This window comes from Catellatospora methionotrophica, from assembly GCF_011297335.1.
Taxonomy (GTDB): domain Bacteria; phylum Actinomycetota; class Actinomycetes; order Mycobacteriales; family Micromonosporaceae; genus Catellatospora; species Catellatospora methionotrophica.
The window spans coordinates 1-49,752 of sequence record NZ_JAAOTJ010000034.1; the positions used below are offsets into that span (position 1 = coordinate 1).

General features: G+C 69.6%; 40 protein-coding genes, 1 tRNA gene and 1 pseudogene. 19 read left to right on the top strand and 23 right to left on the bottom strand.

The features are described 5' to 3' along the window. The first annotated feature begins 340 nt into the window (after positions 1-340). Positions 341-829, top strand: a complete 489-nt coding sequence (locus HAV40_RS35925; RefSeq protein WP_166388769.1) for a hypothetical protein — start codon at positions 341-343, stop codon at positions 827-829. Positions 830-887: 58 nt separating this feature from the next. Here the strand turns inward: HAV40_RS35925 and HAV40_RS35930 are convergent, their stop codons facing one another. Then, the gene (locus tag HAV40_RS35930) at positions 888-2,150 is read right to left on the bottom strand and encodes an outer membrane protein assembly factor BamB family protein (protein ID WP_166388770.1); all 1,263 of its coding nucleotides are present in this window, start codon (positions 2,148-2,150) and stop codon (positions 888-890) included. Between the two features lie 381 nt (positions 2,151-2,531). On the opposite strand from HAV40_RS35930, the gene HAV40_RS35935 reads away from it, so the two are divergent. Beyond that, on the top strand, positions 2,532-6,161 hold the full coding sequence (locus tag HAV40_RS35935; RefSeq protein ID WP_239086879.1) for a PKD domain-containing protein: 3,630 nt from the start codon (positions 2,532-2,534) through the stop codon (positions 6,159-6,161). 105 nt (positions 6,162-6,266) lie between these two features. Here HAV40_RS35935 and hisC read toward each other — a convergent pair whose 3' ends face one another. The 4 genes from hisC to hppD form a co-directional block, all read right to left on the bottom strand. Beyond that, positions 6,267-7,334 carry a histidinol-phosphate transaminase gene (gene hisC / locus HAV40_RS35940; protein ID WP_166388772.1) on the bottom strand — a complete coding sequence of 356 codons (1,068 nt, stop codon included), beginning with the start codon at positions 7,332-7,334 and terminating at the stop codon, positions 6,267-6,269. Next, positions 7,331-8,242 (bottom strand): RDD family protein, encoded by a 912-nt coding sequence (locus HAV40_RS35945; protein WP_166388773.1) that lies wholly within the window; start codon positions 8,240-8,242, stop codon positions 7,331-7,333. Before HAV40_RS35945 ends, hisC begins: the two co-directional genes overlap by 4 nt. 9 nt (positions 8,243-8,251) lie before the next feature. After that, positions 8,252-8,935: an RDD family protein gene (locus HAV40_RS35950; protein WP_166388774.1), complete on the bottom strand. Its 684-nt coding sequence runs from the start codon at positions 8,933-8,935 to the stop codon at positions 8,252-8,254. A gap of 100 nt (positions 8,936-9,035) precedes the next feature. Next, entirely contained in the window at positions 9,036-10,205 is a 1,170-nt protein-coding gene (gene hppD, locus HAV40_RS35955; RefSeq protein ID WP_166388775.1) for a 4-hydroxyphenylpyruvate dioxygenase, read from the bottom strand. 411 nt (positions 10,206-10,616) lie between these two features. Here hppD and HAV40_RS35960 point away from each other — a divergent pair, with 411 nt between their 5' ends. The 5 genes from HAV40_RS35960 to HAV40_RS35980 are packed head-to-tail and all read left to right on the top strand — an operon-like array spanning position 10,617 to position 15,923. Continuing rightward, on the top strand, positions 10,617-11,108 hold the full coding sequence (locus tag HAV40_RS35960) for an RNA polymerase sigma factor (protein WP_166388776.1): 492 nt from the start codon (positions 10,617-10,619) through the stop codon (positions 11,106-11,108). Further along, entirely contained in the window at positions 11,108-12,340 is a 1,233-nt protein-coding gene (locus tag HAV40_RS35965; RefSeq protein WP_166388777.1) for a hypothetical protein, read from the top strand. The genes HAV40_RS35960 and HAV40_RS35965 overlap by 1 nt, the downstream gene beginning before the upstream one ends. A gap of 31 nt (positions 12,341-12,371) precedes the next feature. Continuing rightward, positions 12,372-12,851: an Lrp/AsnC family transcriptional regulator gene (locus HAV40_RS35970; RefSeq protein WP_166388778.1), complete on the top strand. Its 480-nt coding sequence runs from the start codon at positions 12,372-12,374 to the stop codon at positions 12,849-12,851. A gap of 47 nt (positions 12,852-12,898) precedes the next feature. Next, the gene (locus HAV40_RS35975) at positions 12,899-14,218 is read left to right on the top strand and encodes an outer membrane protein assembly factor BamB family protein (protein WP_166388779.1); all 1,320 of its coding nucleotides are present in this window, start codon (positions 12,899-12,901) and stop codon (positions 14,216-14,218) included. Positions 14,219-14,249: 31 nt separating this feature from the next. Further along, positions 14,250-15,923, top strand: coding sequence for a fumarate hydratase (locus HAV40_RS35980; RefSeq protein ID WP_166388780.1), 1,674 nt, complete (start codon positions 14,250-14,252; stop codon positions 15,921-15,923). A gap of 115 nt (positions 15,924-16,038) precedes the next feature. Here the strand turns inward: HAV40_RS35980 and HAV40_RS35985 are convergent, their stop codons facing one another. Together HAV40_RS35985 and HAV40_RS35990 are read right to left on the bottom strand one after the other, a co-directional pair. Further along, positions 16,039-16,935: an endonuclease domain-containing protein gene (locus tag HAV40_RS35985; protein WP_166388781.1), complete on the bottom strand. Its 897-nt coding sequence runs from the start codon at positions 16,933-16,935 to the stop codon at positions 16,039-16,041. A 197-nt stretch (positions 16,936-17,132) separates the two neighbouring features. Next, positions 17,133-17,750, bottom strand: a complete 618-nt coding sequence (locus HAV40_RS35990) for a helix-turn-helix domain-containing protein (RefSeq protein WP_166388782.1) — start codon at positions 17,748-17,750, stop codon at positions 17,133-17,135. Positions 17,751-17,892: 142 nt separating this feature from the next. Between HAV40_RS35990 and HAV40_RS35995 the strand changes: the two genes are divergently transcribed. The 3 genes from HAV40_RS35995 (at position 17,893) to rlmB (ending at position 21,278) form a co-directional block, all read left to right on the top strand. Beyond that, positions 17,893-18,558: an HAD family hydrolase gene (locus HAV40_RS35995; RefSeq protein ID WP_166388783.1), complete on the top strand. Its 666-nt coding sequence runs from the start codon at positions 17,893-17,895 to the stop codon at positions 18,556-18,558. A 174-nt stretch (positions 18,559-18,732) separates the two neighbouring features. Beyond that, complete coding sequence (gene cysS / locus HAV40_RS36000; protein ID WP_166388784.1) at positions 18,733-20,148, top strand: cysteine--tRNA ligase; 1,416 nt, start codon at positions 18,733-18,735, stop codon at positions 20,146-20,148. After that, on the top strand, positions 20,148-21,278 hold the full coding sequence (gene rlmB / locus HAV40_RS36005; RefSeq protein WP_166388785.1) for a 23S rRNA (guanosine(2251)-2'-O)-methyltransferase RlmB: 1,131 nt from the start codon (positions 20,148-20,150) through the stop codon (positions 21,276-21,278). Before cysS ends, rlmB begins: the two co-directional genes overlap by 1 nt. Before the next feature lie 92 nt (positions 21,279-21,370). Here the strand turns inward: rlmB and HAV40_RS36010 are convergent, their stop codons facing one another. Together HAV40_RS36010 and HAV40_RS36015 are read right to left on the bottom strand one after the other, a co-directional pair. Beyond that, a complete protein-coding gene (locus tag HAV40_RS36010) occupies positions 21,371-22,762 on the bottom strand; it encodes a class II fumarate hydratase (RefSeq protein WP_166388786.1) in 1,392 nt (463 codons plus the stop codon). A 101-nt stretch (positions 22,763-22,863) separates the two neighbouring features. Then, entirely contained in the window at positions 22,864-23,955 is a 1,092-nt protein-coding gene (locus HAV40_RS36015; protein ID WP_166388787.1) for an ABC transporter ATP-binding protein, read from the bottom strand. A 265-nt stretch (positions 23,956-24,220) separates the two neighbouring features. Here HAV40_RS36015 and HAV40_RS36020 point away from each other — a divergent pair. After that, positions 24,221-24,296: transfer RNA gene (locus HAV40_RS36020), tRNA-Thr, on the top strand. Between the two features lie 259 nt (positions 24,297-24,555). On the opposite strand, the gene HAV40_RS36025 is transcribed toward HAV40_RS36020, so the two are convergent. From HAV40_RS36025 to HAV40_RS36040, 4 genes are all read right to left on the bottom strand, one after another. Next, a complete protein-coding gene (locus tag HAV40_RS36025) occupies positions 24,556-24,924 on the bottom strand; it encodes a hypothetical protein (protein WP_166388788.1) in 369 nt (122 codons plus the stop codon). A 126-nt stretch (positions 24,925-25,050) separates the two neighbouring features. Then, positions 25,051-26,808: an IS481 family transposase gene (locus HAV40_RS36030; RefSeq protein ID WP_239086880.1), complete on the bottom strand. Its 1,758-nt coding sequence runs from the start codon at positions 26,806-26,808 to the stop codon at positions 25,051-25,053. A 777-nt stretch (positions 26,809-27,585) separates the two neighbouring features. Continuing rightward, entirely contained in the window at positions 27,586-28,323 is a 738-nt protein-coding gene (locus HAV40_RS36035) for a hypothetical protein (RefSeq protein ID WP_166388789.1), read from the bottom strand. A gap of 309 nt (positions 28,324-28,632) precedes the next feature. Beyond that, the gene (locus HAV40_RS36040; protein WP_166388790.1) at positions 28,633-29,913 is read right to left on the bottom strand and encodes an AlbA family DNA-binding domain-containing protein; all 1,281 of its coding nucleotides are present in this window, start codon (positions 29,911-29,913) and stop codon (positions 28,633-28,635) included. A 458-nt stretch (positions 29,914-30,371) separates the two neighbouring features. Between HAV40_RS36040 and HAV40_RS39265 the strand changes: the two genes are divergently transcribed. Then, positions 30,372-30,662, top strand: a complete 291-nt coding sequence (locus HAV40_RS39265; RefSeq protein WP_409365002.1) for a DUF2511 domain-containing protein — start codon at positions 30,372-30,374, stop codon at positions 30,660-30,662. 119 nt (positions 30,663-30,781) lie between these two features. On the opposite strand, the gene HAV40_RS36050 is transcribed toward HAV40_RS39265, so the two are convergent. Continuing rightward, positions 30,782-31,888: a DNA cytosine methyltransferase gene (locus HAV40_RS36050; protein WP_166388792.1), complete on the bottom strand. Its 1,107-nt coding sequence runs from the start codon at positions 31,886-31,888 to the stop codon at positions 30,782-30,784. Positions 31,889-31,952: 64 nt separating this feature from the next. On the opposite strand from HAV40_RS36050, the gene HAV40_RS36055 reads away from it, so the two are divergent. Then, positions 31,953-32,405 carry a very short patch repair endonuclease gene (locus tag HAV40_RS36055; protein ID WP_239086881.1) on the top strand — a complete coding sequence of 151 codons (453 nt, stop codon included), beginning with the start codon at positions 31,953-31,955 and terminating at the stop codon, positions 32,403-32,405. Positions 32,406-32,426: 21 nt separating this feature from the next. On the opposite strand, the gene HAV40_RS36060 is transcribed toward HAV40_RS36055, so the two are convergent. Then, positions 32,427-33,323 (bottom strand): NaeI family type II restriction endonuclease, encoded by an 897-nt coding sequence (locus tag HAV40_RS36060; protein ID WP_166388794.1) that lies wholly within the window; start codon positions 33,321-33,323, stop codon positions 32,427-32,429. Between the two features lie 570 nt (positions 33,324-33,893). Between HAV40_RS36060 and HAV40_RS36065 the strand changes: the two genes are divergently transcribed. After that, positions 33,894-34,277, top strand: a complete 384-nt coding sequence (locus HAV40_RS36065; RefSeq protein WP_166388795.1) for a DUF3224 domain-containing protein — start codon at positions 33,894-33,896, stop codon at positions 34,275-34,277. A 63-nt stretch (positions 34,278-34,340) separates the two neighbouring features. Here the strand turns inward: HAV40_RS36065 and HAV40_RS36070 are convergent, their stop codons facing one another. Further along, positions 34,341-36,164, bottom strand: coding sequence for a hypothetical protein (locus HAV40_RS36070; protein ID WP_166388796.1), 1,824 nt, complete (start codon positions 36,162-36,164; stop codon positions 34,341-34,343). Positions 36,165-36,329: 165 nt separating this feature from the next. On the opposite strand from HAV40_RS36070, the gene HAV40_RS36075 reads away from it, so the two are divergent. Next, entirely contained in the window at positions 36,330-38,114 is a 1,785-nt protein-coding gene (locus HAV40_RS36075) for an NAD-binding protein (protein WP_166388797.1), read from the top strand. On the opposite strand, the gene HAV40_RS36080 is transcribed toward HAV40_RS36075, so the two are convergent. Both HAV40_RS36080 and HAV40_RS36085 read right to left on the bottom strand, forming a co-directional pair. Then, positions 38,026-38,817, bottom strand: coding sequence for a phospholipase A2 (locus HAV40_RS36080; protein ID WP_166388798.1), 792 nt, complete (start codon positions 38,815-38,817; stop codon positions 38,026-38,028). The genes HAV40_RS36075 and HAV40_RS36080 overlap by 89 nt on opposite strands. 294 nt (positions 38,818-39,111) lie before the next feature. After that, positions 39,112-40,317, bottom strand: a pseudogene (locus tag HAV40_RS36085) (DUF4032 domain-containing protein); the annotation flags it as partial. A gap of 194 nt (positions 40,318-40,511) precedes the next feature. Here HAV40_RS36085 and HAV40_RS36090 point away from each other — a divergent pair. The 3 genes from HAV40_RS36090 (at position 40,512) to HAV40_RS36100 (ending at position 43,931) form a co-directional block, all read left to right on the top strand. Next, positions 40,512-41,762: a trypsin-like serine peptidase gene (locus tag HAV40_RS36090; protein ID WP_240935376.1), complete on the top strand. Its 1,251-nt coding sequence runs from the start codon at positions 40,512-40,514 to the stop codon at positions 41,760-41,762. A gap of 129 nt (positions 41,763-41,891) precedes the next feature. Further along, the gene (locus HAV40_RS36095) at positions 41,892-42,566 is read left to right on the top strand and encodes a phosphatase PAP2 family protein (RefSeq protein WP_239086882.1); all 675 of its coding nucleotides are present in this window, start codon (positions 41,892-41,894) and stop codon (positions 42,564-42,566) included. A gap of 147 nt (positions 42,567-42,713) precedes the next feature. After that, complete coding sequence (locus tag HAV40_RS36100) at positions 42,714-43,931, top strand: APC family permease (protein WP_166388808.1); 1,218 nt, start codon at positions 42,714-42,716, stop codon at positions 43,929-43,931. A gap of 3 nt (positions 43,932-43,934) precedes the next feature. Here the strand turns inward: HAV40_RS36100 and HAV40_RS36105 are convergent, their stop codons facing one another. Genes HAV40_RS36105 through HAV40_RS36125 form a run of 5 tightly spaced genes read right to left on the bottom strand, consistent with a single transcriptional unit; the run spans position 43,935 to position 48,745 of the window. Then, the gene (locus tag HAV40_RS36105; RefSeq protein ID WP_166388801.1) at positions 43,935-44,927 is read right to left on the bottom strand and encodes a 1-aminocyclopropane-1-carboxylate deaminase/D-cysteine desulfhydrase; all 993 of its coding nucleotides are present in this window, start codon (positions 44,925-44,927) and stop codon (positions 43,935-43,937) included. 33 nt (positions 44,928-44,960) lie between these two features. Then, a complete protein-coding gene (locus tag HAV40_RS36110) occupies positions 44,961-45,806 on the bottom strand; it encodes a class II fructose-bisphosphate aldolase (RefSeq protein ID WP_166388802.1) in 846 nt (281 codons plus the stop codon). Further along, positions 45,806-46,900, bottom strand: a complete 1,095-nt coding sequence (gene nagA / locus HAV40_RS36115) for an N-acetylglucosamine-6-phosphate deacetylase (protein ID WP_166388803.1) — start codon at positions 46,898-46,900, stop codon at positions 45,806-45,808. Before nagA ends, HAV40_RS36110 begins: the two co-directional genes overlap by 1 nt. Next, positions 46,897-47,829, bottom strand: a complete 933-nt coding sequence (locus HAV40_RS36120; RefSeq protein ID WP_166388804.1) for an ROK family protein — start codon at positions 47,827-47,829, stop codon at positions 46,897-46,899. The genes nagA and HAV40_RS36120 overlap by 4 nt, the downstream gene beginning before the upstream one ends. Positions 47,830-47,869: 40 nt before the next feature. Further along, positions 47,870-48,745 carry an SIS domain-containing protein gene (locus HAV40_RS36125; RefSeq protein ID WP_166388805.1) on the bottom strand — a complete coding sequence of 292 codons (876 nt, stop codon included), beginning with the start codon at positions 48,743-48,745 and terminating at the stop codon, positions 47,870-47,872. A gap of 187 nt (positions 48,746-48,932) precedes the next feature. Here HAV40_RS36125 and HAV40_RS36130 point away from each other — a divergent pair, with 187 nt between their 5' ends. Continuing rightward, on the top strand, positions 48,933-49,718 hold the full coding sequence (locus HAV40_RS36130; RefSeq protein ID WP_166388806.1) for a DeoR/GlpR family DNA-binding transcription regulator: 786 nt from the start codon (positions 48,933-48,935) through the stop codon (positions 49,716-49,718). Positions 49,719-49,752: the final 34 nt, after the last annotated feature.

The window sequence follows — 49,752 nt, forward strand, 5'->3', positions numbered from 1 at the left end:
TTCGCAGTTCAGGGCCCGACCAGCGATGGTCGGGCCCTGACGCGTATCACCACTTCCCCTATTCGGGCCCCCTATGCGGGGCCCTTTTTCGTGCCCGGCGAAAGCGCGATGATCGCCGTTTCGGGTCAAAAGGTGGGGTCCGGCCCCAGGTTTTGACCCGAAACAGCGATCAAGGCACCTGCGATCGCCTCGTCGTACCTCGGAAAGATCCGGAGTGCACCCAGGCGGTTGACGTGTTCGGGTTTGGGGCAGAATCTGCGGGACCCCGGTGCTCGGCCGGGACCAGATGTCGGTGTTCCGGAACCTCGTCCGGTCGCCGGCGGGGGAGGACCTGGATCGCATGAGTTATGAGTTGCAGGCCGTCATCGGCCCGGAGGAAGTCCTGCGTGCGGTAGCCGCGGAGCAGCCCGGGGCCGTCGTCGTCCCGCTACGCCAGGGCTTCGCCCTCATTCCGATGACGGATGAACTGTTCGACGCGGCCACGGACGGCAGCCGCGGGGACGGGCTGAGGTTCTGGAAGCTCCCCGGCGGGTTCGAGCAGGTTCTCGCCGACTGGTCCACGGCCGGTCCACTGGGTTACGTCGAGGCGGGGTACACGGGCGGCGTGGGCACCCAGCGCGCGGCACTGTGGTCGGGCGGAGAACTGGCCATCGGGCCGATGTTCGTCGACGTGAACGAGCCGTTCCCGGCGATCGGCAGTCCCATCTCGCAGGTCCTCGCACATCTGGGTGCGACGCGCCGTCGCCGGGACGCGGACGAGTTCGTGTCCGTGGGGCTGGACCGCTGCCGGGAGACCGACGCGTGGCTGGAGTTCGACAGCCAGCGGTGACGTCCCATCGCGCGTACGGTCGGCGAGGTCCGCGCCGCACTCAGGCAGCGCGGAGTGGTCAGGAAGCGGCCAGGAGGACAGGCCGGGGGCTGTAGTAATAGTCGTCGTCGGGGGCGGTCACCGGTGCCCCGGGCAGAGTGCGGACGAGCACCAGGTATCGGCCTGACGTGTGGAATCCGGCTACGTCGTAGGCGGTTTCGGGCTCGTAGTAGAGCTGCAGGGACGTGCGGGACAGTTCCTTGCCGGACTCGGCGCTGACCGCGATGAGCGTGTGGTCGGGCGTGAGCAGGAGCACCCGGTCCCCGGAGGCGGTCAGCAGGCGCGGCGGCGGTGTGGTGTCACCGGCTGCGGGCTGCCAATTCCAGCGGATGTCCCCGGTACGGGGGTCACGGCCGTCGAGCCGGGTGACCGCGGCGGGGTCCGGTGCGGTGGCGGCGATCCCGCCCGCGAGGACCGCGCCGGGTGTCGCCAGCGGCGGCGACGGGTCGGCGGCGAGGCCGGTGAGCAGGAGTCCTTCGGCTGCGGGGGCGGTGAGGCGTATGCCCTGGCAGCGGGAGTGGCCGACGGCGCAGGTCACCGGTTCGACCGCGGTGACGCCGCTACCCAGGTCGGGCAGGCCCGTGCCGGTGCCGGTGTCGAGGCGCCGCACGGTGTCGGTGCAGGTGTCGTGTACCAGGTACTGCTGTGCCGAGGTGAGGTCGTCGCCGCGGCAGTCCGGTGCGGCGGGCGCGGGCTGCTGCCAGCGTCGCGCCCCAGTGCCGGGGTCGTAGGCGGTGACGTGGGCGGGTCCGGCGAGCACGACGGCGCCGTCCGTGGTGAACAGGCCTGGTGGCTGGTAGACGGTCGACGCGCCGGTGCGGCGGCCGGTGTACGCGTCGCCGAGGGTTTCAGCACGCTGCTGCCAGGCGATCTCACCGGTGCGGGCGTCGGTGCCGACGAGTTCGCCGTCGGACCACGAGCTCACCACGACCGGGTGGTCGCCGCCGACCGCGACGACACCGACCAGCTGGGCCGGCCAGCGGCGCAGTGACCAGAGCGCGCTGCGCTCGTACTTGAAGTTCGGCGGGGCGTCGGCCCAGACCTGCCGTTTGGTGGCGTACACCCGGATCCGGTCGTCGAGCACGAGCGGGGCCGAGACCAGGACGCCGATCGGGCCAGGGGCGGGGATGACCGGTCCGGGGTAGGGCTTGCGGGCCGGGGTGACGACCTCGGCCGGGCCGAGCACGCGCCAGGCCACCAGCCCGGCGGCTGCCAGCAGCGCCACCGAGACTGCGCCGATCACCGCGAGCCGTGCGCCGCGGGGCAGGGTCCGCCACCTCATAGCTGCACCCTATTACGGCGGCCCGAAAGCCTTCCGACGGCGTTCGGGCAGGTGACGGCATGGTGGCCAGGGTCACTCGCGGGGGCATGTCGTAAGTGCGACTGCGGAATCAATCCATACCGAGGGAAATACGTATCCCCAGGTCAGGGCGGTGTTGATTTCGGCGTCGGACGTGGGTTCCGGTAGTCATTGCCCACTCGGACCATCGGATGAGGCGAAGAGGCCATTCCGGACCGTGGGCGGCCCTGAGAGGGTGCTCTCTAGGCTTCCGGGGGAGGCTGTACTTCCACCTGGGTTTGGGGATTCTGAATGCGTGGGGGATCAACCGTGCGCACACGCAAAGGCGTGGCAACCGTAGTCACAGCTTCGTTACTCGGAGCTATGTCCATTGTGGGCGCGGTCTTCGTGACCGCCTCCTCCGTTTCGGCGGCACAGCCGAAACCCAATCACACCAAGATCGTCCCGGACGTCCCGCGGACCAACACTCCGCGCATCACCTCCGGTGAGATCACCGACATCGCCTACGTCGGCAGCCGGGTCTTCATCGCCGGCACGTTCACCTCGGCGCGCAACAACACGACGACGAACACCGCGGTCGTCAACCAGGCCAGCCTGCTGGCCTTCAACATCGACACCGGCCTGATCGACACCACCTTCAAGCCGGTCTTCGCCGGCGGTGGGGTCACCGAGGTCGAGGCGTCGCCGGACGGCACCAAGCTGTTCGTCGCCGGGCGCTTCAACACCATCAACGGTGTCGCCAAGAGGAAGTTCGCGTCGCTGAACCTGACCACGGGCGCGCCGATCGCCGGATTCACCGCCAACGCCAACGGCGCGGGCACCGCGATCGAGGCCACCAACACGACGGTGTTCCTGGGCGGGCAGTTCACGCTCATCAACAACACCGCGCGGGTCGGCCTGGCCGCCGTGAACGCGACCACCGGCGCGCTGGTGACCGGCTTCAACAACAACCTGTCCGGCGGCATCGGCGTCGACGGCGCGCTGACCGTGCAGGCCCTGGTGCTCACGCACGACGACACCAAGCTGCTGGTCGTGCACACCGCGCGCAAGATCGCTAACCAGGACCGCTACGGCGTGGGCCTGATCGACACCACGAACAACCAGCTGCTGCCCTGGCGCACCCGGCTGTGGGAGGACAACCTCCAGTTCGTCGGCGGCATCCAGCGCATCTACGCGGGCGACATCGCCCCGAACGACCAGTTCTTCGTGGTGACGAGCGGTTCGGGCGGCGACCGGCCGCCGATCAACGACACCGCCATCGCCTTCCCGATCGCGGGCAGCGACCTGGTCCAGCCGCAGTGGATCTCGCGGGCGTTCGACAGCCTGTACTCGGTCGCCGTCACGGAGAACGCCGTGTACATCGGCGGCCACTTCTCCTGGAACGAGTCGCAGACCTCGCCGGACCCGTGGCCGGGTCTGGACGACGTCGGCTACGGCACCGGCCAGGGCCTGAGCGGCTACGGCCTGGGCGACGCGGTGGTCCGCCGCGACCACATCGGCGCGCTGGACCCGACCAACGGCAAGGCCATCGAGTGGAACCCCGGTTCGAACTCGTACGAGGGCAACAAGGCGATGCTGGCCACCCCGCGTGGTCTGTTCGCCGGTGGTGACGCGACGACCCAGGGCGGCTACAACGTCGGCCGGGTCGCGTTCTACGACTTCAACTCGATCCCGGCGGCCTCGCCGTACGACACGACGGTCACCGCGCCGATCGAGGGCCAGGTCAAGCCGGCCGGTCAGCAGTTCACCATCACGGGTTCGGCGACCGCGACGGGCAACTCGCTCAAGCGGGTCCAGGTCGAGATCGTCGACATGGACAGCAACCGCTACCTGCAGCCCGACCTCACCACGTGGGGCTCGGCCGCGATCATCAACACCAACCTGGCGTCGCCGAACACGGCCGCGAGCAGCTGGTCGCTGCCCGTGACCATCACCGGCAACCGCCGGATCAAGGTGCTGGCGAAGTCGTTCGCGAACAACGGCAGCAGCGACGCGACCAAGGCGGTCAAGAAGTTCGAGACGTTCAGCCTCGACGACCGCCCGCCGACGGCGTCGATCACCGGCCCGTCGGGCAGCGTCGTCCCGTCGACCACGTTCACCGTCACCGGCACCGCGACCGACGACAAGGGCGTGCAGTCGATCGGCTACACGATGCGCGACGCCAACAACCGGTACCTGCAGGACGACGGCTCCGTGGCCAGCACGTTCAACACGTTCCGGATCGACCCGGACGTCGTGGGCGGCCTGACCACCACCTGGTCGACCGAGATCACGGTGCCCTACGAGGGTGAGTGGAAGATCCAGGTCACCCCGTCGGACAGCACCCAGTCCTCGCTCGACACCACGGACCGCACCTGGATCATCAGCTCGACCGGCATCGCGCCGTCGGTGAAGATCACCGCGCCTGCGGTGATGAACCCGCCGACCGCGACGGCGCCACTGACCGTGGCACCGGGTGGACAGCTGACGTTCAGCGGCACCGCCACCGACGACCAGAACCTCAACTTCGTCGAGATCCAGCTGCGCAACAGCACCACGCGCGAGAACCTGGCCTCCGACGGCACCTGGGGCACCGACGTGCAGGCAGGCTGGTTCCGGGTCTCCCCGCCCAACCTGAACGCCACGTCGCTGAACTGGTCGTACACCACGCCGTTCAACCTGAAGCCGGGCGCTTACTCGTTCTCGGTCAAGGCCGCGGACGACCTGGGCCTGGAGACCTCCAGCGCCAACCAGGGCAAGCTGACGATCAACGCGCAGATCCCCGGCGACAACCCGCCGAACGGTCTGCTCACCGTCACCGGCAACCAGACCGCCAGCGTGCTGCACCTGGACCTGGCCGGCACCTCGACCGACGACTTCGGCGTCGCGAGCGTCAAGGTCGCCATCCGGGAGCTGGACAGCAGCCGTTACCTGCAGGCCAACGGCACGCTCAGTGCCGCGTTCGCGACCCGCGACGCGGTGCTGGCCACGCCGAACGGCACCAGCAGCACCTGGACGCTGTCCACCGACCTGCCCGTGCAGGGCCGGTACTCGGTGACGGCGTACGCGTACGACACCGTGGGTCAGCAGGACACCTCGACCAGCGGTGCGACGGCGACGTACACCATCTACCCGGGTGACCTGCCGCCGGTCGTGTCGACCACCCTGCTGCAGCCGGCGAACGGCGCGGTCTTCACCGACGCGCGCATCTTCGTCAGCGGCCGGGTCGAGGACGACCAGCAGATCGCCGAGGCGCAGGTGGCGATCGTGGACAGCGCGGGCCGCTACATGAGCTCGTCCGGCACGTTCACGTCCACGTCGGCCAGCTGGCGGGGCGCGTTCCTGAACTCGCCCGGCTCGCCCGGCTCGAACTACTCGTACACCACCCCGGCGATCCCGGCCGGGACGTACACGGTCAAGGTCCGCGGTATCGACCAGCACGGGTTCGCCACGAACCCGTCGGTGGACGTCACCGTGACCGTCCAGGTGCCGCCGAACGTCGCTCCGGTCGCCAACTTCACGGCGTCCTGTGCGGCCAACGTCTGCACCTTCGACGGCCGCACCTCGACCGACGAGAACACCCCGGCGCTGACGTACTCCTGGAACTTCGGCCAGGGCTCCGGCTCCGGCGCGGTGGCCACCAGGACCTACACCTCGGCGGGCACGTTCAACGTGGTGCTGACGGTCAAGGACGAGTACGGCCTGACGGCGACGAAGACCCTGCCGGTGACCATCACGGAGCCCGCGGGCAACGTGGCGCCGACGCCGGTCATCAACACGCCGTCGTGCACGCTGCTGGTGTGCAACATCTCCGGCGTCGGGTCCGCGGACCCGAACACCGGCGACACGTTCACCTACAGCTGGAACTTCGGTGACGGCACCCCGACGAGCACCTCGTCGGCGCCGGCCCACACGTTCCCGGCTGCGGGCACGTACACGCTGACCCTCACCGTCACCGACGGCTGGGGCAAGGCGGCCAGCACGACCCGGCAGGTCACCGTCGCCGCTGCGTGACAGGTGAATCTCCCCGCCGGGCCTGACGGTCCGGCGGGGAGCGCCGACAGACGAAAAGACCGCCGCCGGCCCTCGGGCCGGCGGCGGTCTTTTCGTGCGTACAGGTCAGGCGAAGTACTTGTCGGCGGCGCGCAGCAGCGCGTCGTTCTCCTCGGCGGTGCCGATGGTGACCCGCACCCCGTCCCCCGCGAACGGGCGCACGATGACGCCCTCGGCCTCGCAGGCCTGCGCGAACGCCACCGAGCGCTCGCCCAGCGGCAGCCACACGAAGTTGGCCTGGCTGGCGGGCACTCCCGGCAGCAGCTTCGCCAGCGCGATCTCCACCCGGTCGCGCTCGGCGATGACCAGGTCGCACCGGCGGCGCATCTCCTCCTCGGCGTCCAGCGCGGCCAGTGCCGCGGCCTGGGCCGCCATGCTGGTGGAGAACGGGGTGACGACCTTGCGGACCGCAGCGGCCACCTCAGGGTGCGCGACGAGGTAACCGATGCGCAGCCCGGCCAGCCCCCACGCCTTGCTCAGGGTGCGCAGCACCGCGATGTTGGGCCGGTCGCCGTAGACCTCGACGCCGTCGGGCACGTTCGGGTCGGTGACGAACTCCTTGTACGCCTCGTCCAGCACGACGAGCACGTCGTCGGGCACGGCGTCGAGGAACTCGTCCAGCTCGGCCTTGCGTACGCTGGTGCCGGTCGGGTTGTTCGGGTTGCAGACCAGGATGAGCCGGGTGCGGTCGGTGATCGCGGCGGCCATCGCGGCCAGGTCGTGGCCGTGCTCGGCGGTGTTCGGCACGCGCACCGAGGTCGCCGCGGTGGTCGCCGCGATGATCGGGTACGCCTCGAAGGACCGCCAGGAGTACAGCAGCTCGTCGCCGGGCAGGCAGGTGGCCCGCACCAGGTGCTCGGCGAGCGCGACGGAGCCGCAGCCGGTGACCACGCGCTCGGCGGGCACGCCCAGGCGCTCGGCGAACTTGTCGCGCAGCACGCCCACACCCATGTCGGGGTAGCGGTGCACGTTGGCGGCGGCGTCGGCGACGGCCTCGACCACGCCGGGCAGCGGCCCGTACGGCACCTCGTTGCTGGCCAGCTTGATCGCGCCGGGCACGGAGCGGCCGGGCACGTAGTTCGGCAGAGCGTCCAGGTCGGCCCTGGTCAGGCCGCGTTGCGGTCGTTCGCTCACGGTGTGCCTCTCTTCTCGGTACGGACCGGGTCGGGCAGGCGCACCACGTAGGTGCCCGCCGAACGGTCATGCCAGGCCATGCGCTGCTGGCGGTCGAACAGGATGAAAATGACATCGACCATCTGCAGTATGACGAAACAGGGGCCGCAGCAGGAGAGCAGCAGCAGCGGCATGGCCAGCGGGCTCCACCGCCGCCAGGCCCGGCCGGTGCCGAGCGGGTCCAGGTTGTCGGCCCGTACGACCTTGATGCGGGCGAGTCTCTTGCCCAGTGTCTGCCCGGTGTGCGCGGTCGCCGGCACCTCGTAGGCGAACCACAGCGCGAGCGCGAGCAGGACGATGACCAGTAGTAGGGCGTCCATCTGCGCCGGGCGTTCCATGTCCAGCGGCAGCTGCCCGGTCTCCAGGTACTTGTTGCTGATGGACTGCGCGAACGGCACGTACGCCTTCAGGAACAGGTAGATGAACCAGCCGTTGACGACGGCGTTGAGCAGCAGCAGCACGACCGTGTCGATGATTCGGGCGACCAGCCGGGCACCCGGGGTGGCCAGCGGCAGGCCGTGCGGGCGCACCGGGGGCTGCGGCACCGGGTGCGGCCAGCCGGGCGGCAGCGGGCGCATGCCGGGGCCGGGCTGGGGCGCACCCGGCGGCATGCCCCCGGTCGGGATGCCGGAGGGCGGGAACACCGGCGGCACGACGCCGTCCCGGGCGGCGCTGACCTGCTGTGCCGGGTGCCCGGTGGGCGTCGGCGGGGCGGGTGGCGGCGGAGGTGGGGGCGGCGGCGCGGCGGGCGGCCCGTCCGGTGGCGTCGCGTCGGCGGGCAGGGGCGCGCCGAGCCAGCCCTCGCCGTCCCAGTACCGCTGCGTGCTGGGGTCGGCGGGGTCCTTGTACCACCCAGGACTGATCGTCATGACTGCTATTTAACCGACCTTCACCACGACGGTCTGCGCCGCCTTGTCATGAAGGCATTGTTGAAGTGGTTTGTCCCACAGCTGCCAGAGCCCGTCGAGGTAGCTGAACATCGGTATGAAGACGCCTCCGACCCGCTCGACGGCCCAGCGCTTGGTCAGGTCGCCGCGGGTCAGCGCCTGTCCCGGCTGCACCTTGACCACGCGGAGCTTGAGCACCCGCTTGCCGACGGTCTCGCCGCCCCTGCGCAGCTGGTATTCGACCAGGTACAGGTAGGTGACCAGCATGTTGCCGACGAAGAAGGCGACGAACACCACGAACATCGTGCTGAAGAAGCGTAGGAACGCGTCGAGGTCGGGTTCGCCGTAGGCGTCGGTGAAACCGGGGCTCGGGTCGTTCCAGCCGACCACCGTGAACATCAACACGATCACCATCGGGACCGTGAAGATCATGGCGATGGCGCTGACGATGAGGCCGTCCAGGAGGTATGCGAGCAGGCGGTCGCCGAAGCGGGCCAGTGGCTGCCCGTTGGGCGCGAGCGGCACGGGGATGAACGAGCGCGCTCCCGGCGGCGGGGGCGGGGGCACCCAGCCGGTGGGCTGGCCGGCCCACGGTCCGGGCTGGCCCTGCGGCGGGACCGGGCCGCGCAGGTGCGCCGGGTCGGCCGGCGGTGGAGGCGAAGAGGGGGAGGTCATGCGCGACATCCTTCCATGTCCTCGCAGCCGTCACGGGGCTGATAGCAGGGGCACCTGCCTCGGCATACGCTCCGGCAGGCGCCCCTGTGTCATGCCGCGGTCAGAGGTTGCCGCGGGTGTCCTGCTCGCGCTCGATCGCCTCGAACAGGGCCTTGAAGTTGCCCTTGCCGAAGCCGAGCGAGCCGTGCCGCTCGATGAGCTCGAAGAACACCGTCGGGCGGTCCTGGACCGGCTTGGTGAAGATCTGCAGCAGGTAGCCGTCCTCGTCCCGGTCGACCAGGATCTTGCGCTTCTTCAGCTCCTCGATGGGGGCGCGTACGTTGCCGATGCGGGCCCGCAGCTCCGGGTCGTCGTAGTACGAGTCGGGGGTGGCCAGGAACTCCACACCGGCGGCCCGCATCGCGTCCACGGTGGCCAGGATGTCGTTGGTGGCCAGCGCGATGTGCTGCGCGCCCGGACCGCCGTAGAACTCCAGGTACTCGTCGATCTGCGACTTCTTCTTCGCGATCGCGGGCTCGTTGAGCGGGAACTTCACCTTGCGGGTGCCGTTGGCGACGACCTTGCTCATCAGCGCGCTGTAGTCGGTGGCGATGTCGTCGCCGATGAACTCGGCCATGTTCGTGAAGCCCATGACGCGGTGGTAGAACTCCACCCACTCGTCCATCCGGCCCAGCTCGACGTTGCCGACCACGTGGTCGACGGCCTGGAAGAAGCGCTTGGGTGAGCCCGCCTCGACGGCGGCGGAGCGGTCCACGAGCGGCTCGCGGGCCACGAAACCGGGCTCGAACGGGCCGGTGTAGCCCGAGCGGTCGAGCAGCGTGTGCCGGGTCTCGCCGTAGGTGGCGATGGCCGCGATGCGCACGGTGCCGTGCTCGTCCTTCTCGTCGTACGGCTCCTGCAGGCCGCGCGCGCCGTGCGCCACCGCGTAGGCGTACGCGGCGTCGACGTCGGGGACCTCCAGGGCGATGTCGGTGACGCCGTCGCCGTGGCGGCCGTGGTGGTCCGCGCCGGGTGCCGCCGCGTGCACCGCGCCGCGCAGCACGAACCTGGCGCTGCCCGAGGTCAGCACGTACTCGGCGTAGTCGCGGAAGCCCTGCTCCGGGCCGCGGTAGGCGACCAGGGTCATGCCGAACGCGGTGGAGTAGTAGTGCGCCGCCTGCCGGGCGTTGCCCACCAGGAAGGCGATGTGGTCGACGCCCTTCACGGGGAACGGGTCAGTCGTCTGCTCCGGCGACGCGTGGGTGGCGGCCGGGTGCGCTACAGCGGTCATGCGCAAAGATTTACCCAGCGCGGTGACCTGGGCAACTGTCTCGTCAATCACTGATCAGAATGCGCAGAACGACTGGTGCTCTGCCGGTATCGCTATACAACTTGCCTACCGCGGGCGAAGGAAGGGCACCTTCCCATCGCCAGACGACGTGGAAGGTGCCCTTCCTAACGTTGGGCAAGTGCATGATCACTGTTTCGTGTCAAAAGGTCGGGTGAAACCGCAGCTCTTGGCCCGAAACAGCGATCATGGCGGGGAGGTTGCCCACAGTGCACCAAAGCGCTCCAGGCGCGCTCGGGCGGCCTACGGGGAGGGCGATAAGGGTGGCCGCTGCGCAGTTATCGGATCGTTATCAAGGCTTGTCATGCTCGGGCGGCTCTCGGGCGTATCCCCGGTGACAAGGGGAGACGGGGCATGGACGACTTCGCTGACTTCTACCTCAGCGGCAAGGACGCGGTGTTCCGCGCCGTGCTCGCGGCGGGCGGTGACCGCGCGGGCGCCGAGGACGCCGTGGCCGAGGCGTACGCCCGCGCGTATGCGCGCTGGGAGACGGTGCGCGTCCACCCCAACCCCACCGCCTGGGTGCTCCGCGTCGCGTTCAACGTACGGCGCTCGGTCTGGCGGCGGCTGCGCCGGAAGGTGCTCGGCGATCCGCCGGATCGGGTGACCGCCGCCACCGAGCCCGGCGGTGGACTGCGCCGGGAACTCGCCACGCTGCCCCGCCGCCAGCGCGAGGTCGTCGCACTGCGGCTGCTCGCCGACCTCAGTGTCGCCGAGACCGCCGAACTGCTCGGCGTCAGCGAGGGCACCGTCACCACTCACCTGCATCGGGCGCTCGCCGGATTGCGCCACCAGATCGATCCGGCTGGCCTGACGGCCCTGCGGCCCACCACGGAGGTGGCGTGATGACCATCGACGACCTGCGCCGACAGCTGGCCGATGCGTACGGACAGGAGCGTTTCACCATGACCGTGGCGGACATCGAACGACGCCGTGCACGTGTCCGCCGCCGCTTGACAGCCTGGGCGGTCACCGGTGCGGTGGTGCTGCTCGCGGCTGGTCTCGTGGCCTGGCCATCGGGGCGACCCGGTCGGGTGGAGCCTGCGGCGACGCCGAGCGCATCGGCCGGTGGGACGCCCGCGTGGCGGGCCGGGTTCGCCGCCGCCTGTGCGCAGAAATGGGCAGCGCTGGACCACAGCAGCCTGCGGTCGGAGGACCAGGCCGGGTTGCCGCCCCTGCTCGTCGAGCAGTTCGACGGCGAGCTGGGCATTCGGTTCTACGGCAACGACTGGCTGACCGTCCAGTGCCAGCGCACCGTTCGTGAGGTGACGACCACGACTTCACGGTCTGCCCACAACACCCGAAACTGGCTGTCCAGCAGTGGCAACGACGTCTTCTACATCGGCTCGTTCCAAGGACGCACGCTCGGCTCGGAGGCCGGTCCGCAGCCTGACGCGACCGAGCTGGTCGGTGACTACCTGGTCGGCGGGGTGCCCGGCGGGGCGACCGCCATCACTGCCGTCGCACCTGACGGGAGGCGGTTCCGAGCGCAGTTCGGCGGCGGCTACTTCCTGGTGTGGGCTCCCCAGGGCGGTCTGCAGGACGCCGTGGTGCAGGCCGACGTGGGCGGGGTGGAGATCCTCGCCGCTGGCGGCTCCCCCCTGCCGGGTGGCTACGACGAGCGGTCGTTGGACCAGGCGTGCCGGGACGAGCTGGCGACCGCGTTCGCGGCGGCGGGTCCCGTCACCGCGCCACCCAGGCGGTTCGTGCTGCGCGGCGGCGGACGATCACTGCACCTCTACGGCTCGGCGAACACCGTCGTCGCCTGTACCCACCACGACGACGTGGTCCGTGCGGTCGTGACGCGCCTGAGCAGATATGCATCGGTTTCGGCTTGGCCGCAGATGAAGTACTTCGTCGACTCGACGGCGAGCTCGGGCTGGCTGTTCGGGGTCGCCCCCGCCGGTGCGACCGGCGGCACGGTCACGCTTGCCGGTGGCCGCAAGGTGCCCCTTGACATGTCGCAGGGCTGGTTCGCCGGACAGTGGACGACCCGGTCCGGTGGCGAGCGGCCGGTGAGGGTCGACGTCGCCGTGGACGGGAAGGTGGTCTCCGCGGCGCTGAACGGCGCTGGGTGACCCGCCTTACCTCCGGTGACATGATGGGCGCGTGACGCCCACCGTGGACGAGCTGGACGTGAAGCTGGTCGAACTGCTGGCGGCCGAGCCGCGGATCGGCGTGCTGGAGGCCTCGCGCCGCCTGAAGGTGGCGCGGGGCACCGTGCAGGCCCGGCTGGACCGGCTCGTGGCGCGCGGCGTCATCAAGGGCTTCGGGCCGGAGTTGGACCCGGCGGCGCTCGGCTACGGCGTCACCGCGTTCATCACGCTGGAGATCCGGCAGAGCGGCGGCCACGACCCGGTCGCCGCGCACCTGTCGACGATCCCCGAGGTGCTGGAGGCGTACACCATTACCGGCGGCGGGGACCTGCTCTGCCGGATCGTCGCCCGGTCCAATGCCGACCTGCAGCGGGTCATCGACGAGATCGTGTCGTACGACGGGATTCTGCGCGCGTCCACGCTGATCGCGCTGGCCGAGCAGCTGCCCTACCGGACCCTGCCGCTGGTGGGGAAAGCCGCCCGACACGGGTGAATCGGACAGTCACTCACGTTTGAGGTTTTCGTGACTACGCTGGCCCGATGGCTCAGGGGAGGGCTGGCGCAGGCTGGCTCGTGGCAGTGGCCGTGGCGCTGACCGTGCTCGTGAGCACCGGCGTCTGGAACCCGTTCCCTGACCTCTGGACCTGGATCAACACGAGCGGCCCGGTCGCCGATCCGATCCCGCGCTGGCAGGAGCGGCTGGGCGGCAGCCCGCAGACGGTCACGCTGACCGACGACTTCGTCGTCGTCGAGCACCGGGACTCGGTCGAGGCGCTGAGCCGGTTCACCGGGCGGCGCAACTTCGCCACCGAGGCGGACTGGGCGGCGGTCGCCGGGACTCCCGACAAGCCGGTCATCGTCGCCGGGAAGCTGCTGGTCAAGGGCTACCAGGTGCTCGACCCGCGCAGCGGCACGGTGATGTGGCGGGACGAGGAGGCCTCGGCCGTCTGGACGTACCGTGACGAGGTCGTGGACGTGGCGTGCCGTACGCCCAAGGATTGCGAGGTGTCGGGGCGCACTCCCGCGACCGGCAAGAGGGTCTGGTCCACCGGGCTGCCGGGCATGGGTTTCGTGCTGTTCGCCGACAATCCCGAGCTGCTGGGCACCACGCCGATCGAGTCGGACCGGATCGCCGAGCGACACGAGCCCGGCACCCGCCCGGAGCTGCTGGCCTTCCCGATAGACGGCAAGGTGTACGTCGTCGACCCGCGCCGGTCGGAGGCGCGCCTGGACCCCTCGCTGGAGCCGGGCCGCCGTGACCGGATCACCGTGGCGGGCGGGCGGATCCTGCGCAGCAGCGCGACCCCGCGCGACGGCGGCTGCGATGTCACCGTCACCGCCCTCGACGCGGTGAGCAGGCAGCGGGTGTGGCATCTGCCCGCCGGGCAGCACCTGCGCACCTTCGACGGCGGCTCCTGCGACCAGCGCCGCCTGCCCACGGGCACCGACAGCGTGCTTGTCGGATTGACGATCGACGGCAGGGAGCAGCTGGTCGAGGCGGGCTTCGGCGAGCAGGTGCTGCTGTGCGCCCCGGGCGAGCACATCGTCGGGGTCACCGGTGGGCTGGCGCTGGTGCGCTCGGCCGACGGCCGCAGGCTGAGCGCGGTGGTGCCGGACGGCCGGAACCCGGCCAAACCCAAGGCGCTGTGGCACCGCAAGACCAGCCCGGAGGCGTCGGCCGCGCTGCGGGGCAGCGTCGTGGTGGTCTCCGACCGGGGCCCCAACCGGGTGATCGTGCTGAACCCGGAGGACGGCAAGGTCCGCAAGGAGGTCAAGTCCGACGCCGACGTGCTCGCCGCCGACGACAAGGGCCTGCTGTTGGGGCAGCGGCGTGATCTCGGTTACCTCCCGTTCGATTAGCCAGGGCGCGAATTCTGCGGCCCGAAGGCACATGAGTACCCTTTTTCGCGTGACTGACTTCGCCTACTCCTCGCTGCTGCCCCTGGGCGCGGACACCACCGACTACCGCCTGGTCACCGACGAGGGCGTCGACGTCGTCAGCGGGCCGGGTGGGCGCAAGTTCCTCACCGTCGAGCCGGAGATCTTCACCCAGCTCACCGCTGAGGCGATGCACGACATCGCGCACTACCTGCGCCCGGCCCACCTGGCCCAGCTCACGTCGATCATCGACGACCCGCTGTCGTCGCCGAACGACCGCTTCGTGGCCAAGGACCTGCTCAAGAACGCGAACATCGCGGCCGGTGGCGTGCTGCCGATGTGCCAGGACACCGGCACCGCGATCGTGATGGGCAAACGCGGCCGCCACGTGCTGACCGACGGCAACGACGAGGCCAACATCGCCCGCGGCGTGTACGAGGCGTACACCAGCCTCAACCTGCGCTACTCGCAGCTCGCGCCGCTGACCACGTGGGACGAGCGCAACACCGGCACCAACCTGCCCGCCCAGATCGAGCTGTACGCCGAGGACCCGGACGGGCACCCGGACGCGTACAAGTTCCTGTTCATGGCCAAGGGCGGCGGCAGCGCCAACAAGTCGTACCTCTACCAGGAGACGAAGGCGCTGCTCAACCCCACCTCGTTCATGCGGTTCCTGGACGAGAAGCTGCGCCTGATCGGCACCAGCGCCTGCCCGCCGTACCACCTGGCGATCGTCATCGGCGGCACGTCCGCCGAGCACGCGCTCAAGACCGCGAAGCTGGCCTCGGCGAAGTACCTGGACAACCTGCCCGCCTCGGGCTCGATGCTGGCGCACGGGTTCCGCGACGTCGCGCTGGAGGCCGAGGTCCTGGAGCTGACCCGCAACTTCGGCATCGGCGCGCAGTTCGGCGGCCGCTACTTCTGCCACGACGTGCGCGTCATCCGGCTGCCCCGGCACGGCGCGTCGTGCCCGGTCGCCATCGCGGTCTCCTGCTCCGCCGACCGCCAGGCCGTCGCCAAGATCACCCCTTCCGGCGTATGGCTGGAGCGCCTGGAGACCGACCCGGCCCGTTACCTGCCCGAGGTCACCGCCGAGGACGTCTCCGACGAGGTCGTCAAGATCGACCTCAACCGCCCGATGGCCGAGATCCGCGCCGAGCTCGCCCAGCACCCGGTGAAGACCCGGCTGTCGCTGTCCGGCCCGCTCGTCGTCGCCCGCGACATCGCCCACGCGAAGATCGCCGAACGCCTCGACGCCGGTGAGCCCATGCCGCAGTACCTGCGCGACCACGCCGTCTACTACGCCGGCCCGGCGAAGACCCCCGAGGGCTACGCGTCCGGCTCCTTCGGCCCGACCACCGCCGGGCGCATGGACGCCTACGTGGAGAAGTTCCAGGCCGCCGGGGGCTCGTACGTGATGCTCGCCAAGGGCAACCGCAGCAGCCAGGTCACCAAGGCCTGCCAGGCGTACGGCGGCTTCTACCTCGGCTCCATCGGCGGCCCCGCCGCCCGCCTCGCCCAGGACTGCATCAAGAAGGTGGAAGTCCTGGAGTACGCCGAACTCGGCATGGAAGCCGTCTGGAAGATCGAGGTCGAGGACTTCCCCGCCTTCATCGTCGTCGACGACAAGGGCAACGACTTCTTCGCCGAAACCCTCCAACCCACCCTCACCATCACCCGCCGCTGACGCGGCCCGCGTCGCCGGACCCCGCCCCTCCTTTGCCGCAACTCTTAAAGAGTTGCGCCTTCCGCGCGCCTCTGAAGCCGCGACTCTTTAAGAGTTGCGGCTGGTGGTGGTGGGGTTAGGGGCGCCAGCCGCGGGAGTGGAGGGCTTGGCGGAGTTCGGTGAGGACGGCGGGGAGGTCGGTGCGGAGGCGGCGGCTGGTGACGTGCAGGACGATCCAGCGCTCGGCGACGAGCAGGTTCAGCCGTCGGCGGTCGAGGTGGAACTGGTCGGGGTCGTCGTGCCATTCGCCGTCGTATTCGACCGCGACCCGGTATTCGGGCCAGGCCAGATCAGGATGCAGTATCCGGCCCCGCACCGGCACGGCGAGCTGGGCCTGTGGCTGGGGCAGGCCCGACAGGACGATGCGGACCCGCAGCTGCGACTCCGGCGGTGACTGGGCGCGGCCGTCGGCGAGTTCGAACGCGCGTCGAGCCAGGGCGCTGCCGCGTCGGCCACGACGGGCTCGGGCCAGGTCGGCGAGCTGGACAGGCTGCACCAGGCCGCTGCCGAGCAGCCCGTCGATGACGGTGACAGCGCGAACCACGTCGAACCAGCCCGCCAGGTCCCAGGCCGTACGCAGTGGTGTCGTGCAGAGTCGCCCGTCCACGCTGATCGTTTCGTCAGGATCGAGCACGGTCTCGTGGAAGAAGACGCCGCGTTGGCGCAGCATCGGGGCCTTCGGATGGGTGATGACGTGCACGTCGTCGTGGAACGCCGCCGCGTGCCGTACGCCGAGCAGGTATGCCGCGGACGGCCCGGCGACCACGGCGTCCGGCGGCAGCCCCAGCAGGGCCGCGCGGCACGCCAGGTCGTGGTCGCGAAGCAGTCGGGCATCGGCGTACACGTCGTAGCGCAGCCTGACCCAGGCGCTTGAGCGGACCTGGTGAGCGGTGAGCACACCGTGGCGCAGCACATCCGAACGGCGGAAGATCCGGCCGGAGAGCTCCGCCGGGCGATAGGGCCTACGTGGCATGCCCGACAGCCTGCCGCCACCCACACCCCCTGTGGAAGCCCTGTGGATAACTATGTGGACAACCCGTATCGCAACTGTGGATAACCTGCGGCTACCTGGGGATACCGAGGCCGCAAGTCTTTAAGAGTTGCGGCAAAGGGTGGGGCCGGCCCGGCCCGGCCCGGCCCGGGGCGGGCGGGGTGGGGCGGGTGGGTGGGTTAGGTGAGGGTGGTGGTGATGGTGGTGGCGGCGGTGACTACGAGGGGGCCGACGGTGGTGGGGTCGAGGGGGGCCAGGGCGACTACGCCGACGGAGGCGCGGAGGCCTTCGACGTGGTGGATGCGGGCGGCTATGCCGTAGGCGCCGGGCTGGAGTTCGCCGGTGGAGACGGTCCAGCCCTCGGCGTCGGAGAGGATCGCGCGGCCGGCGGCGCCGGAGTCGAGCGGGTGCCGGGAGCCGGTGCGGTAGGCGACGTGGAACATCGTCGAGCTCGGTTCGACGACGGCGACCGCGACCGCCTCGTCGCCGTCGGCGACGGTGAGGTGGGCGGTGGCGTGGACCTGGTCGGCGAGACGGCGCAGGGCGGGCAGGGCCGCGTCGGCCAGCAGCGGCTGGGCGCGCCGGGCCAGGTGCAGCAGGCCCAGGCCGAGCCGGAGCCGCCCGCCGGAGTCGCGGCGTACCAGCGAGTGCTCGGTGAGGGTGGTGACCAGCCGGTACACCACGGCGCGGCCGACGCCGAGGCGGTTGGCGGCCTCGGTGACGGTCAGCCCGCCGGGGGTGTCCGCGACCAGGGTCAGCAGGCGCAGCCCACGGTCGAGCGTCTGTGCGGTGTCCACGGGCTCAGCGTAGGGCTCGACGGTGGTGACTGGAGTGGCGGAGTGATCAAGGCAGGATGAGAGCGTCTCGCGACATGGGACGGCGTACCCCCTGCGGGTGACGGTGCAGGGCGCTGACCTGCTACTCCGCTAACGTGTACCGATGATCACGACTGTCGCCTTCGATGCCGACGACACGCTGGTGGACATCCGCGCCGCCGTGACGGCGGGCCTGCACGCGGTCACCGCCGCCGTGGCCGACCCGGCGCTGACCCTGGAGCTGTTCACGGCGGACGCCGACGAGCACTGGACGCTGCTGCCCGACCACCACGCGCGCGACATCCGGGCCGCCGCCATGCGGTACACCCTGGCCCGCTCGGGTCGCGAGCACGAGCTGGACCGGTGGCTGGAGCTGTTCTTCGAGGTGCGGTACGCGCACTCGCGGCCGTTCCCCGAGGTGCCCGCGGTGCTGGACAAGCTGAGCCGGGACTACCGCCTGGGCTACGCGACGAACGCCAACAGCCTGGCCGACCGGTGCGGGCTGGGCGGCCGCTTCGCGTTCGAGCTGTACGCGCTGGAGAACGGGGTGCCGAAGAAGCCGGCCCGGGGGTTCTTCGAGGCGGTGCTCGCCGCCGCGTCGGCGCAGCCGGACGAGGTGGTGTACGTGGGGGACTCGTACGCCCATGACGTCGCCGGGGCGGCCGCGGCGGGTCTGCGTACCGTGTGGCTGAATCGGTCGGGTGCCCCCGCGCCCGGACCGGTCCGTCCCGACGTGATGATCACGGACCTGGCGCAGTTGCCGGACGCGGTGGCGCAGTTGCACGGCTGAGCTCGCAGGTCGTCGCGGCTACCGCTGTGGCCAGGCCCGGGGCGGCGTCAGCGGTGATCGGGGTCACCTGCCCGGAGGGTCGGGAGTACCGGATCGCCGCCGACACGGACCATCTGCCCGCGCTGCGGTGGCTGCAGTCGCAATGGACTCGCTCGCATTGACTATCCTTGTGCGGTGACGTTGAGACTCTTTGACACCGCGACCAGACAGGTGCGCGACTTCGTGCCGCGCGTTCCCGGTCAGGCCTCCGTGTACCTGTGCGGTCTCACCGTCCAGTCCGGCCCGCACATCGGCCACCTGCGCTCGGGCGTCAACTACGACGTGCTGCGGCGCTGGCTGACGCACGCGGGCTACGACGTCGTGTTCGTGCGCAACATCACCGACATCGACGACAAGATCCTCGCCAAGTCGCTGGAGCAGGGTCGCCCGTTCTGGTCGATCGCGTACGCCAACGAGGTGACGCTGGCGGCCGCCTACCGGGCGCTGAACGTGCTCGCGCCGACCTACGAGCCGCGCGCGACCGGGCACGTGCCCGAGATGCACGAGATGATCACCGAGCTGATCGAGCGCGGCAACGCGTACCCGAGCAACGACGGCAGCGGCGACGTCTACTTCTCCGTGCGCTCCTTCGCCGACTACGGCGCCCTGTCCGGGCAGCGGCCCGACGACATGCTGGCCGCTCCGGACGGCCCGGAGCGGGCCAAGCGCGACCCGCGCGACTTCGCCCTGTGGAAGGGCGCGAAGACCGAGGAGCCCGACGACGCCGAGTGGCCCTCGCCGTGGGGCCGCGGCCGTCCCGGCTGGCACATCGAGTGCTCGGCGATGGCCAAGCGTTACCTGGGCGCCGAGTTCGACATCCACGGCGGCGGCCTCGACCTGGTCTTCCCGCACCACGAGAACGAGCAGGCCCAGTCGCGCGCCGCCGGGCTGCCGTTCTCCCGGTTCTGGGTGCATCACGGCCTGCTCAACCTCGGCGAGGCCAAGATGAGCAAGTCGCTGGGCAACGTCATCGACCTGGAGTCGGTCACCGAGCGCGGCATCCGGCCCGTCGATCTGCGCTACTACATGCTGTCCCCGCACTACCGGGCCCGCATCGACTTCAGCTGGGGCGCGCTGGAGGAGGCCGCGACGGCGTACCGCCGCATCGAGGGCTTCGTGCAGCGTGCCGTGGAGCTGGTCGGCGTGGTCGAGCCGGGCACGCTGTGCGCCGACTTCACGGCGGCGATGGACGACGACCTCAACACCTCGGCCGCGCTCGCGGCCCTGCACGAGGTGCTGCGCGAGGGCAACACCGCGCTGGCCGCCGGGGACGCCAAGGCCGCCGCTGGTGCGCTGGGCAGCGTCCGGGCGATGCTCGGCGTGCTCGGCATCGACCCGCTGGATGCGGCGTGGGCCGACACCAAGGGCGGCAGCGGGCTGCGCGACACGGTCGACGCGCTGGTCGCGCTCGCCCTGGAGCAGCGTACTGCCGCACGTGAACGTAAGGACTGGGCCGCCGCGGACGCCGTGCGGGATCAGCTGAAACAGGCCGGAGTCGTGGTGGAGGACACCCCGCACGGTCCACGCTGGACGATCGGAAGTGAACTGTAATGCCGGGCAACTCGCAACGCCGGAACATACGCCAGATCAGCAAGAAGAGCGCCGCCAAGGGCACCGGCGGCAAGGGCAAGGACACCCTGAAGGGCCGCGGTAAGACGCTGCCCGCCGACGAGCGTCCGTGGCACAAGGGTTACTCGGGCACCGAGAAACTGCCCTCGAAGACCGCCTGGAAGCAGGACAAGGAGCGCAAGGCGGCGACGGCCGAGGGACGCGCTCCGAAGATCGGCAAGCCCGGCACCAAGGACACCACCTGGGGCCGTGGCAACGGCGGCAAGGGCACCCCGACCCGGCGTACGCCGGCCGGGCGCGGCGGCGGCGGCGCACCCGTGCGCAGTGGCCCGCGGGTCGCGCCGGGGCGCAAGTCGCAGACCCCGAAGGACGCGCCCGAGCTGCTCGTCGGCCGTAACCCGGTGGTCGAGGCGCTGCGCGCGCACGTGCCCGCGACCGCGCTGTACGTGGCCCAGGGCCTCGACATCGACGAGCGCGTCACCGAGGCCGTACGCACCGCGGCCGACCGGGGCATCCCGCTGCTGGAGATCAGCCGCGTCGAACTCGACCGGCTCACGGGTGGCGTGCTGAACCAGGGCATCGGCATCCAGGTGCCGCCGTTCGCGTACGAGAGCTTCGAGGACATGCTCGCCGCGTCCATCGAGCACCCGGAGCCGCTGCTGGTGGCGCTGGACGGGGTGACCGACCCGCGCAACCTGGGCGCGGTGATCCGGTCCGCGGCCGCTTTCGGTGCGCAGGGCATCTTCGTGCCGGAGCGGCGCGCGGCGGGCATCACGGCGACGGCGTGGCGGACGAGTGCCGGTGCCGCGGCGCGGCTGCCGGTGGCGCAGGTGACCAACATGACCCGCTCGCTGAAGCAGGCGCAGGCGGAGGGCTTCGTGGTCGTCGGGCTGGACGCCGACGGGGAGGCTGACCTGTACGAGCTGGAGGCGGCCGTCGGGCCGCTGATCGTGGTAGTCGGGTCCGAGGGTCGTGGGCTGGGGCGGCTGGTGGGGCAGACCTGTGACATGCGGGTGGGTATCCCGATGGTGTCCGAGGTCGAGTCGCTGAACGCTTCCGTGGCGGCGGCGGTGGCACTGGCCGAGGTGGCTCGGCGTCGCCGGGCGGCGTGACGGGTTCTGTTTTCCATAGACGCTGGCCTATTACATCGAGTTTGATCTACAAATACTCGATGTAATAGGCCAGCGTCTATCTTATGGGCCGATCAGTCGGGCTGGCGGGTCATGGCGAGGACGTCGAGAGCCGCGTCGAGCTGCGCCTCGGTGAGTTTGCCGGCCTCCACGTGGCCGCGTTCGACGACGACCTGGCGGATGGTCTTGTTCTCCGCGAGGGCCTGCTTGGCAACGGCCGCCGCCTCCTCGTAGCCGATGTGCCGGTTCAGCGGCGTCACGATCGACGGCGAGCCCTCGGCGTACAGGCGGGCCACCTCCTCGTTGGCCTGCAGGCCGACGATGCACTTGGCGGCGAACAGGCGGCTGACGTTGGCCAGCAGGGTGATGGACTCCAGCAGGTTGCGGGCCATCACCGGCAGCATCACGTTGAGCTCGAAGTCACCCTGCGAGCCCGCGAAGCCGACCGCCGCGTCGTTGCCCATGACCTGCGCGCAGACCTGCCGGACCGACTCGCAGATGACCGGGTTCACCTTGCCCGGCATGATCGACGAGCCGGGCTGCAGGTCGGGGATGCGCAGCTCGCTGAGGCCCGCACGGGGCCCCGAACCCATCCAGCGGACGTCGTTCGCGATCTTGTAGAGGCTGACCGCGGCCGTACGCAGCTGGCCGGACAGCTCGACCAGGGCGTCCCGCGCACCGTGCGCCTCGAAGTGGTTCTCGGCCTCCTTCACCGGCAGGCCCGTGTTGGCGGCCAGCCTGCGGTAGACCTCACGGCGGAACTCGGCGCTCGCGTTGACGCCCGTGCCGACCGCGGTGCCGCCCAGCGGCAGCTCGGCGACGTGCGGCAGGGTCGCGGCGATGCGCTCGGCGGCCCGGTGCACCTGCTGGGCGTACCCGGAGAACTCCTGGCCCAGGGTCACCGGCGTGGCGTCCATCAGGTGGGTGCGCCCCGACTTCACCACGTGCGCGAACTGCGTCGCCTTGCGCGACAGCGCGTCCTCCAGCTCCATCAGCGCCGGGCGCAGCTCGTACGCCACCAGCCGCAGCGCCGCCAGGTGGATCGCCGACGGGAACACGTCGTTGCTGGACTGCGACGCGTTCACCTGGTCATTGGGGTGCACGGCCCGGCCCAGCCGCTGCCCGGCGATCCGGGCCAGCACCTCGTTCATGTTCATGTTGGTCGAGGTGCCCGAACCGGTCTGGAACACGTCGAGCGGGAAGTGCTGCGCGAAGTCGCCCTCGGCGATCTCCCGAGCCGCCGACGCGATCGCCCCCGCCGTCTGCGCGTCCAGGTCACCGGTCGCCGCGTTCGCCTCAGCCGCCGCCTCCTTGATCTGCGCAAGAGCGATGATCAGGGGGTACGGCAGAACAGTGCCCGACACCGGGAAGTTCTCGATGGCCCGCTGGGTCTGCGCGCCCCACAGGGCCTCGGCGGGCACCCGGACCTCGCCCATCGTGTCGTGCTCGACTCGATACTCCGTCATGGCTCCATGCTTACCCCCTGGAGCACGGCTAACCGAAGATCGGCGCGCACATCACAAAGGGCGGGACCGTTTCCGGTCCCGCCCTTTCGTTACTGCTTGCGTCAGATACGCACGCCGGAAGCGGCGTGGAACGCGTGGTGGCTGCCCACGACCGGCTTCACGAACACCGTGTCGCCGAGGCTCGGCATCGCCTGGCGGGTCGTGGAGACCACGAACCGCTCCTCGCCGCCGTTGATCGCGGCGTGGCCGTACACGTTGGCGTTCGCGCCCAGGTCCTCGACCAGGTCCACGACGATGGGCATGCCGCCCTCGCTCGCGCCGACCAGGTCCGAGTCCTCGGGACGGAAGCCCACGGTGACCTGGCCGTTGCCGCCCTCGGCCTGAGCCGCGGCGATCTGCTCACGGGTCAGCGGGAGCACCATCTGGCCGAACACCGCACCGGCGTCGGTCAGCTGGACCGTCTTGATGTTCATCGCCGGCGAGCCGATGAAGCCCGCGACGAAGACGTTGGACGGCCGGTCGTACAGGGCACGCGGGGTGTCGCACTGCTGCAGCACACCGTCGAGCAGCACGGCGACGCGGTGACCCATGGTCATGGCCTCGACCTGGTCGTGCGTCACGTACACGGTGGTGATGCCCAGCTGCGACTGCAGCGTCGCGATCTGCGAACGGGTCTGCACACGGAGCTTCGCGTCGAGGTTCGACAGCGGCTCGTCCATGAGGAAGACCTGCGGCTCACGCACGATCGCGCGGCCCATGGCGACACGCTGGCGCTGACCGCCGGAGAGCGCCTTCGGCTTGCGGCCCAGGTACTCCTCCAGCTGCAGCATCTGCGCGGCCTTCTTGACCCGGACGTCGATCTCCGACTTCGGGGTCTTGCGCAGCTTGAGCGCGAACGCCATGTTCTCGTACACCGTCATGTGCGGGTAGAGGGCGTAGTTCTGGAAGACCATCGCGATATCCCGCGACTTCGGCGGGAGGTTCGTGACGTCCTTGTCGTTGATGTAGATCGCGCCCTGGTCGACGTCCTCGAGACCGGCCAGCATCCGCAGGCTGGTGGACTTGCCACAGCCGGACGGGCCGACGAGGACGAGGAACTCGCCGTCGTTGATCTGGAGGTCGAGCTGGTCGACGGCGGGGCGGTCGGTGCCCGGGTAGATCCGGGAAGCCTTGGCATAGGTGACAGTAGCCACGGGGGTGTGTCCTTCCACCGGCAGGAACGTGCCGGACGATCCGAGTGAAAGTGAAGTGCCGAACACGTTTTCACGAACCCGGCGTTCGCCAAGGTAACCGCGTAACGGCTCGTAAACAAGCCCGTGGATCATCATGTGGAACGCGTCTGCCAGGCAAAACGGACCCTATGGTGATGATGGGTACGAAACTCCGGGGAATCCGGTAGCGAACCCGGTGCCCCTGCCGCGTACCATCGCTGGGTACGGGCGCTCCTGGTCCGTGCATGCCGGCCTGGCGCAATTGGTAGCGCACCCGACTTGTAATCGGAAGGTTAGGGGTTCAAGTCCCCTGGTCGGCTCCAACCCCAAGCCTCGCCGTGCACTGAACCGACGACTCGCAGACCGTGTCAGCGATCGCCGCCCCATGGGCCCTTGACCTGTTGCCTAGGCCGTTCGTTTGCTCAGTGCCTAGCTTCACCAGATGTGCGACATTTCGATACCAGCTGTCGTGCGACAGATGGCCTAGGTTTCTGAGTTCGGCCGTTGCGGCGGCCGGTTTTGTCGACGATGTTACGACTAGTGCTGGTGCCGATCGAGGGCATCAGCTGTAGATCACCAGGGCTAGGTGCGGAAGAGGGCATCCCAGCGATCGGTTGTTAGCAGCCAGATCGCGCGCGCGGACTCGTCGTTCGTCCATACCCAGGCGTCGGGGTCGTGGAGGGCCCGAATCTCGGCGGCCGTCAGCGGGCTTGCGGTGTCCCAAGTTTGGCCGGCGTCAGGCTCACGCAGTTCGATCCAGTCCCGCTCGACCAGGTCCGCAACAACCTCCTCAAAGCAGGGGATCAGCGCGCACGCGGCGTCATCGGTGAGCGTCGGAGCCGCGTTGGTACGAACGTCGTACTCGAAGATCACGCTGCGGAGATACCCCTCTTCCAAAGCCGTGATCATGACCGCGCACTGCTCGACTGTCAGCTCATCCCAGACACTCACCAGCCTCATGCTGCCATTTCTGCTGACGCCGAGGTAGCGCCCGTACTTGGCCGGCCCGGTCCCTGCTAATCGCCGGAGGATGTGGTCTTGCGGGGGCGGTGGGCCTTGATACTGCGCACGGGCTGGTCAGTCAGGCGCGCAACGGTTCGGACCGTTCCGTCGACGGCGATCCGAAACTGAGTGCCGTCGACCTCCACCGCGACCGTCTGGCGCGCGTGAGGTCGGCCGAGCGAGATCTTCTGACCGGCGACCATGATCACACCACTGTTGCTGGCCCGTCGTTGCACGATCATCGGTGCGGTCGACGCCTGCGGTTGCGGTCCGGCCGGGCGGGCGCCACGCAGTCGGGCGACCATCCGGAGCCAGCGGGTTCGGTCTGGTTCGTAGCAGTTCACGAGTCTGCGGATCAAAAAAGTGCAGTGTGTCAGCCTCGACGCGCACGCTGACCCGTCGCCCGGCGAGGATCTCCGCTGCCAGAACGACGTGCTGGCCCAGCGACACATGCCCACCGCGGTTGACGGTCCGGTCGACCTCCACAGCGCCGCAGCCGGGCTCGATGGGCGGCAGCGGGGACGGTCCGGCGGCCCTGCCACCGGCTGCGGCTAGAGCGGCCAGGTCGTTGACCGACAGGTGCGAGCGCACCGACTTGACCCGGGCACCGGCGATGAGCAGGTGGATCATATTCGTGTCGACCCAGAACGTCACCGTGACTCCGGACCGGGCGGTGCCCAGCCAGATCTGCTTGCCCCGGACCTCCATGTTGCCGCTGGGCGGCACGACCCGGTCGAACTCCACCGGTCCATGCGTCCACGGCACCATTGCCTCGGGTTGAGCCTCGGCAAGCTGCGACGGCACACCGGCCTCCTCACGCAAGGTCTGCGCCAGCGATCCCGGCAGACGCAGCGGCAGCAGCTCCGCCGCCGATGTCCCGCCATCATCGTCACGCGCGCTGGCGAACCTGTCAGTCGGGCAGGCCATATCCAGCGACTGGTGCGGCCGTCTGATGTTGTAGTGGACGACCCACTCGTCGACCGCCGCCTGCGCCGCAGCGACGTCGGCGAACCTGCCGCAGTGATCCAGCAGCTCACGGCGCAGGCTCTGATGGAAGCGTTCCACCTTCCCGGTCGTGGTCGGCGACGCCGGTTGCGTCAGCCGATGCGTGATCGCGTTGTCGCGGCAGATCCTGTCGAACAGCACCTCACCGCCCTTACCGAACCGGTCGGTGAACTGTTTGCCGTTGTCGGTGAGCACCTCCGCCGGTACCCCGAACCGGGCCAGGCCCTGCGCGAACGCCAAACACACCGCACGGCCCGTCGCCCGCGGCACCACTTTCGCGATCACGCAGAACCGCGAGTGGTCGTCCACCCCGGTGACGACCTTGGCTTCGGTGCCGTCGGCCAGCAGCACGCCGCCCACGATGTCCATCTGCCAGAGCTGCATCGGCTCCGGGCGCTCCCACCTGCGGAAGTCCTCCCGACGACGGCCCCGAGGCTGCGGCCGGATCAGGCCATGGCGCACCAGAATCCGGTAGACCGTCATCACCGACGGCACCGGACCCGGGCAGCCATCCCGGCCGAGCTCGAACGCGATCCGACGCGCACCCCACCGCGGATGCTCCCGCCGCAGCTCACACACCGCCGCCTCCACCACCGGCGGTGCCTGATGAGGACAGGTCAGCGGACGTCGGGAACGATCCGCCAACCCAGCCAGGCCATCACGCTCATACCGCGACAGCCAACGGTGAACACTCTGTCGCCCGACCCCATGCAGGGCAGCGACCTCGACAACCGAGCGCCCAGCCTGGACAGCCAGCACCGCCCGATACCGCTGCTCAACCTTCGACAAATCAACTAGCGCCAATCCCGGCTCCTGACCACGTGACATCCGCAAACGTCACGTGCTCAACAGCCGACTACGGCACCTGTCGCACGTCTACTGGTATCGCTCTGTCGCACATCACCCGGTACCTGACATCCTCATGCCATCGGCATGTGTCGAAACTTTCCATACGAGGTCAAGGCGGCCCGCAAGCGGGCCGCGCCTGGCCGGGCTTCCGGGCGACGCTCATGCCTGCGGCCCGCGCCGCCCGAGCCCGGCCTGCGCGAACATTCACGGCACCGGCACCTCCATGCATGGATCGACCAAGCCGCGGCATGTGATGCCGCAGTTCACGGCTCGATCAGATGCGGACGGAGACGACCAGCCGACGTTGACGACCTGGTCGACGCCGACGAGCACCGGGAACACCGGTGACCAAGACGGCGACCGCTCAGCGAATGGAAATGATCTTTTGTCGACAGGATGATCACCATGACAAAGATCATTTATTTGATTTTATGATCCATTTTTGCGCACATCAGACGGACTAACTGACCGCAGCTCCCGCCGCCGTCACACCCGTGCCGCCCAATGTCTCCAAGGTCAAAGTCAACCCTCAACCTCGGGCTCCGGGGAGTCGCACCCCGCCCACCATCGGCCCGGGCAAAGCCTTCATGATCTCCGGCCGTGGTCAAGGTCGTTCAGTCGTGGAGTGCTCCACCTTGACCACGGCCGGAGATCATGACCACGGAGTGCGGGCCGACGGCAGACGGGGAGCTAGGTGGGCATCGTCGAACAACAACCGGCTAGCCCTCACCGTAGTCAGCTGCACTGGGCCAAAGATCATTCGATCTCTTGAGTGCCCTTTGCGCTATGCAGAATAAGAAAAATACGCTGCAACCCATCCTCACCTATCAACTGTACGGCCAATTCGCCAAGTTCAGTGAGCGCAAGAGATTCGCTATTCTTGTGCATCAAGCCTTCGTTAATTAGGTCTCGAATTAGCGATTCGAGGATTCCCTTCGGCAGCGCTGTGATCTCGCGCAATGCGTCAACGCCGACTGTTGAAGACGAAATAAGACCTCCTCTGGAAAGAAGGTGCAGCGCTACGATACCGGCCTCTATAGCGAGTTTGCCCCGTTGTCCTTTTTGGCTTTCCTGGCGAACTCGCATGCCCTCAAGTGCCACATACCACCAAAAGATGCGAACGTGTGGAGGGCGAAGTTTGCTGAACTTGTCGAGCAGGAAGGCAGTTATATCGATCTTCGCAGGATCATGCAGAGAATTCGCCACGAATGCAGCGAACGTTTCTCGGTAGGTAACGTCGCTCGGACCAGTGAGTGCTTGCAAGCCGTGAGCGAATACGTCCGCGAATTCGCCGCCTTCGGCAACTGCTTCGACTATTCGATCCTCGTCCGACCCTGCTGCGGCCGCGACTGATTCAAGGTAATCGTTAGCGCGGTGCTGCCAGGCCCGCTTTAACCCGAACGCAATTTTGCCGCCAGGTAGGAATGCGCCGGTTCCGACCTCGACGTTGATGCTGATCTCTCGCTGATCGGTGCGTTCGAGCTCAGAGCCCATCGACTACTCCTCATCCTCATAACCAAAGTGCTCAATATGCTCGTCAACTCAATGATCGGCGAAGCCTTGCCGATAAGCTGCCAGCGCAACGAATGTAGCGATGTGCTTCAAGGTGACTCTGATCAGGGTTCCTACAGCAGCGAAGTACAGCAACGCGGCCGCCCGTGGACGACCTTGGAAAACCCAGCCACGCCGCCGACCTCGTGTCTGACCTTCACCGACCGCGCTACAGCAAATCCGTAGGTTCAGGGTTCGAGGTCGGGCCGTACTGACGAGTCTTTCGACCAGACCTGGCGCGACGGGCCGGAGCTAGTCTCTCTCCCTGAACCGGGACATCGGCACTCGGTCGTCCTCGACGTCGCGATTGATTTCGACGTCCAGGCCGAACAGACCGTAGACCCTCAGGAGGGCTTCATAGGTATCACGCTCTGGGTCTCCAACCGCAGGCCAGGACAGGTCCAACATGTCCGCGCTGGCTGGCTGCGCGTCGCTGATCATCATGTGAAGTTGGAAGTTCGCAGCACCGAGCAGGCGCGGTTCATCGCCCCTGAAGCGTCGGGCCACGATCCGGTGTTGGACTGCTCCAGTCACCCGCGGCTTGATGAGATCGTCTGCGATTCGGAAGTACTCCAAGGTCATTTCTGTGAGAACCCAGGGGTTGATGCGTTCTCGACGCGAGTACTGCTCCATTGCCCAGCCCAGCAGGTCTGATGTCGCTGGAAGCCCTGCGGTTAGGAGGCCGTTGGGACGGACCCATAGGGCATACCGCGTCTGATCCAGATATAGGCCACCACCTAGCACACGGAGTCTTCCCGTACGGTCCGCCAGGTTGAAGCCGTCCCGCCTAAGGACGTCCTGATGACTCAGGGCACCTTGCACCCCGTTCCCGCCGAACATCTCACGCAGTAGCCCCGCACGGCCGGTCGGAATGCTCTGAAGGTAGAGCACTGGAACATCCGCCCAGTCCTGCATCTGTTCCATTTCGTTGATGGACTCTTCGGCCAGGAGGGCCATATCCGAGACGGGAATGATCTGGGACTGCTCCTGAGGCCAGGCTCTTGCCCGCAGACCTTCGTTGATCAGGCCGTATACGTCGTCGGGTGGCAAGTAAACGGTTCTGTCGCCGTGGCGTTGCGGGATCACGACGCCCTCTGCGAGCTTGTCCCGGTCGTTGATCATTCTCCGGACGATGACATATCGCGTGCTCTCCGCCACCGGTTCGACGTCAAGCACCAGGTAATGGTCTGGGCTGTCGGGGTCCGGGTACCAAGCGTGACTGACGACCACCCGTGGCCGCAAGTGCTCGTTTAGCACGTCAATCCAGGTGTTCAGGTCAGCCGCGCTCTGGGGAAACGGGTGCCGTTTGTCAGCTACCTCCAGCGCTTGATCGTCAAGCTTCTTCGTCGAGATACCGAGGACCAGCAGGCCGCCCTGGGCATTGGCGAATGCCGCGACGTCCTTGCACAGTTCGTACTTTCCCTTGTCCGTTTTGATCGGGTAAGGGGAGGACTTAAAGTCCAGCCACGATGTCTCAGGAAGACCGAGCAGATCATCCGGCTTTCCGGATGCAAGCGCATTGATCACGGTCATACGACTCAGGCTCACATCCGAGAAGCTACCGGCAGCTTCGGTGACGGCAATGCCGAGACACGGACGCTGGCAGTAGACCATCTGATGGTCTACCCCTCATGGGCTGATCGGCCAACCTAGAAGCCTGGGCAGTGAAGGTTAAAGAGCAACGCCAGGCCGTCTTCAGGCCGTCGAGCATGATCCTAGGCCGTCTCCAGGCCGTCAAACGGCGACCAACAACGACCGGTGTTGGCTGACAACGTGAAGCGGAACAGCAGCCCAGAGGGCGTGCCGATCGCTTGACCATGAGGGCGACGGACGAGTCGGCCTGTACGCCGGATGCTGGTCGGCCGTCGGCCGTCGGGTCGGGCGCTAAGCCCGGTGCGGTCGGGATGCCGACAACCGCAGGACCCGCTGGGGCCGCGATACTGCTCAGCGTGAGACGAAATATATCTATCGCTATCACTGCAATGGTGCTGATGCTGACCGGATGTGCCGAGGCCCGGGACACCTCCGTAGAAGTGTCAAGATCAAGCTTTAGTGGCGAGGGCAAGGTATGGCCATTGACCGTAGAGTCCGGCAAGCTCGCGTGTGACGACGGTGTCAGCGTCACCTTCGAATCGTCTGGGTCGATATACGCCGTCAACGGCACAGCCAGAGATACTGGGATAGGCAGGGAAATCAGACCTATCTGGCGCGACGACCCCCAATACCCTGGCCTGAAGATCAGCATTAAAGACCTGATAAACACGGGCCTGGAACTCTGCTGACTGTACGTCTGAGCTCTCAGGGCTAGGCGTGCCGGGCAAGTGCTACAAGCGCCTGCTTATGGCAAATATCCAGCGCACGGCATGGCGGGCAAAGTTCCTCTGCCGTGCACTAGAAAGATCTACTTAGCTGTACTGGGGACGAGAGCCTTCTTGAGTTGTCGCGCGATGGCCTGGGCGAGGCCGCCTGGCACGGCGTTGCCGATCTGCTTTGCAATCTCGATCTTTGACCCGCACCATAGAAAGTCATCGGGAAAGTCCTGGAGGAGAGCGCCTTCGAGGTGCGTGATCACTCGGTTGACGCGCGGTCCGTTCTCTTCCCACTGGGGGTGCAGGTACTGTCCCTTCTCCGGTTTGAAGAATTCGGTTCGAATCGTCAAGGAAGGTGCGTCCCACCGCATACGGCCCATGACGTCGGTCGTGCCGGTCGGCTTGTCGCGCCAGCACCGCGGCAGCAGTTCGTCGGGCAGGTTGAAGCGGCCCCCGCCGGGGGGTACGCAGTCATAGCGCTTCAGCGAGAGCTCGCGCGGTTGGCGGCCGAAGTGCAGGTCAAGCCACTTGTACGCGCCTTGAATCTCCTCGCCGAAGAACTCCGTGCGGGTCTCGGGCAGTTCGGTGGTGGTGGGCATATCCGGCAGACCTGCGATACGGTCACGTACCGTCCGCCACGGCAGCTGGTCGCCGGTCGGCACCCGTGCATGAGTCGGGTCCGGTAGGTCGATCTTGCCGATGCGTGAGCCGATGACGATCGTCCTGGGACGACGCTGGGCGACCCCGTAGTCTGCTGCCAGTAGTACGCCTGGGGTGAGCTCGTAGTCGGCAATCATGCCGTGGTCGGCTTCGTCGAGCAGAAGTTGAAACTCGGTGCTGGCGGAGAACCGTTCGACGTTCTCGATGACGAACACCCGCGGCTTGACCGTGGCTACGACGCGGAGGTATTCCTTCCACAGCTGGTTACGTGGGTCGTTGACGTCCTTGCTGCCGAGGTTCGAGAAGCCCTGGCAGGGCGGTCCGCCGATGACGACGTCGGCCTCAGGTAGCAAGTCGTTCGACACCTGAGTGATGTCGCCCCAGATCGTGTGGTCCTCGCCGAAGTTCGCCGCATATGTCGACGCCGCCTGCCGGTTGAACTCCACCGCGAGCACGGGTTCGAACCCTTCGCGCGTGAAGCCGGAGGTCATACCGCCGCATCCGGCGAACAAGTCGATCAAGGTCAGCGGCTTTGCCATGCGCCGATCTTAAGGCCAAGGGCCGACGTAAGGCGGAACCGAGATGCGCGACTATCCTCACGATGTGGCGAAGACCCCGCAGTCCTGGGCCTCCTCGGAGGGAACGCGGCGCAGCATGCAAGCCAACCGAGGTAGGGACACCTCGCCGGAGCTCGCGATCCGTCGGCGAGCACACGCCGTCGGACTGCGCTACCGCGTCTGTGTGCGGCCCCTGCCAGGGCTGCGCAGGACCGCCGACCTGGTGTTCACCCGGGCGAAGGTCGCGGTATTCGTGGACGGGTGCTTCTGGCACGGCTGCGAGCAGCACCACACGGTTGCCAAGACCAATGCAGAGTTCTGGGCGAAGAAGGTCCAGGCGAATCGCGGCCGGGACCTTCAGACGGACGCCGCGCTCACCGCCGCTGGCTGGACGGTCGTGCGGATCTGGGAACACGAAGACCCCGACCATGCGGTGGACCGGATCCGAGCGGCGGTCACGGACGCCAGAATCAGTGCCAGCCGTACGGCGGGGGCTTGACCCACTCCGTCTCACGCAGTGTCAGTACTGGCCTTCGCCTTGTTTGGGCAATTTCGGACCGGGCTCTTCGGGGTCGTCGGTTCGAGCTACGCGCCACAGCTTCCCGGCGATTTTCGTGCACTTCTCCGGGTCGCCGTCTTGCCAGAGTGCAAGTCGGGCGCTCACGAACCGACCGAGAGTAGGCACGGGCAGGCCCAACTCCCTGGCCATCTGCGGGTGCGGCCTGTAGTGGCCGAAGATCACGATTCCTTCGTCCTTGAGCTGTAGCCGCGCGTCTCGCACCCTCTTAGCGCTGTCGATCTGCTGTGCGGCGGTCTCCACGGTCGCGCGGTTGACCAGCACGCCGGTCAGCTCGCGAAAGAGGTTCGTCACGGCCGTTTGCCCGGCCTTCGCGTTGACGATCTTGTCGAGTTTCTTCGGGTCCTGGATGTGCAGCAGTGTGTTCTTCACGAGATTCGCACCCGGCTTGATCCAGAGGATGCGATCGCGGCCCCGGTCGTTCAGCCGCCGTTTCTTGTCCCGTTGCTGGCCCGGAGGTCGCAAGACCGCGTCGTCGATGCGGATCAGCCCCGAGGCCCATCGGGCGGTGTACTCGTTGGCCCAGACAACAAGGGCGATCTTGCTGCCTTGTTGGTACATCTCCTGCGGGATCTCCCAGCCGTAGAGGTCCATGGACCACTTGCAGTCGACGTCCGCCCCTGCGATCTCGTAGTCCAGGTCCTCACCGTCGCGGAACAAGAACTCTCGTTGTAGCCAGATCTCCACGAGCGTGCCGATGTGAGTCTTCTCCGTCTTCATCAACTGGGTGAAGTCCCATCGACCGGTACGGCGACCGTCGTAGATCTGGTCCAGGGCCTCACGGATCGCATATCCCGTGCGGGAGCCGGATGGATCCAGTCTCTCGATCTCGTCGTGCACCGCCCAGAGCTGCGGATCCTCGTCTCGCAAAGGGGGGCGTGCATCCGTCTTGAAGGGGTCCGGGCCGCGGGCCGCCTTCGGACGCCCAGAAGTCTTGGGGCGAGGCGGGCGGAGCCGGTCACGGTGATACCGCAGGACCTCGGGGACGTCTACGGCGTCCCCTGCGAGACCGTCGAAGAGCTCACTCTGCTCGAAAGACACGAACCGGAGATTGCCGGCAAGTGCCTCCACCGTCAATGTGAAGATCTATTTGCGGCCCACTTCGGTCCGATCGGCTGACAGCAGTTCTGACAGCAACCGCGTCACATCCAGCCAAACGGCGACCGCGCCTTGCCATTGTGGGAACAGGGGCGGCAGCGGACTCCATACTGCGTCAGCGCGCATCGATCAGGCTTGTAATCGGAAGGTTAGGGGTTCAAGTCCCCTGGTCGGCTCCAACGTCACCCTGCGAGGGTCGAACCGAGGACTCGCGTAGCGCGTTCGCTGTCGCGAATCTTCAAGACCTGTCCGGCCGGCCGAAATACGGTTTCGGCCATGACAAGTCCGAACAGCGCCCCGCCGACTGCCGCTATGCGAACACTGGTCGCGGATTTCGAAGTCACCGGCTGGGAACCGGAGGTCTACGACGAGCCTGGCGAAGGCCCGGCCCTAGCCCGGGTCACCGTTCGCAAGACCTTCCGCGGGGTCGTCGACGGGACGAGCGTTGGCGAGGTGCTGACCGCGGCCGGTCCGGACGGTCGCGGATATGTCGCCTCGGAGCGCTTCACCGGCAGCGTCGACGGTCGCGTGGGCACGGTGGTCTTCCAGCACGGAGGGCTCGACGACGGCGCGTCCGCGTACACCTTCGGTCATGTCGTGCCCGGATCGGGCACCGGGCAGCTCGCCGGGCTTGCCGGGGAGATCACCCTGACGCACGACGATTCCGGTGCTCGGGTGACGCTCGTACTGCGCTGATGAGGGGCGGACGCGTGTCGCGTCCGCCCCTCATTCGTGGATCTGTCGGCTGAGCGTGTCGCCTTACAGCGGCAGCAGGCCCGCGGCGCTGCCGACCAGCGGCAGGGAGCGCAGCACCTCCATGGAGGTGGACATGTTGCCCAGGATCGGCAGGTCGTTGACCACCGGGAGCTGGCCGAGCATGCCGCCCATGGGGCCGCTGAGCCCGCCGCCGCCACCGGTCAGGCCGCCGAGCAGCGGCAGCTCGCCCAGGCCGGGCAGCCCCGCCTCGGTGGTCGGCGATCCCGCGTACTCCGCGTCCTCGCCCGCGACCGGGCGCTCGGTGGCCCGGTGGCGTCCGACGTGCTGGGGTGCGGGTGCGGGTGCGGGCAGGATGTTCGGGCCAGCGAGCTGCTGGCCCACCGGCTGCTGGGCGGCGGCGATCGGCGCGGGGTTGAGCAGGTTGGCGCCGCGGCCGGGGCTGGCACCGTTCAGGCTGCCGGTGATCTTGCCGATGGCGTCGCCGACGATCGGCACCGAGCCGACCACGGGCAGGCCGGTGCCGGGCTTGCCGCCCTGCACGATGCCGCCGGTGACCAGGTTGCCGGCGATCGGGAGCCGGGACACGGTGTCGAGGCTGAACGTGCCGTTGGCGAGGTCGCGTACGCCGGGCAGCTGCTTGGCGATGTCGCCGACGACCAGTACGCCGTCCAGCGGGCCGCCCTTGCCGAGCACGTCGCCGAGCAGCGGCAGCTTGTCGACGAAGGGCAGGCCCTCGGTCGTCTCCGCGCCCTCGGTGGCGAGCAGGTCGTCGGCGCTGTTGCGGCCCATCGCGTCGGCGATGAGCGCCGGCACGATCTGCGAGGTCGCGTCGGCGACCTGCCGGGACAGGGCCGGGTCGAGGGTGACGCCGAGGCTGTCGGACGGGTCGAGGGCGTCGACGTCGCCGAGCAGCGGGTCGACGGGTGCGCGCATCAGCATGTCGGAGGGCAGGCCGGCAGGTGCGCCGCCGATCCACTCGCCGAAGGTGTCCTGGGTGCTGCCGGCCGGTGCGGGCTGCGGCGCGGACAGGTCGTTGCGCTCGCCCGCCAGGCCGCCGGTGAGAGCGCCCAGGCTGTCGCCGCCGGTCAGGGCGGTGAGACCGGCCAGTGGGTCCGCCGCGCGTCCGCCGGTCTTCAGGCCGCTGCCGAGACCGCCGGTCAGGTCGGTGACGCCACCGGTGAGGCCGCCGAGCGGACCGTCTCCGCCGGTCAGGCCACCGAGGGGGCTGGCGCCGCCGGTCAGCCCGCTGAGGGGGCTCGCGCCGCTGCCGAGCAGTCCGCCGGTGAGGCCGCCCAGGGTGCCGCCGCCGTCCGCGCCGCCGGTGAGGCCGCCGGTCAGGCCGCCGAGGGGGCTGCTGGAGAGGCCGTCGAGCGGGCTGCCGCCGGGCTGCCCGCCGAGCAGGCCGCCGAGCGGGCCGCTGGAGAGCACGCCGGTGACGTTGTCCAGGCCCGGCAGGCCGCCCTCTTCCTTGGAGGCGCCCTTGAGCAGGCCGGTCGTGCCGTTGAGCAGGCCGGTGTCCGGCAGCGCGCGGGTCAGGGCCGGGGCCTTGCCGGTCAGTGAGATGTCCTGCATCCCGGGCGCGTACGCGGTGAGACCGAGGTCGCCGGTGCCGCGCGTGATCGACAGCGGCCCGTCGGCGCGCAGCCCCGCGTTCAGCCTGGTGTCGGTCATGTCGAGCGACAGGCCGAGGTCGTGCAGACCGCCCGTCGGGGAGAAGAGATCGGCGACCAGCCCTCGCATGGCCTGAAGATCGGCGGTCGGCTGGGCCTCGGTGACCGTTTCAGCGTGCGCGACGCCATTGCCGAGCAGCATGACGCCGCTGGCCACGCCCACGGCGCCGACGGCACGGTAGAACCACTTGTTCATGTCCATCCATTCGATTGCTGACCGATGCACCCCGAACCGCAGGGTGCTGCTTGGTGCATTCGTCTGATGGAGCAACGACCAAAAGGGGCATATCGTCGCGGGAAAGGCATGTTCGGCGATCCCTCAGGGGTGGTACGGGTGGTACGCGGTCGATAGCATCCGGGCGTGCTGACCCCCTCCTCGGTCGTGGCCAACCTCCGCCGTGCGCGCAACAACCACTTCGTCATCAACGGCTCGGACGGGCTGGCCTACCGCCTCGCCGAGCAGCTGACCACGCGCTACGGCGTCGACGTGGTGGTGCTCATGACGCCCGGCCAGCGCCGCGACGCGCGTGATTTCGCCGAGCTGCCCCGGGTGCGGGTCGTGGTCGCCGACCGCATCGACGAGCGCGCCCTGGCCAAGGCCGATCTGAACACCGCCCTCGGGCTGGCCCTGTGCGTGCAGGACGACGTGGGCAACATCCACGTCGCGTTGCAGGCCCGGGACCTGACGCCGGGGCTGCGGCTGGTGGTCCGGATGTACAACTCCCACCTGGGCCGGGGCATCGAGGAGCTGCTCGGCAACGCCCGGGTGCTGTCCGACGCCGAGATCGCGTCGCCCGCCCTGGTCGCCATCGCGCTAGACGAGGTCAGCGCCGCCCCGCTGCCGGTCAGCGGGCGCACCCTGGTGGTGGCCCGCCGCACGGACGTGTCACCGGAGGACGTGGTCTGCGGGCTGGTCGACACGACCACCGGCGGCGGCGTGCCCGACCTGCTGCCCGCCGACATGGGCCGGGCCGATCTGGTGCTGGTCGAGTCGCGGGTGAGTGGCGGGGTCGCGGACAGCGTCGCCGACACGGTGAGCAGCGTGGCCCGCAGCGTCACCCGCGGTGCCCGCCGCTGGCGGCTGCCCGCCGTCGTGGACACCGCGAAAACCCTGATCTCGCGGCAGTTCCGGCTCGCGGTGGCGGTGGTGCTGCTGATCCTCGTCGGTGCGGGCTTCGCGTTCGCGCGTACGCGGCCCGACGTCACGTCGTTCTGGGACGGCGTGTACGTCACGCTCGTCAACGCGCTCGGCGGACCGCAGCTCGACGCGGACATCCCCGGCTGGCAGCAGGTGCTGCAGCTGCTCGTGGCCCTCGCCGGGCTCGCCCTGGTGCCGCTGATCACCGCGATGGTGGTCGAAGGGCTGGTCAACGCGCGGCTCGCGGTCGCGCAGGGCCGCCTGCGGCTGCCCGAGGAGGGCCATGTCGTACTGGTCGGCCTCGGCAACGTCGGCACCCGCGTGCTGCGGCTGCTGCACGACCGGGACATTCCGCTCGTCGCGATCGACGTCAAGGAGGAGGCGCGGGGCGTGCCGCTGGCCCGTGAGCTGGGCGTGCCGCTGATCATCGGCGACGCCAGCCGGGAGAGCACACTGCGCTCCGCCCACGTGCAGACCTGCCGCGCGCTGATGACCCTGGCCAGCAACGACGTCATCAACCTGGAGGCAGCGCTGCACGGCCGGAACCTACAGCCGAGGCTGCGGGTGCTGGTCCGGCTGTTCGACGGCGACCTGGCCGCCCGGGTACGCAAGACGTTCAGCATCCGGTTCACCAGGAGCGTGTCCTACCTGGCCGCCCCGGCGTTCGCGGAAGCGCTCATGGAACGCGAGGTGATCGGCACGATCTCGGTCGAGCGGCGGGTGCTGCTCGTGGCCGAGGTGGTGGTCGGCACCGGTTCGGCACTCGACGGGCAGCGGCTGGCCATGGCCGACATCCCCGGTGGCGTACGCGTCATCGCGCTGGCCGAGTTCGGCGAGCCCCGCCCCCTGTGGCGGCCCGCGCCGACCCGGATGCTCGGCGCGCGCGACCGGATCACCGTCGTCGCCAGCCGGGACGGACTCAGCCGGCTGATGCGCCAGGTCGCCGGAGACGGGGCAGACGACGACGCGGACCCGGTCGGGCAGGCAGCAGGCGCGCCCGCGCCGTGACCAGGCAACCGCCGCCCGCGAGCGTCAGCAGGACCAGGCCCGCGGTCCGGGGCAGGCCCGACGTGTCGATCGGCGGCCCCGAGACCTGACGCCACGAGTTGAAGCCCACCCCGGCGGCGAACAGCGCCACGGTCGCGTCGCAGCTGCCCGGGGTCGAGTCGGCCACGCACTGCACCCGCAGGTCGTGGTCGAGCAGCAGGTCGATCTCGGCGCGGGCGGCCGGGTCCAGGGGCGCGCCCCGCCGCTGCGCGTACCGCAGCAGGTCGTAGCCGAAGTCGTGGGCCTTGCAGGCTACGGCGAAGTCGAACGGGCGGCCCTCACCGGGCACCGAGCACGAGCCGTTCGGGTTGATCACCCGCAGCGAGCCGTCGGCCAGCCGTGCGGTGCCCGGGGTGTAGCCCATCACCTCGGCGAAGTCGTCCGGCACGGCGGCCAGGTCGCCGGTCGGCAGCGTGTGGATCATGTGAGTGGCCGCGGCGTCCGCGCTGACCTGGGCGTTGCCGGGGGTGGCGACGGTCAGTGCGGCGGCGATGCCGACGCCGAGCACCAGCAGCGAACGCAGCCAGCCCGGCAGAGGCCGCCGGGCAGCCGACGTGCCACGTGGCAAAGGCCGGGCAGCCGACGTGCCACGTGCGCGGGCGCCCGGCCCGGCACGCTCGGCGGTGAGCCTGGCGAGGGCGGCCAGGCGCGTCCGTGATCGCATCGTCGCGACCCTTTCGCTGCGCACGGCCCGGCGGGGTAACACACCGCTCGGCAGAACAGCGCGTCCGGACCGGCCGGCCACGCTACCTGCGCTTTTGCGGATCGCCCAGCCGGGTCACCCGCCCGAGTTTTATAGACGCTGGCCTATTACATCGAGAATTTGTAGATCAAACTCGATGTAATAGGCCAGCGTCTATGAAAAGCGGGGTCAGCGAGCGGACGGGTCCGGCTCCAGGTCGTCGTCGTCGATGATGTCGTCGTCGGGGATGAGGTCGGGGTCGGGTTCGTCGTCGGGGTCGTAGCCGAGGACGGCCTGCTCGTCGGGGCGGTGTACGAGGACGTCGTTGAGGAAGGACTGGACGGCGGGGGCGAGGCCGAGGTCGCGGCCCGCGTTCTCGTTCAGCGTCCAGCGGTGCTCGATGATCTGCACGAACAGCTCCGGCGGCTCCAGCTTGCCGCGCAGGTGCGGCGGGACGGCGCGGATCACCGGTTCGAAGACCTCGGTCAGCCAGCGGTGCGCGGCCTGGGCCTCGTCGGGCAGGTCCTCGGACTCGGCCCGGTACGCGTCGAGGTCGTTGAGCAGCGCGCGGGCCTGGTTCTCCTCGGCGTCGAGGCCGGTCAGGCGAAGTAGGCGGCGGGTGTGGTGACCGGCGTCGACGACCTTCGGGCGGAGCAGGATGCTGCGGTGGCCGCCCTCCTCGACGACCGACATCGACACCTCCTCGACGTCGAAGCCCAGCTCGTTGAGGCGGCGGATGCGCTTGTCCATCTGGCGGCGGGTGTCGGTTTCGACGGCCTGCTCGTGGGTCAGCTCGTGCCAGAGCGTCTCGTAGCGGCGCACCACCTCGTCGGAGACGTGCTCGGGGTCGATGCCCTCGTGCAGGAAGCCCGCGGCCTGCAGGTCCAGCGCCTCGCCGAAGATGTTCGTACGCGCGATCTCCAGGTCCTCGCCGCGCTGGCCGGGGGACAGCCGCAGATGCAGCTGGCCGGTCTCGGCGTCGACGAGGTACGCGGCGAACGCGCCCGCGTCGCGGCGGAACAGGGTGTTGGACAGCGAGCAGTCACCCCAGAAGAAGCCGAGCAGGTGCATGCGCACCAGCAGCGCGGCGAGCGCGTCGAGCAGCCGGTTCATGGTGTCGGGGCGCAGCGTGTGCGAGAACAGCGCCCGGTACGGCAGGGAGAACTTGAGGTGCCGGGTGACCAGCACGGGTTCCAGGTGCTCGCCGTCGGCGGCGATCCGGTCGGCGACGATCGCGACGGCTTCCACCGAGGGCGCGCTGATCCGTTCGAGCGCGCGCAGCAGGTCGTACTCCCGCTCGGCGATCTTCTCGCGGGTCTCCTTCACCGCGTACACGGTGCCCTGGAGTTTGACGAAGCGGACCACGTGTCGCGAGATGCCCTGGGGCAGTGCCACCAGGTGGTCGGCGGGCCACTCCTCCAGCGGGGTGGACCAGGGTAGATCGATCAGGGCAGGGTCGACTAGGGCCGAGGTGATCCGCACGCGAACAGCCTACGGATTGGGCCACACCTGCCGCGAATCCTCTTTTCGGCCGAGGCACCGGCTGCCGCGCTGCGTCGTTGCACGTAGGGAGCTTGTCCGGAGTCGTTCAGGAGGCTGGTCGCATGCGCCGTACGGTCGCGCTGGTGATGGGAATCTCTGCCGTGTTGGCGCTCACCTCTGCCGCGGGAGCCGCCATGCTCGGTGAGGGAGCCCCGCCCGCCGCCGGTCCGGATGCCGCCCGGTCGATGGTCACCGCGGTGCAGGGCGCGCAGTCCCCGGCCGCGGGTGAGGTGCTCGCCCCGGTCGAGGCGAAGGGCAAGGACGCGACGGTACGCCAGACCGGGCGGGCCGAGGCGGGGCGGCTCGAAGCCGCGCACGCGGTGCTCGGCTACCTGGACGCGGACCGCAGTGCGACGCTGAGCTACCCCGGGGCCGAGTACGTCAAGGTGCACTTCTCGCAGTTGCTGCTGCTGCCCGGCGACTATCTGACGGTCAGCGACCCGAAGCGCGCCGAGGTGCACCGGATCGACGGCGACGCGGTCGGCTCGGTGCTCGGCAGCGCCGGGCGCTGGGCGATGTCGGTCACCGGGGACACCGCCCTGGTCGAGCTGCACAGCTCGAACCTGGACCTGCTCGGGCTCGGCGGCGCCGTGGCGCGGCTGGGCGTCGTGATCGACAAGGTGAGCCGGGGGCACACCGAACCCGAGCGGACCGCCGCGTCGGAGTCGTACCAGCAGGCCAAGCGGGACGCGGCGCGCACCGGCCGGGAGGAGACCATCTGCGGCTCCGACCAGAAGGCCGACGCGGTCTGCTACCGCACCACGGACCCGGTGGTCTACCGGCGCTCGAAGGCCGTGGCCCGGATGCTGATCGGCGGTGTCGAGCTGTGCACCGCCTGGCGGGTCGGTCCGCGCAACCTGCTGCTGACCAACAACCATTGCGTCGCCGGCAAGGACCAGACCAGCGACGTCGAGGTGTGGTTCAACTACCAGTGCGCCGAGTGCGGCGGGTACGACGTGTTCCGGCCGACGAAGGTATGGCTGAGCGAGCTGATCACCACTGACCGCACGCTCGACTTCAGCCTGTTCTCGGTGACCGACTTCCCGCTGGTCGAGAAGTTCGGCTACCTGGACCTCGACCTGCGCCGCCCGGACAGGGGCGAGGAGCTCTACATCCCGCAGCACCCGGCCGGGGCTCCGGCGATGGTGGCGATCAGCAGCGACCGCGACCGGGCGGGCAACTGCGCGGTGGAGAGCAACTCCTATGACGGGTACGCCGGTGACACGGACATCTCGTACTACTGCGACACCGAGGGCGGCTCGTCGGGCTCGCCGGTGCTGTCACGGCGTACGAACAAGGTCATCGCCCTGCACCACTTCGGTGGGTGCCCGAACTCGGGCGTGCGGATGGAACTGGTCGCGAAGAAGCTCGGCGGCCTGCTCTGACGAATCCGCGTCACGGCCCGCCCGCGCACTCGGGCGGGCCGTTTCGCGTCCGGGGCGGCGACGTGGAGATCGTGTGGTGAGGTGGCGCAGCGTGCCGGGTTCGGCGGGCTGGTCAGGCATAGTGGGCCGGTGCGGATTCCGACGCGGCGGCTGAGCCGGTTCGACAGCTGGTGGTGGGACGCCGCCCTGGTGGCGGTGCTCGCGCTGCTCACGGTGCTCGCGGCGCGCGGCGTGACCCATGGCCTGGACCTGGGCGTACGCGAATGGGTGCAGGACCACCAGCCGGGTTGGGCGCACGCCGTCGCGCGGGCGCTGAACTTCCTCGGGCAGGGCTGGCTGGTGATGTGGCTCATCACCGGGTCGCTGACCGTGACGCTGCTGGTGCGCACCCGGGACCCGCGGGTGCTGCTGCCGGGGGTCACCGGGTTCGTGCTGACGTACCTGACCATCGGGCCGCTGAAGCTGTGGACGCACCGGGACGCGCCGAGCAGCGGCCTGCCGAACGCGGTCGAGCTGTTCAATCCGCTGGCGGTGGCGTACTCGAACTCGTACCCGTCCGGGCACGTGGTGAACGCGATCGTGTGGTGGGGCGTGATCGTCATCCTGGCCTCGCGGCTGTGGCGGCTGCCGCCGGCGCTGGTGCGCTGGATGCGGGTCGCGCCGCCGGTGATCGTGCTGTGCACGACGACGTACCTGTCCCACCACTGGGTCACCGACGGGCTGGCGGCGCTGGCCCTGGGCCTGTTCCTGGACCGGCTCATCCACCGCGTCGACTGGGACGCGATCCTGCCGCCGGTGCGCTGACACCGGGCTCCCCGTTGCAAGATCACTGTTTCGGGTCGAAAGGTGTGGTCCAGCCATAGTTTTCGACCCGAAACAGTGATCTTGCCGAGGGGGCGTTAAGAAGGTGCCCTTCCTTTCGGCGCGGGGGGCGGGCTAGCCTCGGGCGTGATTTCGGTGCTGGCGCGGCGGTTGGGGTTCGGGGACGCCGTGGTCATCGGGCTCGGGGCGATGCTCGGCGCGGGCGTGTTCGTGGTGTGGGGGCCTGCCGCGCAGGCTGCGGGTACGAGCTCGGCGCTGCTGCTGGCGCTGGTGATCGCTGCGGTGGTGGCGGGGTGCAACGCGACGGGGTCGGCGCGGCTGGCGGCGCGGTATCCGGAGTCGGGCGGCACCTACGTGTACGGGCGCGAGCAGCTCGGGGCGTTCACGGGGTTCCTGGCGGGCTGGGCGTTCGTCATCGGCAAGACGGCGAGCTGCGCCGCGATGGCGCTGACCATCGGGTACTACCTGTGGCCCGGATACGCCCGGCCGGTGGCGGTCGCCGCGGTCGTGGTGCTGACGCTGATCAACATTCGCGGGGTCACCAAGACGGCCGTCGCGACCCGGGTACTCGTGGCGATCACGCTGCTCGTGCTGGTCGGGGCCGTGGGGGTGGGCCTGTGGGGCGCGGCGGTGCCGCCGGCCGGGGCGGTCGGCCCGGCAGGGCCGTTCAGTGCGGCGGGTCTGCTGTTCTTCGCGTTCGCCGGGTACGCGCGCATCGCCACGCTCGGCGAGGAGGTCCGTGATCCGGCCCGGACCATTGCGCGAGCGGTGCCGGTGGCACTGGGCCTGGTGCTGGCCGTCTACCTTGTCGTCGCGTTGACCTGCCTGTCCGTGCTCGGCCTGCCGGGGCTGGCCCGGTCGAGCGCGCCGCTGGCCGACGTGGTCGCCGCGTCCGGGATGCCGGGGCTCGTCCCGGCCGTGCGGATCGGTGCGGGCGTCGCGGTGTGCGGGGTGCTGCTCAGCCTGCTGGCGGGCGTCGGCAGGACGATCCTGGCCATGGCCCGGCGCAGCGACCTGCCGCAGCGGCTGTCGGCGGTGCACCCGCGGTACGCGACCCCGTGGCTGGCAGAGCTGGCCGTCGCCGCCGTGATCATCGCGGTCGTGCTGGCCGCGGACGTACGCGGCGCGATCGGCTTCTCCAGCGTCGCGGTGCTGACCTACTACGCGATCACCAATGCGGCCGCGTGGACGCTCGGCGGCGCCAAGCACCTGCGTGCGGTGGCGGCGCTCGGGCTGATCGGCTGCGTCGTGCTCGCGATGACCCTGCCCGAGCCGACGGTGCTGGCCGGGGCCGGCATGCTCGCCGCCGGCGTGCTCGCGTACGCGGTGAGCCGGCGCAAAGGCTGAGCATCAGCGGACGGCGGAGCCGGTGACGACGGCGGCGATGCGGATGCCGGGCGGGAAGTGTCCCTGCTCGGCGAGGTCGTACACGGCGGCGAGGAGTTTGCCGGTGTAGACCGGGTCGAGGGCCACGCCGTGGCGGTGGTGGAAGTCGGCGACGAAGGCGTCCAGCTCGACGGTGCGTTTCGCGTAGCCGCCGTAGTGGTGGTCGAGGTCGATGCGCCAGTTGTCCGTGGGCATGCCGAGGGCCTGGCGCTGGAGTTCGCGTACCTCGTCGAGCAGGAAGCCCGCGCCCTTGAGCACGGCGACGCCGAGCGCGGTCCGGCCCGGGGCGAGGCCTGCGGCCAGCCCGGCGAGGGTGCCGCCGGTGCCGACCGGGCAGCAGATCACGTCGAAGTCCTCGGCGATCTCGCCGGGCAGTTCGGCGCAGCCGCGCACCGCGAGCGCGTTGCTGCCGCCCTCGGGGATGACGTAGCAGTCGCCCCAGGTGCGAGCCAGTTCGGCGAGGACCTGCGGGGTGTGTTTGCGGCGGTAGGTGTCGCGGTCGAGGTAGGTCAAGGTCATGCCCTGGGCTGAGGCGTACGCCAGCGAGGGGTTGAGGGGCAGGTGCTCCTCCCCGCGCACCACCCCGACGGTCCGGAACCCGTACCGGCGTCCCGCTGTCGCGACCGCGCGCAGGTGGTTCGAGTACGCCCCGCCGAAGCTCAGCAGCGTGCCGAAGCCCTGCTCGCGTGCCGCCAGCAGGTTGTACTTCAGCTTGCGCCACTTGTTGCCGGGCAGCGCGGTGTCCACCAGGTCGTCGCGCACCAGGAGCACGCGCACCCCGGCCCGGTCCAGCCGCTCGTCGCGCAGCTCGTGCACGGCGGGGGCCCGACGGCCGTCCGGCTCCGGCGGTGGCCCGGCCGGGTCGGAGGCCGAGCGGGGCGGGTCCGGCGGTGGCCCGGCAGGGCAGGGCGAGCCGGGCGGTCCGGGCGTGGCTGGTGGGCGGGCGGGTCGGGTCACGCCCACCAGTTCACGCCTGTCAGTGGGACCGGTCTACAGCAGGGTGAGGAAATGCCGGACCGTCGCCGCCATCGCGTCGCGGGCCGGGCGCAGATACTTGCGCGGGTCGACGAGCTTCGCGTCGCCGGACAGGACGTCGCGGACCGCGCCGGTGGCGGCGATGTTCAGCGCCGTGCCGATGTTGATTTTGACGAGGCCGCCGGTGACGGCCCGGCGCAGCTCGGCGTCGCCGACACCGGACGAGCCGTGCAGGACCAGGGGGACCGGGACGGCCGTCCGCAGGGCGGCGATCAGGTCGTGGTCGAGGGCGGCATCACGGCTGGTCATCGCGTGCGAGGAGCCGACCGCCACGGCGAGCGCGTCCACCCCGGTCTCGGCGACGTACGCGGCCGCCTCGGCCGGGTCGGTCCGCGCGCCGGGGGCGTGCGCGCCGAGCGGCGGTGCGCCGTCCTTGCCGCCGACGGTGCCGAGTTCGCTCTCCAGCCACAGGCCGTGCTCGTGGCAGAACCGGGCGGCTGCCCTGGTCGCGGCCACGTTCTCGGCGTACGGCAGGGTCGAGGCGTCGAACATGACCGACGAGAAGCCGTGCTCGGGTGCCTGGTGCAGCAGGGCGGCCGACTCGACGTGGTCCAGGTGCAGCGCGACGTCGACCGAGGCCAGCTCGGCGACGGCGCGGGCGGCGGCGGTGATCGGGCCGAGCTGCCCGCCGTGGAACTTCACCGCGTTCTCGCTGATCTGCAGGATGACCGGGCGTCCCGCCGCGGCCGCACCGGCGGTGATCGCCTCGGCGTGCTCCAGGGTGATGACGTTGAACGCGGCGACGCCGGTCCCGGCGGCGGCCGCCTCGGCGACCAGCTTGCCGGTGGACACCAGGGCCATCAGATCCACTCTCCCGACTTCATGACACGGACGACGCGCACTTCGGCGTCGAGTTCGACCAGGTCGGCGCGCAGGCCGGGGCGCAGGGCGCCGAGGTCGTCGGCCAGGCCGATCGCGCGGGCGGGCGTGGTCGCGGCCATCGCCGCCACGTCGGTGATCGACAGGCCCGCACCGAGCGCCTGGCGCACCGCCGCGTCCATGGTCAGGGTGCTGCCGGCGATACTGCCGCCGGCCAGCCGGGCGACCCGGTCGGCGACGGTGACGGTCAGGCCGCCCAGGTCGTACTCGCCGTCGGGCATACCGGCGGCGGTCATCGCGTCGGTGATCAGCGCGGATCGGGCGGTGCCCGCGCTGTGCGCGACGTAGGCCAGGGTGCCGTCGTGCAGGTGTACGCCGTCGGCGACCAGTTCGCAGACGACCGTGGGGGAGTCCAGCAGCGCGACGATCGGGCCGGGCTCGCGGTGGTGCACCGGTCGCATGCCGTTGAACAGGTGTGTGCCGACCGTCGCGCCCGCCTCGACGGCGGCCATGACCTCGGCGTACGACCCGTCGGTGTGCCCGACCGCGGCGACCGTGCCGTGCTCGACCAGTAGCCGGATCGCGTCCATCGCACCGGCCCGCTCCGGCGCGATGGTGACCATGCGCAGCGCGCCGTCGGCCAGCTTGAGGATCTCGGTCAGCTCGTCCAGCGACGGGTCGCGCAGGAACGCGGGGTTCTGCGCGCCGCAGCGTGCGTGCGACAGGTACGGCCCCTCGAAGTGCACCCCCGCCAGCACGCCTTCGGCGACCAGTGGCGCGTACGCCAGCACCGCGTCGCGCATCAGCTCGAACGGCGACGAGACCAGGCTCGCCAGCATCGTGGTCGTGCCGTGGCGCAGGTGGAACGCGGCCGCCTGCCGGGCCTGGGCGGCGTCGCCGGTGGTGAAGGTGAACCCGCCGCCACCGTGATTGTGGATGTCCACGAAGCCGGGCAGCACCCAGCGGTCCGCCGCCGGACCCGGCTCGACCGAGCCGATCCGGTCACCGTCCAGGTGCAGGGCTCCTTCAACGACGCCGTCCGGCGTGACGATCCGCCCGCTGATCCGCTCGCTCATGCGCTCTCCTCGATCAGGTTCAGGGCGAGCAGGGCCGCGCCGAGGCAGCCGGACTCGTCGCCGAGTTCGGCGCGCACGATCTCCGGCACGCGGTGGAAGGTGACCTTCTTACCCAGCGCGTCGCGCAGCGGGGCCAGCAGCCGTTCGCCGGACTCGGCCAGGCCGCCGCCGATGACGACCAGTTCCGGGTCGTACAGTGCCTGGCCGGTGAGCAGGCCGTCGGCCAGCGCGTCGACGGTCTCCGCCCACACCTGGTCGGCGTGCGCGTCGGTGCCGAGCCGCGCGGCGACCTGCGCCGCGGTGGCGGGGCTGCCGGCGAGTTCGGCGTACCTGCGCTCGACCGCGCTCGCCGAGGCCAGCGCCTCCATGCAGCCGCGCTGGCCGCAGCCGCAGAGCGGACCGCCGGGGCGTACCACGATGTGGCCGATCTCCCCGGCCGCGCCGTGCGCGCCCGCCATGACGGTGCCGTCGACGACGTGCGCGGCGGCGATGCCGGTGCCGATCGGCACCACGAGCACCTGCCTGCGGCCCCGGCCCGCGCCGAGCCGGGCCTCGGCCAGGCCGCTGGCCCGTACGTCGTGGCCGACCGCGGTGGGCAGGCCGGTGCGCGCCACGATCTCGCGGCGCAGCGGCACGTCCCGGAAACCGATGTTCGAGGAGTACGTCGCGATGCCGTTGGCCTCGTCGACGATGCCGGGCACGACCACACCCGCGGCGACGGGCCGCCAGCCGCGCTCGGCGGCGGTCGCGGCCAGTCCGGCGGCCACGTCGAGGATGGTGCCGAGCACCGCCTGCGGCCCGCGCTCGCGGCCGGTGGCGTGGCGCTCGGTGTGGCGTACCGAGTGGGCGACGTCGACCAGGGCGCACTTCATGCCGGTGCCGCCCACGTCGATGGAGACGACGACGTCGTCGGGCTGGTGCGGGGTCATGCCCCCTCCTCGCTGCGCGCGCGGATGGCTGCTGGCTGCGTCATGACAGGACGACCGACCGGGTCAGGTGCCGGGGCTCGTCCGGGTTCAGGCCCTTGTGCTCGGCCAGCGCGACGGCGAACCGCTGCGCCACGATCAGGTGCGCGACCGGGTCGATGTCCGGGTCGTGGACGAACGTCGCGCCGGTCGCCTCGACATCCTCGCGCAGGCCCGCCGGAACCTCGCCGAACGCCCACACCGCGCGGCCGGTGGTGCTGATGGAGATCGGGCCGTGCCGGAAGTCCATCGCCGGGTACGCCTCGGTCCAGAAGGTCGCCGCCTCGCGGCACTTGAGCGCGGCCTCCTGCGCCAGGCCGTTGGTCCAGCCCCGTCCGACGAAGGTGACCTGCTCGATGGTCGCCGGGTCGAGCGGCAGCGGCAGGTCGAGTGCGCGCCGCGCGTCGTCGGCGGCCTTGGCCAGGTCCTCGCCGAGGGAGGCGCGCAGCAGGGTGAGCGCGCTGGTGGCGAAGCGGGTCTGCACCACGGACCGCTCGTCGGCCCAGGGCAGCGCGATCACGTCGCGGGCCAGGGTCACCGCCGGGGTGTCCACGTCGCCGACGAGCACCGTGCTGCGGTCACCGGCTTTGCGCAGGATGTCGAGGACCTCGGTGGTGGTGCCCGACCGGGTGATCGCGACTATCCGGTCGTAGGGCCGGTCGACGGGGAACTCGCTGCCGGCGAAGGCGTCGGTCTCGCCCTGCCCGGCGGCTTCGCGCAGCGCGGCGTACGCCATGGCCATGAACCAGGAGGTGCCGCAGCCGACGACGGCGACGCGCTCGCCGCCCCGGGGGAGCGCCCCGGTCGCCTCGGCGGCCTGCGTCACGGCCCGTCGCCAGAGGTCAGGCTGACTGTTGATCTCTTCGGCGACGTACGTCATGACGGGCTCCTCCAAGCAGGCGTGCGCGTAACGGCTCGAAAGTACGGGTTTTCGCGCGCTATTCTGCGCGACGCCTGGGGCGATGGCAACTCAAGAGTCACATACGCGCAGCACATCGCGTTGCATGGGCGGGTTTCGCGCACTAGTGTGCACGCATCCGCTCAGAAATCGCGCAAACGGAGGCTCGGTGGACCGGTACGCCCGCTGGAACGCGCTGCTGGAACTGCTGACCGATTCCGGCCGGGTGACCGTCGAGGAGGCCGCCGAGCGCCTCGACGTCTCGCAGGCCACCATCCGCCGCGACTTCGACCAGCTCGCCCAGCAGCAGATGATCACGCGTACCCGGGGCGGCGCGGTCGCCAGCGGCGTCTCGTACGACCTGCCGCTGCGTTACAAGACCGCCAAGCACTCGGCCGAGAAGCAGCGCATCGGCACCGCCGCGGCCGCGCTGGTGCAGCCCGGCATGGTGGTCGGCCTCAACGGCGGCACCACCACCACCGAGGTGGCCCGCGCTCTGGCCGTACGCCCCGAGTTGAACTCTGTCTCCGAGGGCGCGCAGCTCACCGTCGTCACCAACGCGCTCAACATCGCCAACGAGCTGCTGGTCCGCTCGCGGATGAAGATCGTGGTGACCGGCGGCGTGGTCCGCCCGCAGTCGTTCGAGCTGGTCGGCCCGCTCGGCGGCGGCATCCTGCGCGAGGTCACCCTCGACCTGGTGCTGCTCGGCGTCAACGCGATCGACGTGACCCTCGGCGCGGCCGCCCACCACGAGGGCGAGGCGGCGATGAACTCGCTCATGGTCGCCCGCGCCAAGCGCGTGGCCATCATCGCCGACTCCTCCAAACTGGGCAGCCACGCGTTCGCCCGCATCTGCCCCGTCGAGCGCATAGAAACCCTGGTCACCGACTCCAACGCCGACCCCGCCGCCGTCGCCTCCTTCCGCGAAGCCGGCCTAAACGTCATCGTCGCCTAACACCCCGCCCGCCCCGCCCCGCCCCTCCCACCCC

Excerpts from the sequence above, each read along its gene's own strand:
- HAV40_RS35925 (WP_166388769.1), top strand. The coding sequence starts at position 341 with ATGAGTTATGAGTTGCAGGCCGTCATCGGCCCGGAGGAAGTCCTGCGT.
- HAV40_RS35930 (WP_166388770.1), bottom strand. The coding sequence starts at position 2,150 with ATGAGGTGGCGGACCCTGCCCCGCGGCGCACGGCTCGCGGTGATCGGC.
- HAV40_RS35935 (WP_239086879.1), top strand. The coding sequence starts at position 2,532 with ATGTCCATTGTGGGCGCGGTCTTCGTGACCGCCTCCTCCGTTTCGGCG.
- HAV40_RS35945 (WP_166388773.1), bottom strand. The coding sequence starts at position 8,242 with ATGACGATCAGTCCTGGGTGGTACAAGGACCCCGCCGACCCCAGCACG.
- HAV40_RS35950 (WP_166388774.1), bottom strand. The coding sequence starts at position 8,935 with ATGACCTCCCCCTCTTCGCCTCCACCGCCGGCCGACCCGGCGCACCTG.
- hppD (WP_166388775.1), bottom strand. The coding sequence starts at position 10,205 with ATGACCGCTGTAGCGCACCCGGCCGCCACCCACGCGTCGCCGGAGCAG.
- HAV40_RS35960 (WP_166388776.1), top strand. The coding sequence starts at position 10,617 with ATGGACGACTTCGCTGACTTCTACCTCAGCGGCAAGGACGCGGTGTTC.
- HAV40_RS35965 (WP_166388777.1), top strand. The coding sequence starts at position 11,108 with ATGACCATCGACGACCTGCGCCGACAGCTGGCCGATGCGTACGGACAG.
- HAV40_RS35975 (WP_166388779.1), top strand. The coding sequence starts at position 12,899 with ATGGCTCAGGGGAGGGCTGGCGCAGGCTGGCTCGTGGCAGTGGCCGTG.
- HAV40_RS35980 (WP_166388780.1), top strand. The coding sequence starts at position 14,250 with ATGAGTACCCTTTTTCGCGTGACTGACTTCGCCTACTCCTCGCTGCTG.
- HAV40_RS35985 (WP_166388781.1), bottom strand. The coding sequence starts at position 16,935 with ATGCCACGTAGGCCCTATCGCCCGGCGGAGCTCTCCGGCCGGATCTTC.
- HAV40_RS35995 (WP_166388783.1), top strand. The coding sequence starts at position 17,893 with ATGATCACGACTGTCGCCTTCGATGCCGACGACACGCTGGTGGACATC.
- rlmB (WP_166388785.1), top strand. The coding sequence starts at position 20,148 with ATGCCGGGCAACTCGCAACGCCGGAACATACGCCAGATCAGCAAGAAG.
- HAV40_RS36010 (WP_166388786.1), bottom strand. The coding sequence starts at position 22,762 with ATGACGGAGTATCGAGTCGAGCACGACACGATGGGCGAGGTCCGGGTG.
- HAV40_RS36030 (WP_239086880.1), bottom strand. The coding sequence starts at position 26,808 with ATGTCACGTGGTCAGGAGCCGGGATTGGCGCTAGTTGATTTGTCGAAG.
- HAV40_RS36035 (WP_166388789.1), bottom strand. The coding sequence starts at position 28,323 with ATGGGCTCTGAGCTCGAACGCACCGATCAGCGAGAGATCAGCATCAAC.
- HAV40_RS36040 (WP_166388790.1), bottom strand. The coding sequence starts at position 29,913 with ATGACCGTGATCAATGCGCTTGCATCCGGAAAGCCGGATGATCTGCTC.
- HAV40_RS39265 (WP_409365002.1), top strand. The coding sequence starts at position 30,372 with ATGCTGACCGGATGTGCCGAGGCCCGGGACACCTCCGTAGAAGTGTCA.
- HAV40_RS36050 (WP_166388792.1), bottom strand. The coding sequence starts at position 31,888 with ATGGCAAAGCCGCTGACCTTGATCGACTTGTTCGCCGGATGCGGCGGT.
- HAV40_RS36065 (WP_166388795.1), top strand. The coding sequence starts at position 33,894 with ATGCGAACACTGGTCGCGGATTTCGAAGTCACCGGCTGGGAACCGGAG.
- HAV40_RS36070 (WP_166388796.1), bottom strand. The coding sequence starts at position 36,164 with ATGAACAAGTGGTTCTACCGTGCCGTCGGCGCCGTGGGCGTGGCCAGC.
- HAV40_RS36080 (WP_166388798.1), bottom strand. The coding sequence starts at position 38,817 with ATGCGATCACGGACGCGCCTGGCCGCCCTCGCCAGGCTCACCGCCGAG.
- HAV40_RS36090 (WP_240935376.1), top strand. The coding sequence starts at position 40,512 with ATGCTCGGTGAGGGAGCCCCGCCCGCCGCCGGTCCGGATGCCGCCCGG.
- HAV40_RS36110 (WP_166388802.1), bottom strand. The coding sequence starts at position 45,806 with ATGGCCCTGGTGTCCACCGGCAAGCTGGTCGCCGAGGCGGCCGCCGCC.
- nagA (WP_166388803.1), bottom strand. The coding sequence starts at position 46,900 with ATGAGCGAGCGGATCAGCGGGCGGATCGTCACGCCGGACGGCGTCGTT.
- HAV40_RS36120 (WP_166388804.1), bottom strand. The coding sequence starts at position 47,829 with ATGACCCCGCACCAGCCCGACGACGTCGTCGTCTCCATCGACGTGGGC.
- HAV40_RS36125 (WP_166388805.1), bottom strand. The coding sequence starts at position 48,745 with ATGACGTACGTCGCCGAAGAGATCAACAGTCAGCCTGACCTCTGGCGA.